This is a genomic window from Aureimonas phyllosphaerae (assembly GCF_047943035.1).
In the GTDB taxonomy this organism is placed as follows: domain Bacteria; phylum Pseudomonadota; class Alphaproteobacteria; order Rhizobiales; family Rhizobiaceae; genus Aureimonas; species Aureimonas phyllosphaerae.
Map to the genome: position 1 here is coordinate 55,557 of NZ_CP181348.1, position 55,698 is coordinate 111,254.

54 protein-coding genes (2 of these 54 running past the window's edge) are annotated in these 55,698 nt (G+C 69.2%); 26 read left to right on the plus strand and 28 right to left on the minus strand.

Going from position 1 to position 55,698, the window contains the following annotated elements:
* Positions 1–913: the 5' portion of a class I SAM-dependent methyltransferase gene (locus ACLNGM_RS00265; RefSeq protein WP_416356704.1), read on the minus strand. It extends 212 nt beyond the left edge of the window; the window shows 913 of its 1,125 coding nt (coding positions 1–913); its start codon is at positions 911–913; its stop codon lies off the left edge, out of view.
* A 116-nt stretch (positions 914–1,029) separates the two neighbouring features.
* Between ACLNGM_RS00265 and ACLNGM_RS00270 the strand changes: the two genes are divergently transcribed.
* Entirely contained in the window at positions 1,030–1,503 is a 474-nt protein-coding gene (locus tag ACLNGM_RS00270; protein ID WP_416356705.1) for a CoxG family protein, read from the plus strand.
* Between the two features lie 3 nt (positions 1,504–1,506).
* Here ACLNGM_RS00270 and ACLNGM_RS00275 read toward each other — a convergent pair whose 3' ends face one another.
* The 3 genes from ACLNGM_RS00275 to sppA form a co-directional block, all read right to left on the minus strand.
* Entirely contained in the window at positions 1,507–1,899 is a 393-nt protein-coding gene (locus ACLNGM_RS00275) for a lipopolysaccharide assembly protein LapA domain-containing protein (RefSeq protein ID WP_416356706.1), read from the minus strand.
* Between the two features lie 130 nt (positions 1,900–2,029).
* On the minus strand, positions 2,030–2,311 hold the full coding sequence (locus tag ACLNGM_RS00280; protein ID WP_055893642.1) for an integration host factor subunit beta: 282 nt from the start codon (positions 2,309–2,311) through the stop codon (positions 2,030–2,032).
* Positions 2,312–2,422: 111 nt separating this feature from the next.
* Positions 2,423–3,379: a signal peptide peptidase SppA gene (gene sppA / locus ACLNGM_RS00285; RefSeq protein WP_416356707.1), complete on the minus strand. Its 957-nt coding sequence runs from the start codon at positions 3,377–3,379 to the stop codon at positions 2,423–2,425.
* A 349-nt stretch (positions 3,380–3,728) separates the two neighbouring features.
* Between sppA and lptC the strand changes: the two genes are divergently transcribed.
* The 6 genes from lptC to ptsN all read left to right on the plus strand — a co-directional run bounded on the left by lptC (position 3,729) and on the right by ptsN (position 8,729).
* Positions 3,729–4,325 (plus strand): LPS export ABC transporter periplasmic protein LptC, encoded by a 597-nt coding sequence (gene lptC / locus ACLNGM_RS00290; RefSeq protein WP_416356708.1) that lies wholly within the window; start codon positions 3,729–3,731, stop codon positions 4,323–4,325.
* Positions 4,322–4,936 (plus strand): LptA/OstA family protein, encoded by a 615-nt coding sequence (locus tag ACLNGM_RS00295; RefSeq protein WP_090963867.1) that lies wholly within the window; start codon positions 4,322–4,324, stop codon positions 4,934–4,936. Before lptC ends, ACLNGM_RS00295 begins: the two co-directional genes overlap by 4 nt.
* Before the next feature lie 128 nt (positions 4,937–5,064).
* Complete coding sequence (lptB, locus tag ACLNGM_RS00300; protein WP_090963955.1) at positions 5,065–5,817, plus strand: LPS export ABC transporter ATP-binding protein; 753 nt, start codon at positions 5,065–5,067, stop codon at positions 5,815–5,817.
* Positions 5,818–5,925: 108 nt separating this feature from the next.
* Positions 5,926–7,377, plus strand: coding sequence for an RNA polymerase factor sigma-54 (gene rpoN / locus ACLNGM_RS00305; RefSeq protein ID WP_416356709.1), 1,452 nt, complete (start codon positions 5,926–5,928; stop codon positions 7,375–7,377).
* A gap of 165 nt (positions 7,378–7,542) precedes the next feature.
* Positions 7,543–8,118, plus strand: coding sequence for a ribosome hibernation-promoting factor, HPF/YfiA family (hpf, locus tag ACLNGM_RS00310; RefSeq protein WP_055893662.1), 576 nt, complete (start codon positions 7,543–7,545; stop codon positions 8,116–8,118).
* 146 nt (positions 8,119–8,264) lie between these two features.
* Positions 8,265–8,729, plus strand: coding sequence for a PTS IIA-like nitrogen regulatory protein PtsN (gene ptsN / locus ACLNGM_RS00315; protein WP_416356710.1), 465 nt, complete (start codon positions 8,265–8,267; stop codon positions 8,727–8,729).
* A 67-nt stretch (positions 8,730–8,796) separates the two neighbouring features.
* Here the strand turns inward: ptsN and ACLNGM_RS00320 are convergent, their stop codons facing one another.
* The 6 genes from ACLNGM_RS00320 to ACLNGM_RS00345 form a co-directional block, all read right to left on the minus strand.
* Positions 8,797–9,045, minus strand: coding sequence for a DUF1150 family protein (locus ACLNGM_RS00320; protein WP_055893667.1), 249 nt, complete (start codon positions 9,043–9,045; stop codon positions 8,797–8,799).
* Between the two features lie 43 nt (positions 9,046–9,088).
* Complete coding sequence (locus tag ACLNGM_RS00325; protein WP_416356711.1) at positions 9,089–9,544, minus strand: Hsp20 family protein; 456 nt, start codon at positions 9,542–9,544, stop codon at positions 9,089–9,091.
* 169 nt (positions 9,545–9,713) lie between these two features.
* Positions 9,714–10,205 carry a peptide-methionine (R)-S-oxide reductase MsrB gene (gene msrB, locus ACLNGM_RS00330; RefSeq protein WP_055893673.1) on the minus strand — a complete coding sequence of 164 codons (492 nt, stop codon included), beginning with the start codon at positions 10,203–10,205 and terminating at the stop codon, positions 9,714–9,716.
* An 86-nt stretch (positions 10,206–10,291) separates the two neighbouring features.
* Positions 10,292–10,849, minus strand: coding sequence for a fasciclin domain-containing protein (locus ACLNGM_RS00335; protein ID WP_055893676.1), 558 nt, complete (start codon positions 10,847–10,849; stop codon positions 10,292–10,294).
* Between the two features lie 125 nt (positions 10,850–10,974).
* Positions 10,975–11,418 carry an alternative ribosome rescue aminoacyl-tRNA hydrolase ArfB gene (arfB, locus tag ACLNGM_RS00340; protein WP_090963876.1) on the minus strand — a complete coding sequence of 148 codons (444 nt, stop codon included), beginning with the start codon at positions 11,416–11,418 and terminating at the stop codon, positions 10,975–10,977.
* Positions 11,419–11,542: 124 nt separating this feature from the next.
* Complete coding sequence (locus ACLNGM_RS00345) at positions 11,543–13,153, minus strand: phosphoenolpyruvate carboxykinase (RefSeq protein ID WP_090963878.1); 1,611 nt, start codon at positions 13,151–13,153, stop codon at positions 11,543–11,545.
* Positions 13,154–13,450: 297 nt separating this feature from the next.
* On the opposite strand from ACLNGM_RS00345, the gene ACLNGM_RS00350 reads away from it, so the two are divergent.
* From ACLNGM_RS00350 to trxA, 13 genes are all read left to right on the plus strand, one after another.
* Positions 13,451–13,930 (plus strand): pyridoxamine 5'-phosphate oxidase family protein, encoded by a 480-nt coding sequence (locus tag ACLNGM_RS00350; protein ID WP_090963880.1) that lies wholly within the window; start codon positions 13,451–13,453, stop codon positions 13,928–13,930.
* Between the two features lie 190 nt (positions 13,931–14,120).
* Entirely contained in the window at positions 14,121–14,825 is a 705-nt protein-coding gene (locus ACLNGM_RS00355; RefSeq protein WP_416356712.1) for a response regulator, read from the plus strand.
* A 13-nt stretch (positions 14,826–14,838) separates the two neighbouring features.
* A complete protein-coding gene (locus ACLNGM_RS00360) occupies positions 14,839–16,635 on the plus strand; it encodes a sensor histidine kinase (RefSeq protein ID WP_090963884.1) in 1,797 nt (598 codons plus the stop codon).
* A complete protein-coding gene (locus ACLNGM_RS00365; RefSeq protein WP_416356713.1) occupies positions 16,632–17,099 on the plus strand; it encodes an HPr kinase/phosphorylase in 468 nt (155 codons plus the stop codon). The genes ACLNGM_RS00360 and ACLNGM_RS00365 overlap by 4 nt, the downstream gene beginning before the upstream one ends.
* A 180-nt stretch (positions 17,100–17,279) precedes the next feature.
* Complete coding sequence (locus ACLNGM_RS00370; RefSeq protein ID WP_055893695.1) at positions 17,280–17,681, plus strand: PTS sugar transporter subunit IIA; 402 nt, start codon at positions 17,280–17,282, stop codon at positions 17,679–17,681.
* Between the two features lie 38 nt (positions 17,682–17,719).
* Positions 17,720–18,055 (plus strand): HPr family phosphocarrier protein, encoded by a 336-nt coding sequence (locus tag ACLNGM_RS00375; protein ID WP_416356714.1) that lies wholly within the window; start codon positions 17,720–17,722, stop codon positions 18,053–18,055.
* A gap of 117 nt (positions 18,056–18,172) precedes the next feature.
* Positions 18,173–19,573: an adenosylhomocysteinase gene (gene ahcY, locus ACLNGM_RS00380; RefSeq protein ID WP_416356715.1), complete on the plus strand. Its 1,401-nt coding sequence runs from the start codon at positions 18,173–18,175 to the stop codon at positions 19,571–19,573.
* Positions 19,574–19,884: 311 nt separating this feature from the next.
* Positions 19,885–22,323, plus strand: a complete 2,439-nt coding sequence (locus tag ACLNGM_RS00385) for a PAS-domain containing protein (RefSeq protein WP_416356716.1) — start codon at positions 19,885–19,887, stop codon at positions 22,321–22,323.
* Positions 22,320–23,873, plus strand: coding sequence for a tRNA (adenosine(37)-N6)-threonylcarbamoyltransferase complex ATPase subunit type 1 TsaE (gene tsaE, locus ACLNGM_RS00390; RefSeq protein WP_416356717.1), 1,554 nt, complete (start codon positions 22,320–22,322; stop codon positions 23,871–23,873). The genes ACLNGM_RS00385 and tsaE overlap by 4 nt, the downstream gene beginning before the upstream one ends.
* A gap of 66 nt (positions 23,874–23,939) precedes the next feature.
* The gene (locus ACLNGM_RS00395) at positions 23,940–24,653 is read left to right on the plus strand and encodes a nucleotidyltransferase family protein (protein ID WP_416358525.1); all 714 of its coding nucleotides are present in this window, start codon (positions 23,940–23,942) and stop codon (positions 24,651–24,653) included.
* A 203-nt stretch (positions 24,654–24,856) separates the two neighbouring features.
* Positions 24,857–27,967 (plus strand): double-strand break repair protein AddB, encoded by a 3,111-nt coding sequence (gene addB / locus ACLNGM_RS00400; protein WP_416356718.1) that lies wholly within the window; start codon positions 24,857–24,859, stop codon positions 27,965–27,967.
* On the plus strand, positions 27,964–31,590 hold the full coding sequence (addA, locus tag ACLNGM_RS00405) for a double-strand break repair helicase AddA (protein ID WP_416356719.1): 3,627 nt from the start codon (positions 27,964–27,966) through the stop codon (positions 31,588–31,590). The genes addB and addA overlap by 4 nt, the downstream gene beginning before the upstream one ends.
* Positions 31,591–31,718: 128 nt before the next feature.
* Entirely contained in the window at positions 31,719–32,039 is a 321-nt protein-coding gene (gene trxA / locus ACLNGM_RS00410; RefSeq protein ID WP_055893715.1) for a thioredoxin, read from the plus strand.
* A 65-nt stretch (positions 32,040–32,104) separates the two neighbouring features.
* Here trxA and ACLNGM_RS00415 read toward each other — a convergent pair whose 3' ends face one another.
* The 13 genes from ACLNGM_RS00415 to polA all read right to left on the minus strand — a co-directional run bounded on the left by ACLNGM_RS00415 (position 32,105) and on the right by polA (position 45,251).
* Positions 32,105–33,442: a bifunctional folylpolyglutamate synthase/dihydrofolate synthase gene (locus ACLNGM_RS00415; RefSeq protein WP_416356720.1), complete on the minus strand. Its 1,338-nt coding sequence runs from the start codon at positions 33,440–33,442 to the stop codon at positions 32,105–32,107.
* 8 nt (positions 33,443–33,450) lie between these two features.
* Complete coding sequence (accD, locus tag ACLNGM_RS00420; RefSeq protein WP_416356721.1) at positions 33,451–34,362, minus strand: acetyl-CoA carboxylase, carboxyltransferase subunit beta; 912 nt, start codon at positions 34,360–34,362, stop codon at positions 33,451–33,453.
* 80 nt (positions 34,363–34,442) lie between these two features.
* Positions 34,443–35,270 carry a tryptophan synthase subunit alpha gene (trpA, locus tag ACLNGM_RS00425; protein WP_416356722.1) on the minus strand — a complete coding sequence of 276 codons (828 nt, stop codon included), beginning with the start codon at positions 35,268–35,270 and terminating at the stop codon, positions 34,443–34,445.
* Positions 35,271–35,289: 19 nt separating this feature from the next.
* A complete protein-coding gene (cutA, locus tag ACLNGM_RS00430; RefSeq protein ID WP_416356723.1) occupies positions 35,290–35,619 on the minus strand; it encodes a divalent-cation tolerance protein CutA in 330 nt (109 codons plus the stop codon).
* Positions 35,616–36,839, minus strand: coding sequence for a tryptophan synthase subunit beta (gene trpB, locus ACLNGM_RS00435; RefSeq protein ID WP_416356724.1), 1,224 nt, complete (start codon positions 36,837–36,839; stop codon positions 35,616–35,618). Before trpB ends, cutA begins: the two co-directional genes overlap by 4 nt.
* The gene (locus ACLNGM_RS00440; protein ID WP_416356725.1) at positions 36,836–37,525 is read right to left on the minus strand and encodes a phosphoribosylanthranilate isomerase; all 690 of its coding nucleotides are present in this window, start codon (positions 37,523–37,525) and stop codon (positions 36,836–36,838) included. Before ACLNGM_RS00440 ends, trpB begins: the two co-directional genes overlap by 4 nt.
* A 92-nt stretch (positions 37,526–37,617) precedes the next feature.
* The gene (locus tag ACLNGM_RS00445) at positions 37,618–38,376 is read right to left on the minus strand and encodes a M48 family metallopeptidase (protein ID WP_416356726.1); all 759 of its coding nucleotides are present in this window, start codon (positions 38,374–38,376) and stop codon (positions 37,618–37,620) included.
* Between the two features lie 123 nt (positions 38,377–38,499).
* Positions 38,500–38,931 carry a DUF2852 domain-containing protein gene (locus tag ACLNGM_RS00450; RefSeq protein ID WP_416356727.1) on the minus strand — a complete coding sequence of 144 codons (432 nt, stop codon included), beginning with the start codon at positions 38,929–38,931 and terminating at the stop codon, positions 38,500–38,502.
* 101 nt (positions 38,932–39,032) lie between these two features.
* Positions 39,033–40,640: a polyhydroxyalkanoate depolymerase gene (gene phaZ, locus ACLNGM_RS00455; RefSeq protein ID WP_416356728.1), complete on the minus strand. Its 1,608-nt coding sequence runs from the start codon at positions 40,638–40,640 to the stop codon at positions 39,033–39,035.
* Between the two features lie 114 nt (positions 40,641–40,754).
* On the minus strand, positions 40,755–41,324 hold the full coding sequence (locus ACLNGM_RS00460) for a GNAT family N-acetyltransferase (protein WP_416356729.1): 570 nt from the start codon (positions 41,322–41,324) through the stop codon (positions 40,755–40,757).
* The gene (locus ACLNGM_RS00465; RefSeq protein WP_416356730.1) at positions 41,321–41,617 is read right to left on the minus strand and encodes a DUF1330 domain-containing protein; all 297 of its coding nucleotides are present in this window, start codon (positions 41,615–41,617) and stop codon (positions 41,321–41,323) included. Before ACLNGM_RS00465 ends, ACLNGM_RS00460 begins: the two co-directional genes overlap by 4 nt.
* 14 nt (positions 41,618–41,631) lie before the next feature.
* The gene (pyrF, locus tag ACLNGM_RS00470) at positions 41,632–42,339 is read right to left on the minus strand and encodes an orotidine-5'-phosphate decarboxylase (RefSeq protein ID WP_416356731.1); all 708 of its coding nucleotides are present in this window, start codon (positions 42,337–42,339) and stop codon (positions 41,632–41,634) included.
* A gap of 2 nt (positions 42,340–42,341) precedes the next feature.
* A complete protein-coding gene (gene polA, locus ACLNGM_RS00475; protein WP_416356732.1) occupies positions 42,342–45,251 on the minus strand; it encodes a DNA polymerase I in 2,910 nt (969 codons plus the stop codon).
* 506 nt (positions 45,252–45,757) lie between these two features.
* On the opposite strand from polA, the gene ACLNGM_RS00480 reads away from it, so the two are divergent.
* The 5 genes from ACLNGM_RS00480 to ACLNGM_RS00500 all read left to right on the plus strand — a co-directional run bounded on the left by ACLNGM_RS00480 (position 45,758) and on the right by ACLNGM_RS00500 (position 50,106).
* On the plus strand, positions 45,758–47,155 hold the full coding sequence (locus ACLNGM_RS00480) for a dipeptidase (RefSeq protein WP_416356733.1): 1,398 nt from the start codon (positions 45,758–45,760) through the stop codon (positions 47,153–47,155).
* Between the two features lie 189 nt (positions 47,156–47,344).
* Positions 47,345–47,791 (plus strand): DUF2948 family protein, encoded by a 447-nt coding sequence (locus tag ACLNGM_RS00485; RefSeq protein WP_416356734.1) that lies wholly within the window; start codon positions 47,345–47,347, stop codon positions 47,789–47,791.
* Positions 47,792–47,837: 46 nt separating this feature from the next.
* Positions 47,838–49,133, plus strand: coding sequence for a histidinol dehydrogenase (gene hisD / locus ACLNGM_RS00490; RefSeq protein WP_090963921.1), 1,296 nt, complete (start codon positions 47,838–47,840; stop codon positions 49,131–49,133).
* A 9-nt stretch (positions 49,134–49,142) separates the two neighbouring features.
* Positions 49,143–49,607 carry a UPF0262 family protein gene (locus ACLNGM_RS00495; protein ID WP_090963922.1) on the plus strand — a complete coding sequence of 155 codons (465 nt, stop codon included), beginning with the start codon at positions 49,143–49,145 and terminating at the stop codon, positions 49,605–49,607.
* Positions 49,608–49,722: 115 nt separating this feature from the next.
* Entirely contained in the window at positions 49,723–50,106 is a 384-nt protein-coding gene (locus ACLNGM_RS00500; RefSeq protein WP_244546004.1) for a low molecular weight phosphatase family protein, read from the plus strand.
* An 18-nt stretch (positions 50,107–50,124) separates the two neighbouring features.
* Here the strand turns inward: ACLNGM_RS00500 and ACLNGM_RS00505 are convergent, their stop codons facing one another.
* The gene (locus tag ACLNGM_RS00505; RefSeq protein ID WP_416356735.1) at positions 50,125–51,702 is read right to left on the minus strand and encodes a DHA2 family efflux MFS transporter permease subunit; all 1,578 of its coding nucleotides are present in this window, start codon (positions 51,700–51,702) and stop codon (positions 50,125–50,127) included.
* A 54-nt stretch (positions 51,703–51,756) separates the two neighbouring features.
* The gene (locus tag ACLNGM_RS00510; RefSeq protein ID WP_416356736.1) at positions 51,757–52,974 is read right to left on the minus strand and encodes an HlyD family secretion protein; all 1,218 of its coding nucleotides are present in this window, start codon (positions 52,972–52,974) and stop codon (positions 51,757–51,759) included.
* Between the two features lie 135 nt (positions 52,975–53,109).
* Between ACLNGM_RS00510 and ACLNGM_RS00515 the strand changes: the two genes are divergently transcribed.
* Positions 53,110–53,781, plus strand: a complete 672-nt coding sequence (locus tag ACLNGM_RS00515) for a TetR/AcrR family transcriptional regulator (protein ID WP_416356737.1) — start codon at positions 53,110–53,112, stop codon at positions 53,779–53,781.
* A 39-nt stretch (positions 53,782–53,820) separates the two neighbouring features.
* Here ACLNGM_RS00515 and yihA read toward each other — a convergent pair whose 3' ends face one another.
* The 3 genes from yihA to yidC form a co-directional block, all read right to left on the minus strand.
* The gene (gene yihA, locus ACLNGM_RS00520) at positions 53,821–54,510 is read right to left on the minus strand and encodes a ribosome biogenesis GTP-binding protein YihA/YsxC (RefSeq protein ID WP_416356738.1); all 690 of its coding nucleotides are present in this window, start codon (positions 54,508–54,510) and stop codon (positions 53,821–53,823) included.
* Positions 54,507–55,148: a CatB-related O-acetyltransferase gene (locus tag ACLNGM_RS00525; protein WP_090963932.1), complete on the minus strand. Its 642-nt coding sequence runs from the start codon at positions 55,146–55,148 to the stop codon at positions 54,507–54,509. Before ACLNGM_RS00525 ends, yihA begins: the two co-directional genes overlap by 4 nt.
* Before the next feature lie 105 nt (positions 55,149–55,253).
* Positions 55,254–55,698, minus strand: partial view of a membrane protein insertase YidC gene (yidC, locus tag ACLNGM_RS00530; protein ID WP_416356739.1) — the end only. It continues 1,361 nt past the right edge of the window; 445 of the gene's 1,806 nt are visible here — the last part of the coding sequence; the start codon falls outside the window, past its right edge; it ends in the stop codon at positions 55,254–55,256.

Sequence of the window (55,698 nt, forward strand, 5' to 3'; positions counted from 1 at the left end):
GGACGAGAAGATGCGGCAGATCCTCGAAGAGCTGCCAGACCTCGCCCTTGGGACCACGGCCGAACTTCGGCGGATCGAGGAGGATGATCTCGTAGGCCGAGCCGCGGCGCGCCTCGCGCTCGGCATAGCGCACGGCGTCCTCGCAGATCCAGCGGATCGGCGCGCTGGACAGGCCGGCAAGTTCGGCATTCTCGCGCGCCCAGCCGATGGCGCGCTTGGAGGCGTCGACATGCGTCACCTCGGCGCCCGCGCGCGCGGCCAGAAGCGAGGCGAGGCCGGTGTAGCCGAAAAGGTTGAGGACGCGCACGGGCCGCTGGTGCCGCTCGCGTTCGCGCTCGATCGTCTCGGTCATGAAGCGCCAGTGCACGGCCTGCTCGGGGAACACGCCGACATGCCGGAACGAGGTGAAGCGGCCGAGATAGGGCAGGCCGTCCTGGCGCATCGGCCAGGTCTCGCCGAGCGGCGTCGCGGGGAAGCGCCAGCGGCCGGCGCCCTCCTCGTCGGTGTCGCCGGTGAAGATCGCATCGGCCCCGTCCCAGCGGGCGGTCGCCATGCGCCGGGGCCAGATCGCCTGGTTCTCGGGGCGCCGGATCGTCAGCGGTCCGTAGCGCTCGAGCTTCTCGCCGTCGCCCGAATCCAGAAGCGCGTAGTCGGCGCCCGGCTCGACCTCGAGGACGACCGGCGCCCGGAACGCGGGACGCTCCCCCTTCGGCCACTCGACGGCCGGACGCTCGCGCCGGTTCTCGCGCGCGATCTCCTCGACGCTTTCGCGCCGGGGTGGCTCGGCGGCGGCGGCCGGCGCGGGCGGGCGCGGCCTCTCTCCGGTCGGCTTGGCCGAACGGGGCGCCGGCCGCTCGGCCGGGCGCTCGCGCCGACCGGACTTGCCCTGCCCCTTGGGTCTGTCGTTCCTCATTGGCGGCTCATAGCGTATCGCGGGGGCGGACGGCAAACGGTGCCGGCTTGGCAAAGCGCCTCGCCGGTTCCATTCTCCCGCCGTGCCGGCCACAGGGCCGGCGGGGAGGATAGGACATGGATCTCAAGGGCGAATACCGCCTGCCCGCGCCGCGCGAGACGGTCTGGGCGCTGCTCAACGACCCGGCGGTTCTGAAGGCGTGCATCCCGGGCTGCCAGGAACTGGAGGTGACCGGCGAGAACGAGATGGCGGCGACCGTCGTCGCCAAGGTCGGCCCGGTGAAAGCGACCTTCACGGGCCAGGTGCGGCTGGAGAACATCGTCCCGCCGGAGAGCTATTCGATCGTCGGCGAGGGCAAGGGCGGCATCGCGGGCTTCGCATCGGGCGGCGCCGACGTGCATCTGGCCGACGAGGGCGCCGAGACGGTCCTCACCTATACGGTGGACGCGAAGGTCGGCGGCAAGATCGCACAGCTCGGCGGTCGCCTCGTCGATTCGTCCGCCAAGAAGCTCGCCGGCCAGTTCTTCGACAACCTCGCCGCCCGCGTCAGCGGCGAGGAACCGGCGTCCTCCGAGGTGGCCGACGCCTGACGCTCAGACCGCGGCCGGGCCGGACAGGGCCGGCCGCACCTCGCCGGGCGCGGCGATCGCGGGACCGGAGGCGCGGACCTGCTCCTCGCGCATGCGACGCAGGCGCTCGTTGCCGACGGCGACCTCGTGTCGGAGGTTCTCGACCTCGTCGGTCCGGCGCGCGGCGCGGGCGCGGTAGTGGTGCTGGGTGAACCAGGTGCCGAGGCCGCCCAGGATCAGGCCGAGGATCACCGCGCCGATCAGGAGCACGAAGAGCGGGACCTCGTAGACGAACTGCGGCATGGTGCCGATCGGATCGAGCGACACGGGCACCGGCGCCCGGTTGGCGACGCAGAACACCACGAGCAGGATGGCCAGCGGCCCGAGCACGAGGAGGGTGAGGATCTTCGAGATCATGGTCTGTCCGTCTTGAAGGGCGTGGGGCGACGGGCCGCCCGGCCGCACGCCCGCGGGTCCGGGCATCGGATGTAGGTATGGAGGGGGAGCCCCGCGTCAATCGCCGGCGGGACGAGAGCCCGAGGAGGGCTCAGGCGTCGTTCAGGCGCTCGCGCAGTTCCTTGCCGGTCTTGAAGAAGGGCACCCACTTCTCCTCCACCTCGACCGCCTCGCCGGTGCGCGGGTTGCGGCCGGCGCGCGGCGGGCGATTCTTGACCGAGAAGGCGCCGAAGCCGCGCAGCTCGACCCGGTTGCCGTCGCAGAGCGCCTGCGTGATCTCGTCGAAGATCGCGTTCACGATGGTCTCGACATCCCGCTGGTAAAGATGCGGATTGCGGCCGGCGATGATCTGCACGAGTTCTGACTTGATCACGATACGTTGTCTCCGGAGCGCAACCCGAAGGCGCAGCGGGCCGGCGCCCCACACGCAAAACCCAAAACGCCTGCAACTTCAATTGGATGGCACGGCTCGGCCGTGCGCCTGCTAATGGCCGGGAGGCTGCCAGAGCGATACCATCCCGTCAAGGCGGCCGGTGGCGCCGGCCACGGCCTGCGCGAGGCCGGAGGCGGCGGGATCGAAGCCGAGAAGGCTGACGGCGAGGGCCCGGGCGCCGGACGACAGGCCCCAGCGCCCCTCGCTTTCGGGCTCGCGTTCCACGATCTCGAGCCCCTTGGGCACGCCGCGCTCGTCCTCCAGCCAGCGCCGCACCTCCGCCTCGCCGCCGAGCGCATCGACCAGCCGGTTGGCGAGTCCCTGCTCGCCCGAGAAGACAGAGCCGTCGGCGAGCGCGTCGGTCTCGGCCGGCGTGAAGCCACGCCGTTCGGTGACGAGGCGCTTGAACCAGTCGAACGAACTGTTGACGAGCCTGCCGATCATCTCGCGCGCTTCCGGCGGCGCGGGATCGAAGGGCGAGGGCTCCGCCTTCAGGGGCGAGGATTTCACCGCCGCCACGTCGACGCCGATTCGGCCGAGCAGGACGGAGGCGTCGACATACTGGAACAGAACGCCGATCGAGCCGACGATGGAGGAATGGTGCGCGACGATCCGGTCGGTCGCCATCGCCACCATGTAGCCGGCGGAGGCCGCGAGCTGTCCGACCTCGGCCGCCACGGGCTTCGCCTCGGCCAGACGCCGAACCGCGTGGAACAGCGTCTCGCCCCCGACCGTGGTGCCGCCCGGCGAGTTGACCTTGACGATCACCGCCTTCACCGCGTCGTCCTCGGCGAGATCCTCGAGAAGGTCGAGCATCTTGCGGTCTTCGGTAATGACGCCCGAGACCTCGACGCGCGCGATCATGGGGCCGAGCCCTGCGCCCGGCCGCCAGCCGGCGGCCAGGACCGCCAGGAGCACCGCGAGCGCCAGGCCGCAAAGCGCCACCACACGCCAGAACGACAGCTTGCGGCGCAGCCGCCGCCGGTCGATGATCCCTTGTGCGTCCATGCCGCGCCCCGCCTGGCCTTCGAACTTTCGGGGGTCAGCGATAGACGGACCTGCGCGGCTTGCCAAGCGTCGCCTGGGCCGCACCCGGAGCGTTCGCGCCGGGCCTCGCGCGGAATGGTTTTACCATGTAAAAACCCTATATCGCGCATAAACGACGCGGGATGCGGAGCCGCCTTCCGGCCGCGCAACCGCATTTCCCCGTCCGATTCGTTCCGGAGCCCCCTTCATTCTCGACGCACCCGACAGGCAGACCAGGCAGGCGAGCGCCGCGCGCGACGAACTGGCCCTCGGCAACGTCGCCGAGCGGCCGGCCGACGCGTTCGACCGCGCGCAGGTCCATTCGCGGCGCGTGCGCTGGCTCAAGATCGGCCTGCCGCTGGTCGCCAGCGCCATCGTCCTCGCCGGCGCGGTCGCCATCTGGCTGGCGCGCACCCTGCCCGCCGACATCGCCTTCGCCTCGACCTCGATCGAGGACGGCCGCCTTGTGATGCGCGACCCGCGCATGTCGGGCGTCGACGGCAACGACCGCCCCTTCTCGATGGTGGCGAGCCGCGCGATCCAGGCACTCGGCGGCTCCAGCATCGATCTCGAGGGCGTGCGGGCCAATCTGACGGTGGACGACAGCACGACGGCCGAACTGACCGCCGCGAAGGGCCGGTTCGACACCCGCACCAACATGCTGCGGCTCTACGACCAGATCGCGGTCGACACGACGAGCGGCATCCGCATTCGCATGCAGAGCGCCGACGTGTCGCTCGAGGGCGGCTCCCTGACCGGCACCGGCCCGGTCGAGATCTCGACCAGCGACCAGCGCCTGGAAGCGGGCACCGTCTCCATCTCGGACGGCGGCAAAACGCTGTCCTTCGGCAACCGGGTCAAGCTGACCCTTCTTCCGCAGTCCCTTCCCACCGGGGGCGCGGCCCCCTCGAACGAGCCAGGACCATGACATCGATCCATCGCCTGCCCGTCGTGCTGGCCATCCTCGGAACGCTCGCCCTTGCCGGGGCAGCCGGCGCGCAGCAGCAGTCGCAGGGCTTCGGCAACTCCTTCGGGGGCCTGCAGGTCAAGGGCGACCAACCGGTCGCCATCGAATCGAACCAGCTCGACGTCGACGACGGCCAGTCGCTCGCCACCTTCTCGGGCGACGTCAGCGTGCGCCAGGGCCCGACCTCGATGAATGCCGAGAAGCTCCTGGTCTACTACGTGCGCAACAAGGAGGGCGAAGCGCAGCCGGCCGCGCAGCGCTCCAACATGCCGGGCGGCTCGGGCGACATCAGCCGCCTCGAGGCCACCGGCAAGGTGACGATCCGCTCGGCCGACCAGGTGGCGACCGCCAACAAGGCCGAGTTCGACATGGCGACGCAGGTGGCGCTCCTCACCGGCGACGTGGTGCTCAGCCAGGGCAAGAACGTGGCGACAGGCTGCGTCTTGCGCATCCAGATGGACACCGGCGTCGCGCGCCTGCAGAGCAACAACTGCAACGGCGCCTCGGGCGGCGGCGGGCGGGTGCGCATGCTCCTGTCGCCGGGCGCGAACGGCGCCGCCGGCACCAACTGACGCCTCTCCCCCGCTTGATTCCCCGGGCGGCATGGCCTCGTGCCGGTCGCCCAGACCCCGGACGCTTCGTGGCCGATCAGATCGACACCCCCACTCGCCGCCCACTCGGCGATCCCCGCGAGACCGCGATGCCCGGCGAGGCGCGGGCACATCCGTCCGCAGGCACGCTGGTGGCGCGCGGCATCACCAAGACCTACCGAGGCCGGCGGGTCGTCGACAGCGTCGACGTCGCCGTGCGGCGCGGCGAGGCGGTCGGGCTTCTCGGCCCGAACGGCGCGGGCAAGACCACCTGCTTCTACATGATCACCGGCCTCGTGCCGGTCGACGGCGGGCGCATCGAGCTCGACGGCCACGACATCACCGGCGTGCCCATGTACCGGCGCGCGCGCCTCGGAATCGGCTACCTCCCGCAGGAGGCATCGATCTTCCGCGGCCTGTCGGTGGAGGACAATATCCGCGCCGTGCTCGAGATGGTCGAGCCTTCGAAGGCGGAGCGCGAGCGCCAACTCACTGCGCTTCTGGAGGAGTTCCACATCGGGCACCTGCGCAAGCAGCCCTCGACCGCGCTGTCCGGTGGCGAGCGGCGGCGCTGCGAGATCGCGCGCGCGCTCGCCTCGCGCCCGACCTTCATGCTGCTCGACGAGCCCTTCGCGGGCGTCGATCCGATCGCCGTCGCCGACATCCAGGAACTCGTGCGGCACCTCACGCGGCGCGGGATCGGCGTCCTCATCACCGACCACAACGTGCGCGAGACGCTGGGGCTCATCGACCGCGCCTACATCATGCACGCCGGCGCCGTCCTTACCCACGGCGCGCCGCAGGACATCGTGGACAATCCCGACGTCCGGCGAATCTATCTCGGCGAGCAGTTCACCTATTGACGATTTCCAGCGCGGCGCTAGCGCGCTTGTCTTGACAAGCAAGATGCGGACCAGTTTCCTTTCGAGGCTTGCCCCTGGCTGACGGGCGCCCTGGAAGGGAGGATCGCCGTGAACTTGTCGATGAACCTCCAGGTGCGTCAGAGCCAGTCGCTCACGATGACGCCCCAGCTTCTGCAGTCGATCCGGCTTCTGCAGTTCCACCACGTCGAGCTTCTCGCCTTCCTGCAGCGCGAGGCCGACGCGAACCCGCTTCTCGAGCTCGTGCCGCCCGCCGAAGCCGCTGTGTCAGCGCCGCCGGCGGAGCCGGCCGTGCCAGCCGCCGATCCGGTGCCGCTGTCCGGCTGGCAGGACGACGGTTCGGCGTTCCGGGACGGCGCCGGGCCCGAGGGCGAGCACCATGCGGACGCCGCCGACCGACTCCTCGACTCGCGCGGGGCGGGCTCCGCGGCACCCGGCCCCGATGCGGGGTCCTGGGAAGACCGGATCGGCGAAGATGCGCCCTCGCTGCACGCTCATGCGCTCGCCGAGATCGCGGAGGTCTTCGCACAGGGCGAGGAGCGCCGACTGGCCGAGCGCTGGCTCGCCGATCTCGACGCCTCCGGCTTTCTCGATGCCGAACTCGGTCTGCCGGCCGACCTCCTGCCGCTTCTCGTCCGGCTTCAGGACGAGGCCGAGCCGGCCGGGCTCTTCGCCCGCTCGCTGGAGGAGTGCCTGGCGATCCAGCTCCGCCGGCGCGACCGGTTCGACCCGGTGATGGCAACGGTGATCGCCAATCTGCCGCTTCTCGCCAAGCGGGACTTTGCGGCCCTCTCGCGCCTCACCGGCGAGAGCGAGGCGGAACTGCTCGACATTCTCGGCGAGATCCGCGCCCTCGACCCGCGGCCGGGCTCCGCCTTCTCGCTCGACGCGCCGGCGGTGGTCGTGCCCGATGCGGTCGTGACGCGCGAGGCGGCGGCGCCGAACGGCTGGCGGGTGTCGCTCAACCCTGAGGCCTTCCCGCGCCTTCGGGTTCACCTGGAGCGTGGCGGGGCGTCCGGCGCCGAGGAGCGGACGTTCCTTGCCCAATGCCGGCAGTCCGCCGGCTGGCTGCAGCGCTCGCTCGAGGGCCGTGCGCGCACCATCCTGAAAGTGGCCGACGAGATCGTGCGCCAGCAGAGCGCCTTCCTGTCGCGCGGCGGCGGCCACCTCAAGCCGATGACGCTGATGGACGTGGCTGCGGCCGTCGGCATGCACGAATCCACCATCAGCCGCGTCACCGCCGGCAAGTATCTGGCGACACCCCGGGGCACGATGGAAATGAAGGCCTTCTTCTCCGGGGCGATCGCCGCCAGCGACGGGGGCGACGCGCATTCGGCCGAGAGCGTGAAGCTGCGCATCCGCGCGCTCGTCGCCGCGGAGGGCGCCGGCGGCGTCCTGTCCGACGACGACATCGCCGCGCGGCTGAAGGACGAGGGCATCGATCTCGCCCGGCGCACAGTCGCCAAGTATCGCGAGGCGCTCGGCATCGCCTCTTCGGTGCAGCGCCGCCGTGAGATGAAGGCGCGCCGGCTCGCGGTCTGAGGCGCGGGAGGATTTTTGAGCGCGCGGGCCTTGGCCCCGCCACCGATTTGGGATCGAATGATTCGTCCGGCAGGCCGGAACGAAATGGTCGCGCGAAGTCTTCGAGATGACGGCGACCCAAAAGCCACGCAAGGCCAGTCGCCGGACGTATGGAAGGAGACACGAATGGGACTTCGCGTATCGGGCCGACACATGGACGTCGGCGAAGCCTTTCGCTCGCGGATCGAGGATCGGCTGAACGACTTGGTCGCCAAGTACTTCGACGGAAACTTCTCAGGCGCCACCGTTCTGTCCAAGGAGGGCGCGCGCTACAGCGCGGACATCACGCTCCATCTGGACAGCGGCGTCGACTTTCAGGCCACCGCCGATACCCACGACCCGGAATCGAGCTTCACCGAAGCGTCCGAAAAGATCGAGAAGCGCCTGCGACGCTACAAGCGCCGCCTGAAGGACCACAAGGCGAACGCAGCGGCATCGCGCGAGATCGCCTACACGGTCATCAGCTCGGTCCCCGACGAGGATGACGACGTGCCGGAGGACTTCGCGCCCGCGGTGATCGCAGAGACCTCCCTCGTCATGGGCACGATGAGCGTCGCCAGCGCCGTGATGGAACTTGACCGCCGTGACGGGCCGGTCGTGGTGTTCAAGAACGGCGCCACGGAGGAGGTCAACATCGTCTACCGCCGCCCCGACGGCAATGTCGGCTGGATCGACCCCTCGACATTGCGGGCCCGGGTCTGATACCCGCCGCACGGACGATCGGCCGGACCCCAAAAGGTCCGGCCGACGTTTATCGGCGTGTCCGGGAAGGGCCGCGCAAGGTTTGTCCGGCACGATCATCCCCACCGAGGGCTGCACGGACCGGTTGAGCGGAAGGCATTGACGACGTGGAGCTGGCCGAACTGATCCGGGAGGACGCGATCCTTCCCTCGCTGAAGGCGCATTCCAAGAAGCAGGTGCTGCAGGACCTCTCCGAGCGCGCCGCCGCGCTGAGCGGGCTCGACGCGCGCGAGATCTTCGAGACCGTGATCGCCCGCGAGAAGCTCGGCTCCACCGGCATCGGCCACGGCATCGCCATTCCGCACGGCAAGATTTCCGGCGTCCAGCGCATCCAGGGCGTCTTCGCGCGCCTGGCCAAGCCGATCGACTTCGAGGCGCTGGACGACCAGCCCGTGGACCTCGTCTTCCTCCTCATCGCGCCCGAGGGCTCAGGGGCCGACCACCTGAAGGCTCTCTCGAAGATCGCCCGCCTCCTGCGCGATCCGCGCACGGTGAACGAGTTGCGCGCCTCGCGCGACGCGAGCTCGCTCCATCACCTGATGACGCATCAGGCGCCGCCGCACGCGGCCTGACCGGCGAAAGAAAAAGACCGGCGCGGACAGGGTCCGGCCGGCCTCTCGCCATCCATTTGCTGTCAGATCAGTGGATGCTGACCGTCAGCAACTCGTTTTCGGTGGCACTCGCCAGGATCGAGCCGCGGTCGTCGGAGACCGCGAGCGGCGTTCCGTCGGCGGAGAACAGGGCCCAGAGCTTCAGCCCCGGACGGATCGACTGGGCGGAGGGGAAGCGGGCGCGGATGTCGTCGGACGACATGCGGCGAAGATAAGCCAGATGCCCCTCGCCGATGGAGGCGAGGTCGGACGGGGTAATCGAATTCGTACGGGTCATGGGCGTCTCCTGTAGAGGCAAACGGGAGATCGGGTCCGAGGTTTCAATCCTCGACGGTAATCTCGATCTTTTTCACAACGCGCTCGGGCTCGGGCTTTACGAGATCGATCATCAGAAGACCGTTCTTCAGCTGGGCGCCGAGGATGCGCATGCCGTCCGCGAAGAGAAAGCTCTTCTGGAACTGGCGTGCGGCGATCCCCCGGTGAAGGAAATCGCGCTCCTCCCGGTCGCTCTGCGAGCCCCGGATCGTCAGCTGGTTGTCTTCCGTCGTGATCTCGAGGTCTTCCGTTTGGAAGCCGGCGACCGCAAGCGTGATGCGAATGGCGGGTTCCCCGCCGGTCCCGTCGCGCGCAGCGCCTTTGCGCTCGCCCGGGGCACGGATGCGCTCGATGTTGAACGGGGGATAGCCATCGCTGGCCTTGCCCATCCGCTCGAGCATCCGCTCCACCCCGTCGAAACCGAGAAGCAGCGGACTAGAAAACGGCGTCATCCTGTTCATGTCACGGCAAGCCCTTGTCTCAAGCGACTTGTCGGTCGGGGCCCTGATGCGGCACCCCGCTCGACCTGTCCGAGATATGGCGACCCGAAGGGCTGCGTTCAATGCGCGCCGCCCCTCTGCGGCCCCGTCATCATTGAGCGCCTCAAAGATTGACGAAGGCTTGTCCCTCTCAGGTCACCGGACCCGGCTTGAACTGCATGGCCACGCCGTTGATGCAGTGACGCTTGCCGGTCGGGGGCGGCCCGTCATCGAAGACATGACCGAGATGGCCACCGCAGCGCGCGCAGTGCACCTCGGTGCGTGGATAGACCAAGACGTAGTCGGTCCGGTTGCCGATCGCCCCGGCGACTGGCGCCCAGAAGCTCGGCCAGCCCGTTCCCGAATCGAACTTCGTGGCGGAGGAATAGAGCGCGTTGTCGCAGCCGGCGCAGTGGAAGAGGCCGCTCGTCTTCACATTGTTGAGCGGGCTCGAATAGGGCCGTTCGGTCGCCTCCTGGCGCAGCACCGCGTACTGGTCGGAGGTCAGGCGGCTCTTCCAGTCGGCGTCGCTCAGGGTGAAGGGAAAGGTTTCCGCTCGGGCCGCGCCGCCGCCCCGCAGCGCGAGGGCTGAAGCCCCGAGCCCGAAGGCCGCGAAGCCGAGAAGGAACTGTCGACGCTGCATGGCATGGCTCCCGTGCGTGATGGATGAAACGGAGACGGCCCCGCCCCCATGTGGAGGCGGGGCCGTCGGCAATCCATAAGACTTGATCAGGGCATCAGTACGGTGTCGATGACGTGCACGACGCCGTTCTTCTGCATCACGTCGGCCTGGGTGACGGTCGCGACATTGCCCTTGGCGTCGGTGATCGTCAGCTTCTTGCCCTTCATCGCGAGCGTCAGGGTCTCGCCCTCGACGGTCTTCACGACATGCTTGCCGCCGTCGTCCTTGATCATCTTCATCGCCGCCTCGGCCGTCGCCTTGGCCGGAACGACATGGTAGGTCAGGATCTTCGTCAGCATCGCCTTGTTCTCGGGCTTCACCAGCATCTCGACGGTGCCGGCCGGCAGCTTGGCGAAGGCCTTGTCGTCGGGCGCGAAGACCGTGAAGGGACCCTTGCCGTCGAGCGTCTTGACGAGGCCGGCCGCCTTCACCGCCGCCACCAGCGTCTTCAGGTTCTTGGCGTTCGGGGCATTCTCGGCGATCGTCTTGGAGGCGTACATCGGCGCGCCGCCGACCATCACGCTCTTGCCCTGCGCCATCGCGCCACCGGCCGTGCCGAGGAGGAGCGAGGCGACGACGACACTGCGGAACAGCTTGGAGATCATGGGTCCGTTTCCCCTGTTGGTGCCCTCCCATCGAGGGGCATCAGGAGCTACGAGGGCGATGATGCGCCGGATGCAGAAAAAATGATCCGCGATCAACTTTTGTTTAGGAGCCGTCCGACGGGACGTCAGTCGTCGACGCGGCCGCGCATCCGTTTGACGGTCGAGCGCCCCTTCTTCGCCTCCAGCCGCCGCTCCACCGAGCCGCGCGTCGGCCGCGTCTTCTTGCGCGGCGGCGGGGGCGGCACGAGCGCCTCGCGCACGAGGGCGACGAGCCGCTCGCGCGCGTCCTCGCGGTTGCGCTCCTGCGTGCGGAAGCGGGAGGCCTCGATCAGCACCTCCCCGGCCTTGGTCGCGCGCTGACCCGCAAGGCGCAGAAGCCGCGCCTTCACCTCGTCGCCAAGAACCGTGGACGCGGCGCCGGCAAAGCGCAGCTGAACCGCGGTCGCCACCTTGTTGACGTTCTGGCCGCCGGGCCCGGCCGAGCGGATGAAGCTCTCCTCGAGCTCGTCGTCGGGAATGGTGATGCGGGCGTTCACGGGCAGGCCTTTGGCGGAACCGGGCTCTGCCATGGGTCGTGTCTCCTCGAGCGTTCGCGGCGGCAACGCCGCCATCTCACCCGTGGTTGCCGCAAACGAAAGGGGCCCGCAACCCGAAGGTCGCGAGCCCCTTTGCCTCCTCCCAGAGGACTCTTCGTTATTCGGCGGCTAGCGCCAGCGCCGGCGAAGCGTCGACGACGCCCGCATCGACGTGATCCTCGAACTTCTCGAAGTTCGCGCGGAACATGCCGACGAGCTTGTTGGCCTGGCGGTCGTAGGCGGCCGGATCGCTCCAGGTCGAGCGCGGGTCGAGGATCGCACTGTCGACGCCCGGCACCGCGACTGGCACCTGGAAGCCGAAGTTCGGATCGGTGCGGAACTCGGCGTTCTTCAGGGAGCCGTCGAGCGCGGCAGCGAGAAGCGCGCGCGTCGCCTTGATCGGCATGCGCCGCCCGGTGCCGTAGGCTCCGCCGGTCCAGCCGGTCGAGACCAGCCAGCAGTCGACGCCGTGGCTCGCGATGAGGTCGCGCAGGAGGTTGCCGTACTCGGCCGGGTGACGCGGCATGAACGGCGCGCCGAAGCAGGTCGAGAAGGTCGCCTCCGGCTCCGTCACGCCCTTCTCGGTGCCCGCGACCTTGGCCGTGTAGCCGGACAGGAAGTGGTACATCGCCTGTTCGGGCGTCAGCTTGGCGATCGGCGGCATCACGCCGAAAGCGTCCGCCGTCAGCATGATGATGTTCTTCGGGTGCGCGCCGAGGCCGGTCTCGCTGGCGTTCGGGATGAAGTGCAGGGGATAGGCGGCGCGCGTGTTCTCGGTGAGCCGGCCATCCTCGAAGTCGGGCACGCGGCGCTCGTCGAGGATCACGTTCTCAAGGACCGTGCCGAACATGCGCGTCGTGGCGAAGATCTCCGGCTCGGCTTCGGCCGACAGGCGGATCGTCTTGGCGTAGCAGCCGCCTTCGAAGTTGAAGATCCCGTTCTCGCCCCAGCCGTGCTCGTCGTCGCCGATGAGCGTGCGCTTCGGGTCGGCCGAAAGCGTCGTCTTGCCGGTGCCGGACAGACCGAAGAACACAGCCGCGTCGCCGTTGGCGCCGACATTGGCCGAGCAGTGCATCGGCATCACGCCGGTCTCGGGCAGGCGGTAGTTGAGGACCGTGAAGACCGACTTCTTCATCTCGCCGGCATAGGTCGTGCCGCCGATCAGGATGATGTTGCGCGTGAAGTCGCAGGCGATCACCGTCTCGGTGCGGCAGCCATGGCGCTCCGGGTCCGCCTTGAAGGACGGCAGGTCGATGATCGTCAACTCCGGCACGAAGCTCTCGAGTGCGGCGCGCTCCGGGCGGATCAGGAGGTTGCGGATGAAGAGCGAGTGCCAGGCGAACTCGGTGACGACGCGCACCTTGATCGCGTTGTCCTTGTCGGCGCCGCCGACGAGGTCCTGCACGAAGAGGTCACGCCCCTCGGCATGCGCCTTGAAGTCGGCATAGAGGCGCTCGAAGGCGTCCGGCGCCATCGGCTTGTTGTTGTCCCACCAGATGCGATCCTCGGTGGTCTCGTCGCGCACGACGAACTTGTCCCTGGGGCTGCGGCCGGTGTGCTGGCCGGTGGTGACCACCAGCGCACCATGGGCGGTCAGCGTGCCCTCGCCCTGCCGCACGGCGGTCTCGACGAGTTCGCTTTCCGAAAGGTTCCAGCGCAGGGACGACACGTTCGCGAGGCCGGTCGTCTCGATGCCGCGATCGGGGTTGCGGAGCCCGAATTCATCCATGTGCCTGCTCCTCGAAAAAACACCGGGCCGCCCCGGCATGAGCCAAGCAAATATCGCCGATACCGGCGGGCGGCAACTGTCGAAAAGCTACGGAAATACATGGTCTTCTCAATATCAAACGATTTAAAACATGATGGACCCCACCTAAATCGGTTCAACGCTTCGCTTCAATCGGATTAACTCAAGCAAAAATTATTTTGCCGTTCGCTGGCATTCGAGGGGTTCTGCCGCGTGCCGGGGCACTTTTCGCCGCGCGGCGCGTTGAGAGGCCGAGGTTCAGGCACGAAAGGACGAGACATGGCCGAGTCGGCAAACGAGAAGTTCTGGGACATGATCGGGGACTTCGAGACCTGCATGGTCACGACGCGCGACGGCCGGCAGCTGCGCTCGCGGCCGATGGCGCCGAAGATCTCGCGCGAGCGCGGTGAGATCCTGTTCGTCACCGACCGCAGCTCCCACAAGGTGGACGAGATCCAGGCGGACGATCAGGTCGCCTGCTCCTTCGTGAAGAAGGAAGAGTATGTCGCCGTTTCCGGCACCGCGAGCGTGACCACCGACCGCGCGCGCATCGACGAAGCGTGGGATCCGCAGGCGGAGGCCTGGATGCCGGGCGGCAAGGACGGACCCGACACCGCCATCCTCGTGATCCGCCCGCATCAGGCCGAAATCTGGGACGTGACCTCCAACAAGATCACGCAGGCCTGGGAGTTCGCGAAGGCCTATGTCGGCGACAAGCCGCGGCCGGACACCACCGAGAACGTCAAGGTCAACCTCTGAACCGACCCGCGCAGGCGTTCCGGCGGGACGCGGAAATGCTTTAGGCGTTGCAAAAGCGCCACGAACGCCACATTTCCCTTTCAGACAGGGAATCGGGTCCGCGTCGGCGACGATGCGGACACCGGGCGTTTCCGGCGCTTCGCTGGGTCGAAGGCGAGCGCCCGCCCGCCGGAACAGGAGTTGTAACGAGATGCCGACGATCGCGCTGGTGGATGACGACCGCAACATCCTGACGTCCGTGTCGATCGCGCTGGAAAACGAGGGCTACCGGGTCGAGACCTACACCGACGGCGCCTCTGCGCTGGAAGGTCTGTCGGCCCGGCCGCCGCATCTGGCCATCTTCGACATCAAGATGCCGCGCATGGACGGCATGGAGCTCCTGCGACGCCTGCGCCAGAAGAGCGACCTGCCGGTGATCTTCCTGACCTCGAAGGATGAGGAGATCGACGAGCTCTTCGGTCTCAAGATGGGGGCCGACGACTACATCCGCAAACCCTTCTCGCAGCGGCTCCTCGTCGAGCGCGTGCGCGCCATCCTTCGTCGTGGCGCCCCGCGCGAGGCGCAGGCCGGCAAGCCGGGTGCCGCGCCCGAGTCCTCGCTGGAACGCGGCCAGCTGGTGATGGACCAGGAGCGCCACACCTGCACCTGGGTGGGCCAGCCGGTGACGCTCACCGTCACCGAGTTCCTGATCCTGCACTCGCTCGCCCAGCGCCCGGGCGTCGTGAAGAGCCGCGACGCCCTGATGGACGCGGCCTACGACGAGCAGGTCTATGTCGACGACCGCACGATCGACAGCCACATCAAGCGGCTTCGCAAGAAGTTCAAGGCGATCGACGACGACTTCGACATGATCGAGACGCTCTACGGCGTGGGCTATCGCTTCCGCGAAGTCTGATGGACCGCCGGCCTTGACGGCGACGGACACATCCGAGACGGGACGCACAGCGGCCGCGCGCCGGCGGGTGGGTCGCTGGCGGCGAAAGCCGCTGGTGCGCCGGCTTCTGATCCGCGCCCGGCGCCTTCTCGGCCACTCGGTGTTCTCCTCGCTGACGCGGCGCATCGTCTTCCTCAACCTCGTCGCGCTGATCGTCCTCGTCTCCGGCATCCTCTATCTCAACCAGTTCCGCGCCGGGCTGATCGACGCGCGCGTCGAGAGCCTTCTCACGCAGGGCGAGATCATCGCGAGCGCCATCGCCTCCTCGGCGACGGTCGAGACCGATTCGATCACCGTCGACCCCGAGCGGCTGCTGGAGCTTCAGGCTGGCGCGACACTTCAGCCCAATCCCGACCAGTCGGAATCGCTCGACTTTCCGATCAATCCCGAGCGCGTCGCCCCCCTCCTGCGGCGGCTGATCTCGCCGACCCGCACGCGCGCTCGCCTCTACGATCGCGACGCCAACCTCATCCTCGATTCGCGCCATCTCTACTCGCGCGGCCAGATCCTGCGCTACGACCTGCCGCCGGTGGAGAGCGAAGAGGAAACCGGCATCTTCGCCTGGATCAGCCGCGAGACGGGCCGCCTCCTCGGCCATGGCGATCTCCCGGTCTACAAGGAGACGCCGGGCGGCTCGGGCTCGACCTATCCGGAGGTGATGAGCGCGCTCACCGGCGGCCCCCGCGCGCTCGTCCGCTCCACCGAGAACGGCGAGCTGATCGTCTCCGTCGCCGTGCCGATCCAGCGCTTCCGCGCGGTGCTCGGCGTCCTCCTCCTGTCGACGCAAGGCGGCGACATCGACAAGATCGTGCAGGCCGAGCGCATGGCGATCGTGCGCACCTTCGCGGTCGCCGCGATGGTGACGGTGATCCTTTCGGCGCTGCTCGCCTCCACCATCGCGACCCCGCTCCGCCGCCTGTCGGCCGCTGCGATCCGCGTGCGCCGGGGCGTCACCGCGCGCGAGGAGATCCCCGACTTCGGCGACCGCGCCGACGAGGTCGGCCATCTCGCCTCGGCGATCCGCGACATGACCAATGCGCTATATGCCCGCATGGACGCGATCGAGAGCTTTGCCGCCGACGTCAGCCACGAGTTGAAGAACCCGCTGACATCGCTGCGCTCGGCGGTCGAGACGCTGCCCCTCGCGCGCAATGAAAGCTCGCGCGAGCGTCTGCTCGCCGTGATCCAGCACGACGTGAAGCGCCTCGACCGGCTGATCACGGACATTGCCGATGCCTCGCGCCTCGACGCCGAGCTGGCGCGTGAGGTGGCAGGCGAGGTCGATCTCGCCGGCCTCGTCGGCTCGGTGGTGGACGGGGCGCGTGCCCATCTGAAGCCGGAGCAGCGCATTGCGATCGAGTTGACCGTCGCGCCACTGCCGCCCGGCAAGACCTACCGCGTCGCCGGCCACGACCTCCGCCTCAGCCAGGTCTTCACCAACCTCATCGACAACGCGCGCTCCTTCGTGCCGCCCGAAGACGGGCGCATCCTGGTGCGCCTGCAGCGCCGCACTCGCGCCTGCGTCGTCACGATCGAGGACAACGGGCCCGGCATCCAGGCCGAGAAGATCGACCGCATCTTCGAGCGCTTCTACACCGATCGTCCGGGTGCCGAATCCTTCGGCCAGAACTCCGGTCTCGGCCTGTCGATCTCGCGCCAGATCGTCGAGGCGCACGGCGGCGAGATCCGCGCGGAGAACATGGCCGATCCCAAGGCGCCCGGCACCATCGCGGGCGCTCGCTTCACGGTCGAGCTTCCGGCCGACACGTGAGCGCAAGGGTCAACCTCCATGCGAGCGCGCTGCGCCTTGGCGGGCGGGGCCTTCTCGTGCGTGGGCCCTCGGGCAGCGGCAAGTCCTCCCTCGCGCTCGCCGCTCTCGCCCGGGGCGGCGCCGCAGGTCTCGAGGCCGTCCTCGTGTCGGACGATCAGGTCTTCGTCGAGCCGCGAGGCGCGCAACTCTACGGGGAGACTCCGGCAGCCACCGCCGGGCTGATCGAGGTGCGCGGCATTGGTCTCCTGTCCCGGCCGCATGTCGCCGAGACCGGTCTCGACCTCGTGGTCGATCTCGTGCCGCGCGGCTCGATCGAGCGCCTGCCGGAGGAAGGCTCCGTGATCCTCCTAGGGATCGGGATTCGACGGATTGCGCTGCCCGAGCGCGATCCGTCCTTCGCCGCCGACGTCCTTCTGACCCTCGTCGCGACGCCCTCGTTCTGGACCGCCACGCGCACCGGTTGATATCGCGTCGCAGCATTCGCGTCGCGGCTTCGTGAATACGGGAAAAGCCCCGGAATGCAGGCGTTCGGCGCCAGTCTGGAAAGATTCCGAGGGGTGTGACTTGCTGCGTCTTGCAGCAATCTGGCCGCAAGCGCACAATCCGTTGCACAGGGAAGTGGCGGAGTCCGGGATGGTCGAAGTATGATAGGACTGGTGCTGGTGACGCATGGCCAGCTCGCGCGTGAATTCAAGCTCGCCGTGGAGCATGTGGTCGGCCGCCAGGAGGCGTTCGAGACCATCTGCATCGGTCCCGACGACGACATGGAACAGCGGCGTCTGGACATCCTCCAGGCGGTCCGCGAGGCCGAGCGCGGCAAGGGCGTGATCATCCTGACCGACATGTTCGGCGGCACCCCGTCCAACCTCGCCATTTCGGTCATGGACGAAGGCAACATCGACGTCCTTGCGGGCGTCAATCTGCCGATGCTGATCAAGCTCGCCAGCGTGCGCGGCGAGAAGCCTATGGCCGACGCGCTCGTCGCCGCCCAAGATGCCGGCCGCAAGTACATCGCCGTCGCAAGCCGCATCCTCAGCGGCAAGTAGCTCTCGAACAGGTTCAACGGATCATCGGCGGCCGAGCCATGGACAAGTCAGAACACTTCCCCTCGCTGCCCGAATCGCTTCAAGCCGGCTCGCCCGCCTCCGGCCCGGTCGAGCAGACGATCACCATCGTCAACCGCAAGGGCCTTCATGCCCGCGCCTCGGCCAAGTTCGTGCAGCTCGCCGAACAGTTCGACTGCGACATCACCATCTCGCGCGAGGGCCTGTCGGTCGGCGGCCAGTCGATCATGGGCCTGATGATGCTGGCGGCCGGCCAGGGGACCACGATCGACGTGCGCGCCGAGGGCCACGACGCCGACAAGGCCGTGGCGGCGATCTCGGCGCTGGTCGCGGACCGGTTCGGCGAGGACTGCTGACCGCCGAGATAACGATATAAGGATTTCCTTATATCCTCTCTCCTGCTAAGGAAGCGCCTTGAACGGCGGCACCGGACGGCTCGGCCGAGCCTGCTGCCCCATCCAAGGAGCTTCCGCATGGCCAATACGGGCGATTTCGTCGTCAAGGATCTTTCGCTGGCCAATTGGGGCCGCAAGGAACTCGACATCGCGGAAACCGAGATGCCGGGCCTCATGGCCTGCCGCGAGGAGTTCGGCGCCGACCAGCCGCTGCGGGGCGCGCGCATCACCGGCTCGCTGCACATGACCATCCAGACCGCGGTCCTGATCGAGACCCTGCAGGCGCTCGGCGCCAAGGTTCGCTGGGCCTCGTGCAACATCTTCTCGACGCAGGACCACGCCGCGGCCGCGATCGCCGCGACCGGCACGCCGGTCTTCGCCGTCAAGGGCGAGAGCCTCGAGGAATACTGGGACTACACCGACCGGATCTTCCAGTGGCCGGACGGCGAGCCGTCGAACATGATCCTCGACGACGGCGGCGACGCCACGATGTACATCCTGACCGGCGCGCGCGCGGAAGCCGGCGAGGACGTCCTGTCGAATCCCGGCTCCGAGGAGGAGGAAGTCCTCTTCGCGCAGATCCGCAAGCGCCTCGCGGCCACCCCCGGCTTCTTCGCGCGCCAGCGCGACGCCATCAAGGGCGTGACGGAGGAGACGACGACGGGCGTCAACCGCCTCTACCAGCTGCAGAAGCGCGGCCTCCTGCCCTTCCCGGCGATCAACGTCAACGACTCGGTGACGAAGTCGAAGTTCGACAACAAGTACGGCTGCAAGGAATCGCTCGTCGACGGCATCCGCCGCGCGACCGACGTGATGATGGCCGGCAAGGTGGCCGTGGTCTGCGGATACGGCGACGTCGGCAAGGGCTCGGCCGCCTCGCTCCAGGGCGCGGGCGCGCGCGTGAAGGTGACCGAGGTCGATCCGATCTGCGCGCTGCAGGCGGCGATGGACGGGTTCGAGGTCGTCACCCTCGAGGACGCCGCGCCGACAGCCGACATCATCATCACGACCACCGGCAACAAGGACGTCGTGACGCTCGACACCATGCGCACCGTCAAGGACATGTGCATCGTCGGCAACATCGGCCACTTCGACAACGAGATCCAGGTGGCGAGCCTTCGCAACCTGCAGTGGACCAACATCAAGCCGCAGGTCGACATGGTGACCTTCCCGGACGGCAAGCGCATGCTGCTTCTGTCGGAGGGCCGTCTCCTCAACCTCGGCAACGCGACCGGCCACCCGTCCTTCGTGATGTCGGCGTCCTTCACCAACCAGACGCTGGCGCAGATCGAGCTCTTCACCAAGGGCGAGAAGTACGAGAACCAGGTCTATGTCCTGCCCAAGCACCTCGACGAGAAGGTCGCGCGCCTCCACCTCGACAAGCTCGGCGCCCGGCTTTCCACCCTCTCGGAGGATCAGGCCGCCTATATCGGCGTGACGCCGCAGGGCCCGTTCAAGGCCGAGCACTATCGTTACTGATGACGGACCGGCCACCCGTCGCGATGGCGGGGGCCGCATAGCAAGAGGACGTCGGGGGCAAGCCCCCCGGCGCCTTTTCTTTTTTCCGATGCGTGTCCGATCGACGCTTTGCGGACGGTTATCCACCGTTTAGATTCGCCTGCATGCCTGCCGTTGGGGAGCGGGGGCGCTTACGGGGACACCCGCCTCGCTCGAGGGGCGGCTGAAAGGACGCGATGCGGACGCGCGAATCAGTGCAGGAGGCGGGTCGGGGGACCTGCTCGTTGAAAGCTGGCCGGAACGCCAAGTGGCGACGGGACGCGTGGGCTTCGTTGCTGGCGTCGGCGGTCCTCATTCTCGGCAACGGTCCGGCGCGGGCGCAGGCCGAGGCCCAGCCGCTCGCCGCCGAGCCGCTCCTCTATCTCGCCCTCGTGGCCCTGACGATCGGCGCGGCGATGATCGCGGCCTTCTGGCTGATCCGCCAGCAGGCTGCGACCGCCGAGGAGAATGTCCGGCTCCGCGCGGAACTCGCCGACGCGCTGACCGAGGCCGACCGGCGCGCCGGCCTCCTCAACGACGATCACCAGCGCCTCGTCGTCTATGCCGGCACCGGCGCCCCGGACATCATCGGAACGCTGCCGAAGAATCTCGGCGTCCCCAGCGATTCCGCCGGCTTCCTCGACTTCTCCGGCTGGATGGATGCCGGCGAGGCGCGCCGGCTGGAAGCCGCGATCGCGCAGCTTCGCACCCGCGCCGAGCCCTTCCGCCTCGAGATCGAGCGCCCGGACGGGCGGCTGATCGAGGCCTCGGGCCGCACCGTCGGCGCGCTCGCCACCGTGCGCTTCGCCCCCCTGTCGGGCCTGCGCGAGGAACTGGCGGCGCTTAAAGTGGAGAACGCCCGCACCAACGGCATGATCGAGACGATGCAGTCTCTGTTCGACGCGGCGCCCCTGCCGATGTGGGTGCGCGACGCCGACGAGCGCCTGATCTGGGTGAACGACGCCTATGCCAAGGCCGTCGATGCGCCGGGCGTCACCGGCGCCGTCACCGCGCAGACCGAGTTCCTGAACGAGCAGGATCGCACCCGGATCGCCGCGACGCGCCGTCAGGCCAGCCACTTCAGCGACCGGCTCAGCGCCGTGGTCGAGGCCGACCGGCGCAACTTCCACGTCGTCGATGCGGCTGGTCCGTTCGGCGCGGCGGGGCTTGCGATCGACATCTCCGACGCCGAGGCGATCCGGCGCGAGCTCGACGAGACCGTGCGCTCGCATTCCGAGACGCTGGACCAGCTGACGACCGCCATCGCGCGCTTCGACGACAAGACGCGTCTCCTCTATCACAACGCGGCCTTCGCCCGGCTGTTCGACCTGTCGACGACCTATCTCGAGACCGCGCCCGACCATATCGGTATCCTCGACCAGCTGCGCTCGCGCGGCATCCTGCCGGACGACCGCCCCTTGCGCGACGTCAAGGCCGACATCCTCGCCGCGCACCGCGCGACGCAGCCGACCGAGGCGCTCTGGCACCTGACCGACGGGCGCACGCTGCGCGTCTTCGCCAGCCCCGAGCCGCGCGGCGGCGCGAGCTGGGTGTTCGAGGACCTGACCGAGAAGCTGCAGCTGGAATCGCGCCTCAACGCGCTTGTGCGCCTGCAGGGCGAGACACTCGACTTCTTGCGCGAAGGCGTCGCGGTGTTCGGCCAGGACGGGCGCCTGCGCCTGTCCAACCCGATCTTCGCCGAACTCTGGGGCCTGTCGGCCGAGTTCCTCGCCGCCAAGCCGCACATCCGCTCCTTCGCAGCCACCGCCTCGGTTTCGATCCGCGCGCCGCTCGGCGGCGAGGCCGGCCCGACCTGGGCGACCTTCGCCCACGCCGTCACCGCCTTCGACGAGGGCGCCCGCGAGGCCGAGAGCGGCGAGATCGAGCTGTCCGACGGGCGCGTCCAGGCCTACGGCATCGTGCCGCTGCCGAACGGCCAGACCATGCTCACCTTCACCGACATCTCGGACGCGCGCGAGGCCGAGCGCATGCTGCGCGAGCGCAACGACGCACTAGAGAACGCGGCGCGCCTGAAAAGCGACTTCGTCCAGCACGTCAACTACGAACTGCGATCGCCGCTGACCAACATCATCGGTTTCTCAGCACTTCTGCGCTCGCCAGAGACCGGGCCGCTGAACGACCGCCAGTCGGAATATCTCGACTATATCGGCACCTCGACCTCGTCGCTCCTGACGATCGTCAACGACATCCTGGATCTCGCGACGATCGATGCCGGCATCATGGATCTCGACCTCACCGACGTCGACGTCGCCGGCACGGTCGGCCATGCCGCCGACGGCGTGCGCGACCGGTTCCGCGAGAACGACATCATCCTCAACATCGACCTCAGCCGCGCCGGCTCGACCTTCCGAGCCGATGGGCACCGCGTTACGCAGATCCTGTTCAACCTCCTGTCGAACGCCGCCAACTTCGCGCCGGCCGGCTCGACGGTGAACCTCAAGGCGGTGCGCAGCAACGGCGAGATGGTGTTCAGCGTCTCGGATCAGGGGCCGGGCATCGCGCCTGGCGAGGTCGCGCGCCTGTTCGAGCGCTTCGAGACCAATCCGTCCGGCGGGCGGCAGTCGGGGGCCGGGCTCGGCCTGTCGATCGTGCGCTCCTTCGTCGAGCTGCATGGCGGCAAGGTCGAGATCCAGTCGGGCCCGAAGGGTGGCACCACGGTGATCTGCCGTTTCCCACTCGGCCGTGACGAGCAGGACCTCGCCGCCGAATGACGGACGCTTCGGGCGCGTTCGCCGACGAGATCCGCACCTTCACGCTGGACCTTGCCGACGAGGCCGCGACGATCCGGCTGGCGCGCCTCCTCGCGCCGCTCCTCAACACAGGCGACGTCGTCGCCCTGTCGGGGCCGCTCGGCGCCGGCAAGACGACGCTCGCCAGGGCACTCATCCGGGCCGTGGCTGGCGATCCCGACCTCGAGGTCCCCTCGCCTACCTACACGCTGGTGCAGCTCTATCCGACGCGCCCGCGCATCAGCCATTTCGATCTCTACCGGATCGGCGATCCCGACGAGCTCGTCGAACTCGGCTTCGACGAGGCGGCCGAGACCGGCATCGTGCTGGCCGAATGGCCGGAGCAGGCGCCGGACGTCCTGCGCGCCGCCAACCTTCGCCTCACGCTCGCGGACCGGCCCGGCGGCGGGCGGCAGGTGGCGATACACGCGCTCCCCGAAGCCGCGGCCCGCATCGAGCGCCCGCTGGCGCTCCACGCGTTCCTCGCGGCGTCCGGCGAGGGCGACGCCGACCGCAAGCCCTTTCCGGGCGACGCCTCCGCGCGCCGCTACGAGGTGCTGACCACCGCAGCCGGGCGGCCCCTCATCCTGATGGATTCGCCCGATCTCGTGCTCGGCCCCCCGGTGCGGGACGGGCGCGCCTATGCCGAGATCGCTCGTTCGGCCCGCAACACGGTGCCCTTCGTCGCGGTCGCCGGGGCGCTGCGCGAGCGCGGGCTGGCGACGCCCCGGATTGTAGCCTTCGATACGTCGCGCGGTTTTGTCCTGATGGAGGACCTCGGCCGCGAGGGTGTCCTCGACGCGGACAGTCGCCCTATCCCGGAGCGCTACGAGACCGCGATGCTGGCGCTCGCCCATCTCCACGCGACGCCGTTCGATCCGCATCTCGTGCTGCCCGACGGACGCCCCTACGAGGTGCCGCCGTTCGACCACGCCGCCATGGGGATCGAGGCGAGCCTCCTCGTCGACTGGTACCTGCCGCACGTCTTCGGCCGGCCGGAGACGCAAGGCGAGCGCTCTGCCTTCGAAGCCGTCTGGTCCCGACTGTTCACGGCCCTCGACACGGCCGAGCGCCACATCGTCCAGCGCGACGTTCAGGCGCCCAATCTCGTCTGGCGCGCTGAGCGGACCGGTCTCGACCGCATAGCCTTCCTCGACTTCCAGGACGCGATGGTCGGCCCCTCGGCCTACGACGTCGCCGCCCTTGCCCACGACCCGCGCGTCACGATCGAGCCGGCGCTGGAAGACCGCCTGCGCGGCGCCTATGTCGACGCGCGCCGCAAAGCCGATCCCGCCTTCGACGAGGCCGGCTTCGCCGCCGCCTATGCGATCATGGCGGCGCAACGCCAGACCAAGATTCTCGGCATCTTCGTCCGGTTGCTCCTTCGCGACGGCAAGCCGCAATACCTGCGTCACATTCCTCGGATTAAAGCCTATCTCAGGACGATCCTGACCCATCCGGCGCTCGGCGAACTGGCCAGTCTCTACGAGGCATGGCACCTTCTGGACGAAGCCGACGCCCCACACCGCTAAGAGCCCGACGTGAACGCCCGCATCATTCCCGCCCGTCTGCCCCGCGCCCCGAAGCCGAAGACCGCGATGATCCTCGCCGCGGGTCTCGGCAAGCGCATGCGCCCGATCACCTCGACCATTCCGAAGCCGCTGGTCGAGATCCGCAGCAAGGCACTGATCGACTACGGCCTCGACGCGCTCGCCCGCAACGGCGTCGAGCGCGTCGTCGTCAACGTCCACTACATGGCCGACCTGATGCGCGCCCACCTGCGCAAGCGCCGCGACATGGAGGTGCTGGTCTCCGACGAGAGCGACAAGCTGCTTGAATCGGGCGGCGGCATCGTGCGCGCCCTGCCGCTGATCGGCGACGATCCGTTCTATCTCATCAATTCCGATACGTTCTGGATCGACGGCTACCGCGACAACCTCGACCTCCTCGCCGATCTCTGGAATCCCGACGAGGCCGACATGTCGCTCCTCATCGCCGAGATGCGGCAGGCCACCGGCTACGAGGGGCGCGGCGACTTTACCATGGATCGCGAAGGGCGCCTGCGCCGCGTCGCCGAGCGGGACATGAGCCCCTTCATCTATGCCGGCGCCGGCATCCTGAAGCCCGATCTCTTCCGCGACCTGCCGGAGGAGACCTTCTCGCTCAATCGCGTCTTCGACCGATCCATCGAGGCCGAGCGCCTCTTCGGCGTGCGCCTCGACGGGCTCTGGATCACCGTCGGCACCCCCCGCGCCATCGCCGAGGCCGAATCCGCCTTCACCGCCAGCGCGACGCGGGCCGAGCGGGCGTAGCGGGGCTGCCGCCCCGATCCCCGCTCGGGGCCTGACGTCCCCGAACCCCTGCTTTGTTTTGAGACGTTTTCGGGGATGGGGAGGGCCAGCGGCCCTCCCCATCCCCGAACATCCCTCAAGAGAAGAGGGGTCCAGGGGAAATCATTTCCCCTGGCGGGGTGCGGGGTGGAACCCTGCCATCCCCATCAGCTAGGGTGGCTGCAATGCCCTCGCATGTCTTTTCCATCGCCCCTGCCCTGCCGTTCCTGCCGACGCTCGTGCGCGGCGTGCTCGATGGGCGCTTTCTGCCGGGCGAGGATTTTTCCACCGATCCGCTGGCGCTGGCCGGCCTGACGATCCTGGTGCCGACGCGCCGCGCGGCGCGCTCCCTGGCGGGCGAGTTCGCGCGGGCGATGGGCGGCGGATCGGCCATCCTGCCCTCGATCCGCACGCTGGCGGAAGCCGACGAAGGTGCGGCCTTCGTCGATCTCGGCAAGACGCTGGCGCCGGCGATGGACCCGCTGGAGCGGCACCTCCTGCTCGCGCGTCTCGTGCGCTTCTGGAAGGACGGCCTGAACCGGCAGGCGCTGCGCCTTCTTGCGAACGAGGAGATCGTGCTGCCGGCCTCGGCGGCGGACGCGCTCTACTCGGCGGAAGACCTCTGCGCCTTTCTCGATGAGGCGGTGACGGAAGAGGCGGGCCTGCACAAGCTGACGGGCCTTGCGCCCGACCGCCTCGCCGAATGGTGGCAGCTGACGCTGACCTTCCTGTCGATCCTGTCGGAGCAGTGGCCGGCGATCCTGAAGGAGCGCGGGGTCGAGGACCGCGCGAGCTTGCGCCGCCGCTGGTTCGACGCGGAAGCGGAGCGGCTCCAAGCCAGCGGCTCGCGAGGGCCGATCCTCGTCGCGGGCTCGACGGCGACGGCGCCCTCGACGCTGCGCTTCCTGCGCGCGGTGGCGGTGCTGCCGAACGGCGCGGTAATCCTACCGGGCGTCGACTGCCATCTCGACGAAAAGAGCTTCGATGCGATCGATCGCTCCCGCTCCATCGCGGCGCCGGGCCACCCGCAGCATGCCCTGAAGCGCATCCTGCAGGGGCTTCTGGTGGAGCGCGAGGGCATCGAGCTCCTGTGTCCCGACCGGGGCCATCCGCTTCTGGCGCGTGAGAAGTTCCTGTCCGATGCGCTACGCCCGGCCGAAACCACCGACGCCTGGTCCGATGCCGATCGGCGGCACGGCGGCGAGGCGCTGGACGGGCTGGAACTCATCGAGGCCGCGGACGAGCGCGAGGAGGCGCTGGCCATCGCCGTCGCGATCCGCGACGCGCTCACCGACCCGTCCGCGACCGTCGCGCTGACGACGCCCGACCGCAACCTTGCCCGGCGCGTGTCGGCCGAGCTCGAGCGCTTCGGCGTCGCCGCCAACGATTCCGCCGGCCGCCCGCTGCACGCGACGCCGCCGGGCACCTTCTGCCTGCTCGCGCTGTCGGTGGCGTTGGAACCGGGCGACCCGATCACCCTCCTGTCGCTCTTGAAGCACCCGCTCCTGCGGCTCGGGCTCGCACCGGGGCGCGCACGCGAGGCGGCACGCACGATCGAGCTGATCGCGCTGCGCGGCGGCTGCGGCGTCGCGGACGGGGCAAGGCTCGCAAAGCTCTTTGCCGAACGCCGCAAGGCCGCGGAGGCCGAGGACGGCCGTGCTCCGCGCCCGGTGCAGCTCGTGCCGGACGAGGACCGCGACGCCGCGCAGGCGCTCGCCGAACGGCTGGAGGCGGCGCTCCAGCCCCTGTCCGACCTGCGCGACGGGGGCGAGCAGGAGCTCGCCGACTACGCCGTCTGCCTGACGCGGGTTCTGGAAGCGCTGGCGGCGGACGAGGACGGCGCGCCGACGGCCCTCTATGCCGAAGAGGCGGGCGCGGCCTTGCGCGACATGCTGCGCGCCTTCGTGGCCGCGCCGGAAACCGGCTTCGCCTTCCGCGCGCCCGAGTTGCCCGACGTGGCGCTGGCGCTGATGCGCTCGATCAACGTGCGGCCGCGCGGTGGGCTGTCGCAGCGCGTCTTCATCTGGGGCGCTCTGGAGGCGCGGCTGCAGAGTGTCGACGTGATGATCCTCGGCGGGCTGAACGAGGGCACATGGCCCGGCACGGCGCGCTCCGACGCCTTCCTGTCGCGCATCATGCGTTCGGAGATCGAGCTCGATCCGCCGGAGCGCCGCATCGGCCTCGCGGCCCACGACATCTGGATGGCGCTCGGCGCCTGCCGCGTCGTGATGGCGCGCTCGCACCGCGCCGGCGGCGCGCCGGCCATCCCCTCGCGCTGGCTCCAGCGCATCCTGACGCTGGCGGGACCGGACGGTGCGAGCGCCCTGCGCACCCGCGGCGAGACCTACCTCCACCATGCGCGCCGGCTCGACGAGCGGGCGGAGGAGCCGCGCGCGCCGCGGCCGGAACCCAAGCCCCCGATGGACCGGCGGCCGATCCGGCATTCCTTCACCGAGGTCGAGACGCTGGTGCGCGACCCCTATGCGGTCTACGCCCGCCGCGTCCTGCGACTCGATCCCCTGCCCGAGATGATCCGCGCCCCCGGCGCGCCGGAGCGCGGCGACCTCTACCACGCGATCCTCCGCCGCTTCGTGGACGACGGCATCGATCCCGATGCCGAGGACGCGCGGGACCAGCTCCTCGCCATCGCGCGCAAGGCCTTCGACGATGCCGCCCTGCCGCCCGAGATCGAGGCCGTCTGGTGGCCACGCATGGAGACGCTGGCGACCAACATGATCGCCTGGGAGCGCGAACGCGCGCCGGACGTCGCCGAGCGCCTGACCGAGGTGAAGGGCGCCTTCGACCTGCCCGGGATCGGCGTCGGTTTCCATGGCTATGCCGACCGCATCGACCGGATGCGCGACGGCTCGGTGGAGATCATCGACTACAAGACCGGCACCACGCCCTCGGTGAAACAGGCGCGCACGCTTCTCAGTCCGCAGCTGCCCTTGGAGGGCGCGATGGCGCGGCTCGTCGGCTTCGAGAAGCTCGGCCCGGTGTCTTCCGTGCGCGACCTCCTCTACGTGCGCCTTCGCGAACGCGACTTCTACGAGGAGCGTCTCGCGCACAACGGCGGCCGAACGGGCGAGCCGCAGTCGGGCGACGACCTGTCGGACGCCGCGCTCGGCGCCTTTCGTGGCTTGGCGGCCGCCTATCGCAACCCGGAGAAGGGCTACCTGTCGCGCGCCCGCCCCTTCCAGGCCGGCGACTTCTCGGGCCCCTACGACCATCTCGCCCGGGCGCGGGAATGGACGGCGGCGGGTGCCGGCGCCGCAGACGAGGACGCAGCGGAATGAGCGAGGTGCTTCCCACCACGATCGAGGCGCAGCGCATCGCCTCCGATCCCGCACGCTCGGTCTTCGTCGCGGCCAACGCCGGATCTGGCAAGACGCACGTCCTCACCGAGCGCGTCGTGCGGCTGCTTCTGGCGGGCGCCGAGCCATCCAAGATCCTGTGCCTCACCTACACCAAGGCGGCGGCGGCCGAGATGCAGACCCGCGTCTTCGCGCGCCTCTCGCACTGGGCGGTGACGGACGAGGCGACCCTGCGACAAGCGATCGGCGATCTCGACAAGCGCGCGCCGTCGAGGGAACGTCTCGCCGAGGCGCGCCGCCTCTTCGCACGGGCGCTCGAGGCGCCGGGCGGCCTGAAGATCCAGACCATCCACGCCTTCTGCGAGGCCGTGCTCCACCAGTTTCCGCTGGAAGCCAACATCCCCGGCCATTTCGAGGTGCTGGACGACACCGAGAGCGCGCTCCTTCTTGCCGAAGCCCGGCGCATGTTGATCTCGGGCGCTCGCACGACCCCGGACGATCCCGGTGGGCAGGACGCGGAGGACGCGGCGATCGCGCGCGCCTTCGCCGATGCCCTGTCGATGGGGGGCGAATGGGGCCTCGACGCGCTGCTCGGCGAGATCGTCGGGCGCCGCGACCGGCTGCGCCGGCATCTGGAAGCCGTCGGCGGCCGCGAGGCGGCCGAGGAGCGCCTGCGACGGGCGCTCGGTCTTCAGCCCGGCGAAACGGAGGCGAGCGCGCTCGGCGCGGCGATCGATCCGCCGGGCTTCGAGGACAGCTTTCGCGAGGCTCTGACTGAAGCCGCCGAGCGCAGCGGCAAGGCGACCGACGCGAAGCTCGCCGCCAAGATCGCCCTCGTCGAGAGCGCCGCAACGCCGGAGGCGCGGTTTGCCGCTCTCTGCTCGGTCGTCTTCAAGGCCGATGGCGGACGCTACAAGGCGTCAAGCGTCGCGACCAAGGCCGTATCGGGCGCCTTCGCCGACTTCGAGGAGCGGCTGGAGACGCTCGCCGAGTTCCTGGAGGAGCGGCGCGAGCGGCTCGCCACCTTGCGCCTCGCGCGTGCGAGCGGCGCGGCCCTCACCATCGCCGAAAAGCTCGAGGCTGACTACGCGGCGCTCAAGCGCCGGCGCGGGCGGCTCGACTTTGAGGACCTGATCGTGCGCACCGCCGATCTTCTCTTGCGCGCGGACGCCTCGGCCTGGGTCCATTTCAAGCTCGACCAGGGCATCGACCATGTGCTCGTCGACGAGGCGCAGGACACGAGCCCGCGCCAGTGGCAGGTGGTGCGCCAGCTGGTCGAGGAGTTCTTCGCCGGCGCCTCGGCGAGCGTCAGGCCGCGCACGGTCTTCGCAGTCGGCGACGAGAAGCAGTCGATCTATTCGTTCCAGGGCGCCTCGCCGGAGATGTTCGACGCCGAACGGCGCTATCTGCGCTCTCTCGCCGAGGGCGGGGACCGGCCGTTCGCGGCCGTCGAGCTTCACCAGTCCTTCCGCTCCGTGCCGGAGATTCTGCGGGCGGTGGATCAGGTCTTCGCCGACCCCGCCGACCGGCGCGGTCTCCAGTCGGAGGACGCTCCCCCCGTCCACGTCTCGACGCGCACCGCCGATCCCGGCCTGATCGAGGTCTGGCCGGTCGTCGTGCCGGCGACCGTTCCCCAGCACGAGGACTGGCTGACGCCGGTCGATCTCCAGCCGGAATCCTCGCCCGCCCATCGCCTTGCCGCGCGCATCGCAAGCCGCATCAGGGACTGGATCGGCCGTCCGATCCGCGTGAAGGGAAAGCTGAGGCCGCTCGACGCCGGCGATGTCCTGATCCTCGTTCGCAAGCGCTCCGGCTTCGTCGCGGCGATGGGCGCGGCGCTGCGGGCCGCAAGCATACCCGCCGCGGGGGCCGACCGGCTGGTGATCACAGACCACATCGCCGTCGCCGACCTCGTCGCGCTCGGGCGCACCGTGTCGAACGCCGAGGACGAGCTGTCGCTCGCCGCCGCCTTGAAAAGCCCGCTCTTCGGCTTCAGCGACGACGAACTGATGGCGCTCGCCCTGTCGCGCAAGGGCACGAAGCAGCCCGAGGCGCTCTACTTCGCGCTGCGCCGCCTCGCGCGGCCGGGCGGCGCGGAACGCGTGCCCGCCTTCGTGACGGGTGCGGCGCGCGAGCGGCTGCGCGACAAGGCCGCCGGCGCCTTCGACCGGCTGGAGGAGCTGCGCCGTCGCGCCGGCTTCGAGACCGTCTTCACCTTCTTCGCGCGCATCCTCGGCCCCGAGGAGGGCCGCGCGAAGCTCGTCGCGCGGCTCGGCCGCGATGCCGGCGACGTGGTGGACGCGTTCCTCGATCTGGCTCTCGCCGAAGAGCAGGCGGGGCGCGGCGGACTGGAGGCGTTCCTCGCCGATCTCGCCGCCTCGCCGCCCGAAATCAAGCGCGAGATGGAGCATGGGCGCGGCGAGGTGCGTATCATGACGACGCACGCTTCCAAGGGACTGGAGGCGCCGGTAGTCTTCCTGGTCGATCCGGGCTCGGCCCCGTTCAGCCATTCGCACGGCGCCAAGCTCATGGAATGGTCGGATATGCCCGGCCTGCCGCCCGGCATGCCGCCGGGATTCCTCTGGTGCCCGGACCTGTCGGCACGCGATGCGGCGGTCACGCGCCTGCGGGAGGCCGAGCGCGCGCGCGCCGAGGACGAGTATCGCCGTCTCCTCTATGTCGGGCTGACGCGCGCGGCCGACCGGCTGGTGGTCTGCGGCCTGTCAGGGGTACGCGGGCCGGACGAGGCGTCCTGGCTGCAAAAGGTCGAGGCGGCCCTCAAGCCGCACGCGCGCGAGATCAAGGACACCGGCACGGGCGAGACCATCGCCTGGCGCCTCGGCTCGGAACTGGAGGGGGACGCCCTTCCGCCGATAGCGGCGCCCGACGCGCCGGTCTTCCGCGCGCTCGACCTGTCGAAGTTTGCGCCCGAGGACCTGCCGCCGCGCCCCCTGCAGCCGTCCACGGCATCGGGCGGTAGCCGGATCGAGGTCGCGGCGATGGACGACGAAGGGGCCTTGTCGGCCTCGCCGGTGCTGGGCGCAGCGGGGCGGCCCGGCACCGGCGTGCGACGCGGCCTTCTTCTCCATCGCCTCCTTCAGGCATTGCCGGATCTCGCCCCGGAGGCGCGCGAAGTGGCAGCGCATGACTTCGCCCGGCGCGAAGGCCGAGCGCTGGGCGAGGAGGAAGCCACCCGTATTGCGGGCCAGGCGCTCGCGATCCTCGACGAGCCCGCCTATGCCCCCTTCTTCGGCTCCGGCAATCGGGCGGAGGTCGCGGTGGCCGGCGAGATTGAGCTTGCCGGGCGACGCTATGCCGTCAGCGGCGCGATCGACCGGCTGGCGGTGACGGCAGATGCCGTTCACATCCTCGACTACAAGACGAACAGACCGTTTCCCGAATCGCTTGCCGCGGTTCCCGCCGCCCATCTCCTGCAGCTCGCGCTCTATGCCGAGATGGTGCGTCCGCTCTTCAAAGGCCGACGGATCCGGGCCGCGCTCCTCTACAGCGAGGGACCGCGACTGATCGAGGTGACGGAACAGGCGATGGCCGAGGCGCTGGCCGAGCGGGCGGCCCGCAGCGCTGCGGGGGGCGCGGCGGCTTGAACCGGTCGCCCCTCCCTTCTACCTATGGAACACCCGAGACCGGCCCCAGGCGATTCCCGCGCGCCGGCTCTTTCTCGAACCATCGCGCAATGGCTCAACTCGCAGCCCATGCGTCATCGGAGCGCCCCATGGCCACCAAGAAGACCGACAGTTCCTCGTTCCAGTCCGACGTCCTGGAGGCCGGCAAGCCGGTCGTCGTCGACTTCTGGGCGGAGTGGTGCGGCCCCTGCAAGATGATCGCGCCGAGCCTCGAGGAGATCTCCGAGGAGAACGACAAGGTGTCGATCGTGAAGGTCAACATCGACGAGAACCCGGATCTGGCCGCGCAGTTCGGCGTACGCTCGATCCCGACGCTGATGCTCTTCAACCCCGGTCAGGAGCCGGTGGTGAAGGTCGGCGCTGCCGCCAAGAGCCAGCTTCTCGCCTGGATCAACCAGAACGCCGCCTGAGCCTTCGGTTCACGGCAACCAGAAGCCCGCGCCGCTTGCCGGTCGCGGGCTTTTTTCGTGAGGTTTCAGCGCGGCGCGAGGCCGCTCTCGGCGAGGACGTCGCCGGCGAGATAGAGCGAGCCGCAGATCAGGAAGCGCGGGGCCGGCCCGCCGCGCCAGTGCGAGGCGACGCGGCGGATCGCGGCCGACACGTCGGCCGCCGGCTCGGCGTCGAGCCCGGCCTCCAGCGCCGCGTCCGCCAGCACCACCGGGTCGACGCCGGCATCCGACGAGCGGATCGGCACGGTGAAGGCATGGCGCGCCATGCCCGCGAAGGCCTCAAAGAAGCCCTTGGGCTCCTTGGTGTTCAGCATGCCGGCGATCAGGACCAGAGGGCGCGACACCCGCTCCTCCATGTCGGCCATCGCCTCGGCGATGACGAGGCCGGCGCCCGGATTGTGCCCGCCGTCGAGCCAGATTTCCGAGCCCTCGGGCGCCAGCGCGACCAGCGGACCGGCGGTGATGCGCTGGAGGCGGCCGGGCCACTCGGCCGCCGCAATGCCGCGCTCGATCTCGGTGGCGCTCGGGCTGAAGCCGGCGGCGCGCACGGCGGCGATCGCGGTTGCGGCGTTGCCGATCTGGTGGCGGCCGGGAAGGCGCGGCAGCGCGAGGTCGAGAAGCCCGTACTCGTCCTGATAGACGAGGCGGCCGCGCTCGGAGATCGCGTGGAACTCCTGCCCATGGATGAAGACCGGCGCGCCGGTGCGCCGGGCGTGGTCGCGCAGGACCTCGAGCGCCGTCGGCTCCGTCTGCGGGCCGATCACGACGGGCGAGCCGCGCTTGAAGATGCCGGCCTTCTCGGCGGCGATCAGTTCGACGCGGTCGCCGAGGTAGGCCTGATGGTCGAGCGAGATCGAGGTGACCGCGGTCACCGCCGGGCGATCCACCACGTTGGTCGCGTCGAAGCGACCGCCGAGGCCGACCTCAAGCAGCACGGCATCGGCCGGGTGCTCGGAGAACAGGAGAAAGGCGACGGCGCTGAGGAGCTCGAAGACGGTCAGCGTCTCGTCGCCGTTGGCGGCTGCCGCGCGCCGCACCGTCTCGGCGAGAAGCGCGTCGTCGACCAGCGCACCGCGCGCGCCCGCAGGGCCGGCCATCCGGTAGCGCTCGTGCCAGTCGACGAGATGGGGCGAGGTATGGACGTGAACGCCCTTGCCCGCCGCTTCGAGGATCGCGCGCGCGAAGGCGACCGTCGATCCCTTGCCGTTGGTGCCGGCGACATGGATCACCGGCGGGAGCCGATGCTGCGGCTCGCCGAGGGCTGTAAGAAGCCGACGGATGCGGTCGAGGCCGAGATCGATGCCCTTCGGCATGCGCTCGTGGAGGCGGGCGATCTCGCCCGCCGCGAGGCTCGTCGCGCTCATCGCGCCCGTCAGGCCGCCGCTGCGGGCTCGGCAGACGGTGTCACCTCTTCGGCGGGCACCGCCAGCGGCGTCTTCGTCAGCACCTTGAGAAGCCGCGCGATCGTGCCCTTCAGCTCATGCCGGTGGACGACCATGTCCACCATGCCGTGCTCCATCAGGTATTCGGAGCGCTGGAACCCCTCGGGCAGCTTCTCGCGGATGGTCTGCTCGATGACGCGCGGACCGGCAAAGCCGATCAGGGCGCCGGGCTCGGCGATGTGAACGTCGCCGAGCATCGCGTAGGAGGCGGTGACGCCGCCCGTCGTCGGGTTGGTGAGGACAACGATGTAGGGAAGCCCCGCCTCCTTCACCATGTCGACGGCGACCGTCGTGCGCGGCAGTTGCATCAGAGACAGGATGCCCTCCTGCATGCGCGCGCCGCCCGAGGAGGCAAAGAGCACGAGGGGGCGCGAGCGCTCCACCGCCGTTTCGGCGGCCGTGACGATCGCCTCGCCCGCCGCCATGCCGAGCGAGCCACCCATGAAGGCGAAGTCCTGCACGGCGGCGACGATCGGCAGCGTCTCGATCGCGCCGCAGGCGACGAGGACGGAATCCTCCATGCCGGTCTTGGCCTTGGAATCCTTTAGGCGGTCCACGTAGCGGCGCTCGTCGCGGAACTTCAGCGGGTCGACCGGCACCTTCTCCAGCGTGATCTCCTCGAAGATCCCGTCGTCGAAGAAGGTGGTCAGCCGGTCGCGCGCGCCGATGCGCATGTGGAAGCCCGAGGACGGGATCACGTACTGGTTGGCCTCGAGGTCCTTGTGGAAGACCATCTCGCCGGTCTCGGGACACTTGATCCAGAGGTTTTCCGGCACCTCGCGCGGCTGCTGGCCAAGAAGGCTCGAGATCTTCGGGCGGACGTAGTTGGTGATCCAGTTCACGGGAGCCTGGTCCTTCGAAACACGTACGGCGGGCGCGGCGCTGCGGCGGCCCGGCCTTCGACTGCTAGATGGCGGCCTTTTCAGGCGGCCGCAAGGCGGGCGTCCCGAAGGCCGCCGGCGAGATCGCGCACCAGCCCGGTCACGGCCTCGACCATGGCCGGCGTCCCGCCGTCCTGCGCCGCCTCGATCGCGGCGACCAGCGCCGAACCGACCACGACGCCGTCGGCGTGGCGACCGATCGCGCCGGCCTGCTCGGCCGTGCGCACGCCGAAGCCGACGCAGACCGGAAGCGGCGTCTTCGCCTTGATGCGCCCGACGGCGGTCGCGACGGCGGTCGTGTCCGGGGCCGCGGAACCCGTTATGCCGTTGACCGAGACGTAGTAGACGAAGCCGGACGTGTTCTTCAGGACCGCCGGCAGGCGCCGCTCGTCGGTGGTCGGCGTCGCCAGGCGGATGAAGTTGAGGCCGCCCTCGATCGCGGGAAGGCAAAGCTCGCCGTCCATCTCGGGCGGCAGGTCGACGACGATCAGGCCGTCGACGCCCGCGTCCTTCGCGTCGGCCACGAAGCGCTCGACACCGTAGATGAAGACCGGATTGTAGTAGCCCATCAGGATGATCGGCGTCGCATCGTCCTCCTGCCGGAAGGCGCGCACCGTGTCGAGCGTGCGGCCGAGCGTCTCGCCGGCCTGCAGCGCACGGAGCCCCGCGCGCTGGATCGCCGGGCCGTCGGCCATCGGATCGGAGAAGGGCATGCCGAGCTCGATCAGGTCGGCGCCGGCGCCGGGCAGCGCCCGCAGGATCTCCAGCGTCGTGCCGGCATCGGGGTCGCCCGCCATGATGAAGGTGACGAGCGCGGGGCGTCCTTCCGCCTTCAGTGCCTCGAAGCGCGTCTCGATGCGTGTCGTCATGGTGTGCCCCGGCCGTTCGTCATGAAGATGCGATACAGGCGTCGGCGATCCATCTCAAGGTCGGCGCATCCGCCATCACGGCCTGTCCCGTGATCGCCGGCACCTCGTAGGGATGGAGCGCGCGGATCGCGCCGGCCACCGGCTCGAAGAGGTCGGCGCGCGTCTTCAGGACCAGCACGACCTCGCGCGCGCTCTCCAGCGCCCCGTTCCAGCGGTAGCGGCTCTCGACCGGCGCGGACAGCTGCGCGCAGGCAATGAACCGCCGGCCGAGCAGGCTGTCGGCGATCTCGCGCGCCGTCGCCTCGTCGGGACAGGCGACGGTGACGTCGAGCGCGCCGGGATGCGTCACATCTCGAGGCCCATCCGGGCCGCGATCGTGTTGACGTCCTTGTCGCCGCGCCCCGACAGGCAGAGCACGATCGACTGTTCGCGTCCCATGGTCTTCGCCAGCTTGCCGACATGGGCGAGACCGTGGGCGGACTCGAGCGCCGGAATGATGCCCTCGAGACGCGTGCACAGGTGGAAGGCGTCGACCGCTTCTTCGTCGGTCACCGGCACGTAGGTGACGCGGCCGGTGTCTCGCAGCCAGGAATGCTCGGGGCCGACGCCGGGATAGTCGAGGCCGGCCGAGATCGAATGACCTTCCATGATCTGCCCGGCGGCATCCTGCAGGAGATAGGTGCGGTTGCCGTGGAGGACGCCCGGCCGGCCGCCGCTCATCGAGGAGGCGTGGCCGTTCTCGATGTGGATGCCGTGGCCACCGGCTTCCGCACCGTAGATCGCGACGGAGGGATCGTCGAGGAAGGCGCGGAACATGCCGATGGCATTGGAGCCGCCGCCGACGCAGGCGACCACCGCGTCGGGCAGCGCGCCGGTCTCGTCCAGCATCTGCTGGCGCGTCTCGTCGCCGATCACCTGCTGGAAGTCGCGCACCATGGCGGGATAGGGATGCGGTCCGGCGGCCGTGCCGATGAGGTAGTAGGTGTCGGCGACGTTGGTGACCCAGTCGCGCAGCGCCTCGTTCATCGCGTCCTTCAGCGTGCCGGCGCCCGCCGTCACCGCCCGCACCTCGGCGCCGAGCAGCTTCATGCGGAAGACGTTGGGCTTCTGACGCTCGACGTCGGTGGCGCCCATGAAGACGACGCAGGGCATGCCGAAGCGCGCGCAGACGGTGGCCGTCGCCACGCCGTGCTGGCCGGCACCCGTCTCGGCGATGATGCGCGTCTTGCCCATGCGGCGGGCGAGCAGGATCTGGCCGAGGCAGTTGTTGATCTTGTGCGAACCGGTGTGGTTCAGTTCCTCGCGCTTGAAGTAGACGCGGGCGCCGCCGAAATGCTCGGTCAGCCGCTCGGCGAAATAGAGCGGGCTTGGGCGGCCGGTGTAGTGCGTCTGCAGGTCGCCGAGCTCGGCGCGGAAGGCCGGGTCGGTCTTGGCCGTGCGATAGGCCTCCTCGAGATCGAGAATGATCGGCATCAGCGTTTCGGCGACGAAACGGCCGCCGAACTGGCCGAACAGACCGTCCTCGTCGGGCCCCATGCGGAAGGAGTTCGGGGTCGGGATCTCGGTCATGCGAACCTGCGCTTTTCTTCGTGAAGGGGGAGCGGGCCGGCCTCGACGGCCGCTTCGAAAGCATCGAACAGGCGGTGGATCAGGCCGTCGTCCTTGACGCCCGGCTCACGCTCGACGCCCGACGAGACGTCGAGCCCGCGCGGCGCGACGCGCCGCACGGCCGCCTCGATCGTGTCCGGATTGATGCCGCCCGACAGGGTGAAGTCGCGGCTCTCGAGGGCATCGAGGAGGCCCCAGTCGAAGGACACGCCGTTGCCGCCGGGAATGTTCGAGGCCTTGGGCGCAAGCGCGTCGAGAAGGATGCGGTCGGCGACGGGGCGGAAGCGCTCGATCTCCTCGAGATCCCCAGCCGAGGCCACGGGGATCGCCTTCATAACGGTCGCCCCGGTCAGCGCCTGCACCGCGGCGACGCGCGCCGCCGTCTCGGAGCCATGCAGCTGGATCACGTCGGGGCGGACACGGGCGGCGAGCCGCTTCAGCAGTTCGTCGTCGGGATCGACGGTGACGACCGTCACCAGCGCCCGGCCGCCGACATGGGCGCGCAGGCGGATCATGTCCTCGATCGAGAGATGGCGCGGGCTGCGCTCGAAATGGACGAAGCCCACCTCCGAACAGCCGCGCGCAAGCACCGTGTCGATATGGCCTTCAGTCTTGAGGCCGCAGATCTTGATATGCGGGCGGGTCACGCTGGCAGACGCTTTCGGATGCGGAAACGACGATTCAACAGGCACTTATCGCGCCTGAGACCCCGCGGTGTAAAGCGCTTGGACCCGCCGGCTCAGGGTTCGAAGTCGAAGGCATGTAATTCCGAGCCCCGCTCCTTCAACCAGCGCCGCCCGGCCTCGGTTTCCGGGCAGAGGCTGCGGCACAGGGTCCAGAAGGCCGGGGCATGGTTCATCTCGCGAAAATGCGCCACTTCGTGGGCGGCGAGATAATCGAGGACGGCCGGCGGCGCCATCACGATGCGCCAGGAGAAGGCGAGCCGGCGGTCGGCGGTGCACGAGCCCCAGCGGCTGGTCGTGTCCTTCAGCGTCAGCGAGCGCGGCAGGAGCTCGACCGCCGCGGCATGGCGATCGACCGCCGCCTGCAGGTCGCGTCGCGCCTCCCGCTTCAGGACGTCGCGCACGCGGCGCGCGAGATGCGGCAACTCGCCGCCGACGCGCAGGGTCGCCTCCCCTCCGCCCATCTCGAAGCGCGCGGTGCGGCAGGCCGGATCGTGCAGGAGGCGATGGGGGACGCCGCGCATCGGCAGGAGCATTCCGGGCGCCACACGCACGCGTCCGGGCGCGATCGAGAGGCGCTCCTCGGCCCAGCCGCGATGGCGGTCGAGGAAGGCGAGAACCGTCCGGGCAGGGGTGCGGCGCGGCACGGTGAGGCGCAGCGCGCCGCCGCCGGGCGCCAGACGCATGATGATGCGCCGCGCGGTCGGGTGCTCGCGGACCTCGAGGCGCACCGGCCGGTCGCCGAGAACCAGCGTCTCGGGCAGGGCGGGCCTCGGTCCGCGTCCCGTCAGCCGTTCCAGGAGTCCTCGTGTCATCGCCCGCCGCTTCGCCTCGCCCCGGCGAGCTTCATACGCCGCGCCGGGCGCCTCCGGCAACGCCCACGAAAAAGGCCGCCGGCACGATGCCGGCGGCCCGATCGGACGAAAGCTTGCGGATGCTCAGCGGACGTCGACGAACTCGGCGTCGACCACGTCGCCCTTGCGCTGGCGCGTCGTCATGAAGCGGTCGAACTCCTCCTGGTCCTTGGCGCGGCGAAGCTCGCGCGCATAGGTCTCGAAGTCGGCGCTCATGCGGTGGAGCTTGGCGCGCTCCTCGTCGAGGCGCTTCAGCTCGGCCTCGCGCCAGTCGTCGAAGGCGACGTTGCCGGTGCGCTCGGCCGCAAACGGCATGCGCGCGCCCGAGCGGCGGAAGGTCGCGGCGACGCTGTCGGTCGCCCGGCCGACGTCGCGGCGGAAGACCTCGAGGCGGTCGCCCCAGAGAATGTAGGCGATCATGGCCAGGCCGAGCGGCCAGTACACGATGAAGCCCAGAACCATCAGCGCGATCGTGGCCGGCGTCCAGGCGGGACGGATCAAAGCTTGTGACGTCATGTCGGTGTCCATCAACCAGTGCCCATGGGAAGCGGGCGAGGATCCCGCTTCATGACATGGTGACGGATTTCTTTCGCTTCAACGCAAGACGACGTGAGACGTCAGCGACCGTGCTTCTTGGCCTCGCGAATGGCATCGAGCAGGATCGGCGCGCCCGACAGGTGGTCGCCTCCCCCGTCCGGCACCGGCGGCGCGGGCGGCTCGAAGCTGCCGTGCGTCTCGACCGCAGCGAAGGGCACATCGCCCGACACCGCGATCACCGACGGTACGTCATCCCGTGCCTGCGGCGCCTCGTCCGACGCGGAGCTATCCGGCGCGGAACCGTCGTGGGTCTCGGCCCCGCCGAACGGTACGTCGCCCGACACGGCGACGGCCGAGGCCACGGCATCCTCCGGCAGACTCGCCTCGTCGAGCGCGGCGGGCGGCTGGAGGCTCGCCTCGTCGGCGGCCTCCACGGCGACCGGCGCCGTCGGCGCGGCGCGATGGCCGTGCGTCAGCGCGAAGTCGACGATGCGCGGCGCGATCTCGGCGCGGAAGCGCGAGCCGTTGAAGACGCCGTAATGGCCGACCTTCGGCTGCAGGTAGTGGACGCGCATGTCGTCGGGGATGTTGTGGCAGAGGTCGTGCGCGGCACGCGTCTGGCCGACGCCGGAAATGTCGTCGTTCTCGCCCTCGACGGTGAGGAGGGCCGTGCGCCGGATCTTGCCCATGTCCAGCCGCTTGCCGTGATGGGTGATCGTGCCGCGCGGCAGCGAGTGCTTGATGAAGACCTCTTCCACCGTCTGGAGGTAGAATTCGGCGGTGAGGTCCATCACCGCGTTGTATTCGTCGTAGAAGGTGCGGTGCTTGTCGGCCGAATCCCCGTCGTTCTTCACGAGGTGCCAGAAGAAGTCCTTGTGGGCGATGAGGTGGCGGTCGAGGTTCATCGACATGAAGCCGGTGAGCTGCAGGAAGCCGGGATAGACCTCGCGCATGAAGCCGGGTTGCGGGAACGGCACCTTCATGATGACGTTCTGGCGGAACCAGTCGATGCCCTTGTCCTTGGCGAGCTTGTTGACCGCCGTCGGATTGACGCGCGTGTCGATCGGCCCGCCCATCAGCGTCATCGTCGCGGGATGGCAGGGATCCTCGTCCTCCTCCATCCGGGCCACCGCCATCATCACCGGCACCGCCGGCTGGCAGACGCCGATGACGTTCACGCCGGGGCCGAGGAAACGCAGCATCTCGATGACGTAGTCGACATAGGTGTCGAGGTCGAAGCGGCCGGCCGAAAGCGGCACCGTGCGCGCGTCCTGCCAGTCAGTGATGTAGATCTCGCCGTAGGGCAGGAGCGCCTCGACCGTGCCGCGAAGCAGCGTGGCGTAGTGGCCCGACATCGGGGCGACGATCAGGAAGCGCGGGTCGGGCTTGCGGCCTTCGGGCAGCGCCCGCTCGAAATGGAGAAGCGTGCCGAACGGCTTCCGCCAGACCGGCTTGTCGATGACCGGCACGCGCATGCCGTCGACGAACGTGTCGTGGAGGTCGAAGGACGGCTTGCCGTAGACACGAGTGGTGCGCTCGAAGAGCTCGGCCATTGCGGCCACCGTGCGACCCATCTCGGTGTGCGAGATCGGGTTCAGCGGGTTCTGGTAGATCGCCTTCGTCGCGTCGGCCACCGCGCGGAAGGGGGCGAGGACCGCGTGGTTCCACTCGTAGAATTCGTACAACATGCACTCCCACGACGACGGAACGGAATGAGCCGAAACGGCCCGGTCTGTAGAACATGGCACCGAATTGGTGCCGTGCAAGTTAATTGCCCGACTAACGCCTTGAACGCACTGCCGTCACAGCCAGCGGACCATGACGACGCGGGAGCCGTCCGGCGCCCCGGCCGGCCATTCCACATCGCGTCGCTGGCGCAGGGCTGGCGTCAGATCGGCATCATCGACAGCGACGAAGCGCCGTTGCGCGTAGAAGGCTTCGCCGATCGAAAGACCGCGCGCCGTGGAGAGACCCACCGCCCGGTGGAAGAACCATCCCGCCCGCTCCACCACGCTGGCCAGAAGCGCCGAGCCGAGGCCGCGACGCCCGTGGGCGGGATCGACGCCGAGGCCCGACAGCCAGTAGCAGCCGCTCGCGGCCGGGTCCTTCGTGAGGTCGGCAAGGTCTGCGGCGGCCGCAAAGCCCACCGCCTCGCCGCCCTTCGCCTCCGCCACGAAGACCTCGTGCGCGAGGAGGAACGGCACGAAGCGCTCGATCGGAATGGGGCCGGTGTCCGGGATGTGTCCGGCCTCGATCAGGAGCCGGTCGGCCGCGGCGTCGATCGCGCGCAGCCGCTCGGCCTCGCCCGGCTCCATCATGCGGATGCGGTAGCCCTCGGGCGCCATGCCACGGAACGCCTTGCGTCCGTTCAACTCGGCTCGTGGCCTTCGACGATCACGATGTCGGCCTCCGAGACCGCCTCGCGGATCGCCTTCGCCGCCTGGTATTCGGCCGAGTTGTAGCAGGCCATCGCGTCCTCCATCGAGGCGAACTCGATGACGACGTTGCGGGTCCGCGACGAGCCCTCCAGCGCCTGGAACGGGCCGCCGCGCACGAGGAAGCGTGCCCCGAAGCGCTGCATCGCCGGGGCCGCCGTCGTCACGTAGTCCGGGTAGCGCTCGGGGTCGTGGACGTCGACGCGGGCGATCCAGTAGGCCTTCGACATGGGGGGTCTCCTGTTCAGGCGTCGCGCATTTCGGCGAGGATCGCGCGGGCGGCGGCGAGGCGGTCGGGGGCCGCGATGATGGGCCGCGCGACGACGAGATGGGTGGAGCCGTTGCGCAGGGCGTCGCCGGGCGTCACGACGCGCTTCTGGTCGCCGGCCTCGCTGCCGGCCGGCCGGATGCCGGGCGTCACCAGCGCCATGCCGGGCGCGAGAAGCGCGCCCACCAGCGCCGCTTCCTGCGCCGAGGCGACGATGCCGCCGATCCCGGCGTCCGCCGCCTGGCGGGCGCGCAGTTCGACGAGGTCCGACACCGAGCCGCCGTAGCCGGACTCTCGAAGATCCTCGTCGGACAGGGAGGTGAGGACCGTGACGCCGAGGACGCAGAGGTTGGTGCCGTCGGCCGCCTTGGCCGCCGCGCGCATCACCTGCGGATAGGCGTGGATCGTCGTCATCGCGGCCCCGAGCCCCGCGATGCTTTCGATGCCCTTTTCCACCGTGTTGGCGATGTCGTGCAGCTTGAGATCGAGGAAGACCTTCTTGCCCATGCGCGTGAGCTCGCCGACGAGCGGCAGACCGCCGGCAAAGCCGAGCTGGTAGCCGATCTTGTAGAAACCGACTTCGTCCCCGAGTTCCGTGACGATCGCCTCGGCCTCCTGCCGGGAGGACACGTCGAGGCCGACGATCAGCCGGTCGCGGGGGCTCAGCGCGTTCATGTCGCTCATCTCTAGTGTGCCTCGTCCCAGTTGCCGGCGGCCCGGGCGTCGACGACGAGCGGCACGACGAGTTCCACCACCGGGTCGGCCGCGCCTTCCATGACGCGCTTCACCACCGGGATCGTTGCCTCGATCTCCTCGTCCGGCACCTCGAACACGAGTTCGTCGTGCACCTGCAGCAGCATGCGGGCCGACAGGCGCTCGGCGCGCAGCGCGTCCTCCATGCGGATCATCGCGCGGCGGATGATGTCGGCGGCCGTGCCCTGTATCGGGGCGTTGATCGCGGCGCGCTCGACGGCCGCGCGCACCTGCGGGTTCGAGGAGCGGATGTCAGGATAGTGCGCGCGCCGGCCGAACAGGGTCTCGACATAGCCCGTCTCCTTGGCGAAGGCCTTGGTGCGGTCCATGAAGTCGCGGATACCGGGGAAGCGCTCGAAATAGCGCTTGATATAGCTTGCCGCCTCGCCCTGCGGGATCGCGAGCTGGGCGGCGAGACCGAAGGCCGAGATGCCGTAGACGATGCCGAAATTGATCGCCTTGGCGCGGCGGCGCACGTCCGCCGGCATGCCCTCGACGGGCACGCCGAACATCTCCGAGGCGGTGGTCGCGTGGATGTCCTGGCCCGCCTGGAAGGCTTCGACGAGCTGAGGAATTTCGGCCATGTGCGCGAGGAGCCGCAGCTCGATCTGACTGTAGTCCGCCGACAGGAGCTTGTGGCCGCCCGCCGCGACGAAGGCCGTGCGGATCTCGCGGCCTTCCTGCGTGCGTACGGGAATGTTCTGGAGGTTGGGCTCCGACGAGGACAGGCGGCCGGTCGTGGTCGAAGCCAGCGAGTAGGACGTGTGGATGCGATCGGCTTCGTCCATGTAGACGGGGAGCGCGTCGGTATAGGTGCCCTTCAGCTTGGTGATCTGGCGCCAGTCGACGATGCGGCGCGGCAGGTCGTGGCCCTGGGCTGCGAGGTCCTCCAGGAGCTTGGCGTCGGTCGCCCACTGGCCGGTCTTGGTCTTCTTGCCGCCGGGCAGGCCGAGCTTGCCGAAGAGGATCTCGCCGAGCTGCTTGGGCGAGCCGATGTTGAACGGCTCGCCGGCGAGGATGTGGATGTCGGCCTCGAGGCCCGCCGCCTTCTGGGCGAACCGGCCGGACAGGCGCGACAGGATCTGCCGGTCGGCGCGGATGCCGCGCTCCTCCATGCGGGCGAGGACAGGCACGAGAGGCCGCTCCAGCCGCTCGTAGACCGAGATCATGCCCTCGGCGGCGAGCCGGGGCTTGAGCACCCGCCAGAGGCGCAGCGTCACGTCGGCGTCCTCGGCAGCATACTCCGTCACCTTGTCGATCGGGCAGGCGGCGATGGCCTTGGCCGCCTTGCCGGTGCCGACGAGCTCGCGGTAGCTGATCGGCTTGTGGCCGAGGAGGCGCTCGGACAATTCGTCCATGCCGTGCCCCTCGAGCGACGACGAGGCGTCGAGCACATAGGAGATCAGCATCGTGTCGTCGAAGGGCTGAAGCGCGATGCCGTGCCGGAGCATGACGAGATAATCGTACTTGACGTTCTGGCCGACCTTCAGGATCGCGGGGTCGGTCAGCACCGGCTTCAAGAGGTCGAGGACGCGGCCGAGCGGGATTTGCGCACCGACACCCTCCTTCGCCTCGTCGCCCGACAGGAGGTCGCCCGCCCCCTCGCCGACATGGGCGATCGGGACATAGGCGGCCTCTCCCGGCGAGACGGCGACGGACAGACCGACGAGATCGGCCTTCATCGCATCGAGCGAGGTCGTCTCGGTGTCGAAGGCGAGGATGCCGGTCTCGTAGGCGCGCGCGATCCAGCGCTCGAGCGTCGCCTCGTCGCGAATCGTCACGTAGGCCGAGCGGTCGACGGGCTGCGAGGCGGCTTGCGCCAGCCGCTCGGCGGCCAGCGCCTTCGGGCTCATGGCGAGCTGCGTGTCGCCGGCCGGCGCGGCGGGGTCGAGGTCGGGGCCGCGCGCGGGGGCCTTGGCGTCCACCTTGGCGGGCGCGACGTCGGCGGCGTCGGTGCCGAGCTTGGCGGCGACGCGACGCGTCAGCGTCGTGAACTCCATCGCCTTCAGGAAGGCGACGAGCTTCTCACCGTCGGGCTCGTGGATGAAGAGGTCGTCGAGCGGCACGTCGAGCGGCGTGTGCTGGTCGAGCGTGACGAGGCGCTTGGAAAGGCGCGCCTGGTCGACATTGGCGAGGATCGATTCGCGGCGCTTGGCCTGCTTGATCTCGTCCGCGCGCTCCAGCAGCGCTTCCAGCGTGCCGAAGGTTTCCAGCAGATCGGCCGCCGTCTTTGGACCGATGCCGGGAATGCCGGGCACGTTGTCGGAACTGTCGCCGACCAGCGCCTGGAGGTCGATCATCTTTTCCGGATAGACGCCGAACTTCTCGCGCACCTCCTCCGGGCCGAGGCGCTTGTCCTTCATCTGGTCGTAGAGGATGACGCCGGGCCCGACGAGCTGCATCAGGTCCTTGTCGGAGGACACGATCGTCACGTCCCCGCCCGCCTCGCGCGCCAGCCGCGCATAGGTCGCGATCAGGTCGTCGGCCTCGAAGCCCTCCTTCTCGATGCATGGCAGGTCGAAGGCGCGCACCGCCTCGCGGATCAAGGCGAACTGCGGGCGCAGGTCCTCCGGCGGCGCCGGCCGGTTGGCCTTGTAGCCGTCGTAGAGCGCGTTGCGGAACGTCGTCGAGGAGTGGTCGAAGATGACGGCGAAATGCGTCGGCGCGACGCCGACCGAGGTGTCGCGCGACTCCTCAACCAGCTTCCACAGCATGTTGCAGAAGCCGGACACGGCGCCCACCGGCATCCCGTCGGACTTGCGCGTGAGCGGCGGCAGCGCGTGGTAGGCCCTGAAGATGTAGGCCGAACCGTCGACGAGGAAGAGATGATCGCCCTTTTGCATGGGATGGGTCGTATCGCGGGGGGCGCGTCCTGTCCATCGCAGGCACCGGGGCGAAGGCCATGCAACCCTTGCGTTTCATGGCATGCGCAGCGGTTTCAGATTACAAAGGTTTAATGCCTTCGATCACGCGTTCGTGATCGAATCCCATTGAACTTAAACCTGTCAAGGCGCATTTTCTGAGCAACGACGCACACGATGACGTCGTGCTTCGGTCTCAAGCTCGTCCCCCGCTTTGAGCCGAATGTCGGAGCGGATGATCCCATCCCCCCTCACGGGATCCCGCTCTATTGAGAAGGAGCCGTCGCGACAACCCCCCTCCAGTCCGCGACGGCTCTTTTCTCACCTCCCCCCTTTCCTCACCGCATCGATTTCGCCTCTGCTGTTGCGCAGCCGCGACAGGAACGGCCTGCGCCTCGCGCTTTGCGTCCGGCGCCGAGGCGCGCTATCGCAGGACCGGACCCGTCCGGGGCGTAAGCGCCCCGCGACGCCAGCGAAAGGGCGTTTCCATGGCCGACCTCGACAGCGTGCTCGCCTGTCTCGACCTCAATCTCGACCGCTCGGTGGAGCGCCTGCAGGATCTCCTGCGCATCCCCTCCATCTCGACCGACCCGGCCTATGCCGCGGACTGCCGCCGCGCCGCCGAGTGGCTGACGGGCGATCTCGAGGCGATCGGCTTTGCGGCGCGCGTCGCCGAGACGGCCGGCCATCCCATGGTCGTCGCCTACCGCAAGGGGCCCGAGGGCTCACCGCATGTCCTCTTCTACGGGCATTACGACGTCCAGCCGGTCGATCCGCTCAATCTCTGGGACGCCGATCCGTTCGACCCGAAGGTCGTGACGATGCCGGACGGCACGCGCCGCATTACCGGGCGCGGCTCCGCCGACGACAAGGGCCAGCTGATGACCTTCGTCGAGGCCTGCCGCGCCTTCATCGCCGAGACCGGCGGCCTGCCCTGCTCGGTCACGATCTTCCTCGAAGGCGAGGAGGAGTCCGGCTCGCCCTCGCTCCTACCCTTCCTCGACGCCAACAAGGCCGAGCTCACCGCCGACGTCGCGCTGATCTGCGACACCAACATGTGGGACCGCGAGACGCCCGCGATCTCGACGGGACTTCGCGGCCTCGTCGGCGAGGAGATCACCATCCGCGCGGCGTCGATGGACCTCCATTCCGGCTATTTCGGCGGCGCGGCGGCCAACCCGATCCGCGTCCTCGCCAAAATCCTTGCCGACCTTCACGATGATGACGGCCGCGTCACCCTGCCCGGCTTCTACGACGGCGTGCCGGACCTGCCCGAGGACGTGCGCCGCGTCTGGAACGAACTACCCTTCTCGCAGGGCGAGTTCCTCGGCTCCGTCGGCCTGTCGGTTCCCGCCGGCGAAAAGGGCCGCTCGGTGCTGGAGCAGACGTGGTCGCGCCCGACCGCCGAGGTCAACGGCATCGAGGGCGGCTACACCGGCAAGGGCTTCAAGACGGTGATTGCGGCGGAGGCCCATGCCAAGGTCTCGTTCCGCCTCGTCTTCGACCAGGACCCGGCGAAGATCCGGGAGAGCTTCCGCGCCTTCGTGCTCGAGCGCCTGCCGGCCGACTGCACGGCGGAGTTCCACGAGCACGGCGGCTCGCCGGCGATCCAGCTTCCCTTCGATTCGCCCGTCCTCACGACAGCCCGCGAAGCCCTGTCGGACGAGTGGCCGAAGCCGGCCGTGATGATCGGCATGGGCGGCTCGATCCCGGTCGTCGGCGAGTTCAAGCGGCGGCTCGGCATGCCCTCGCTCCTCATCGGCTTCGGTCTCGGCGACGACCGCATCCATTCGCCGAACGAGAAGTACGAGATGTCGTCCTTCGCCAAGGGCCAGCGCTCCTGGGCGCGCGTGCTGGCCGCGCTCGGCGAAAAGGGAACGGGCTGACACCCGCAGCTTTTGCGACCGGGCGCCCCTCACCGGCGCCCGGATGCCGCGTCCACGGGGCTCGGCGGCCCGACGGGCGTCGCGGAGGACCATCCGCCATGTCGGCTGCATCCGCGGATCCGACGCGGCACCTGTCCAAAGCCCATCACGGCCTCTAGATGCGCCGACATGGAAACTCGACCGGACGCCATGGACCAGCTTCGCCTCAACGCCCTCGACGCCGAGGATCTCGCGATCGTCTCGGCGCATGTCCAGGACGCGGTGCTGCGCGTCGGCGACTTGGCACTCGACGGGCGAGCGGGCCGTCTCCTCGTGCCGATGAACCGCTTCGCCTGGGAAGCCGTCCGCCCGCGGCGCTGGTTCGCCAAGCCCAAGCCGGGGGAGCGCCGGCGCAGCGTCCTGCGCTTCGACCGCGTCCTCTCCGCCAGCCGCACCGGCATCGACCTTGGCGCGCCCGAAGACGTCCTGTCGCTCCTCGCGCTGCGCTGGACGCCGGGCGACGATCCGTCCGGCGCGATCGAGCTTGTCTTTGCGGGCGAAGCCGCGATAAGGCTCCACGTCGAATGTATCGAGGTCCAGCTGGCCGATCTCGGCGCTGCCTGGAGCACCCCGTCGCGCCCGTTCCACCGGGTCTGACGCGGCGCCCGGCGCCCGGCCGTCCAGCCCGAGGGAGATCCGCGCCTTGCCCCAGAGGCTGAACGCCGCCGAACCGGACTTCGAAGCCCGGTTCCGCGACCTCCTCGCCGCCAAGCGCGAGGTCTCGGCCGACGTGGAAGCCACGGTGCGCGCCATCCTCGACGAAGTGCGCCGGGACGGCGACGCGGCGCTCATCGCCTTCACCGAACGGTTCGACCAGCTGCGGCTGACGCCGGAATCCTTACGCGTCGGCGAGGCGGAGATCGAGGCGGCCTTCCGCGCGACGCCGCGCGAGACGCTCGACGCCCTCACGCTCGCCCACCGTCGCATCACCAGCCATCACGAGCGGCAGCGGCCGAAGGACGACCGCTACGAGGACGAGATCGGCGCGGTGCTCGGTAGCCGCTGGACGGCGGTCGAATCGGTCGGCCTCTACGTGCCGGGCGGCGCGGCGAGCTACCCGTCCTCGGTCCTGATGAACGCGGTTCCCGCCAAGGTCGCGGGCGTCTCGCGCATCGCCATGGTGGTGCCGGCGATGCGCGGCGCGCTGAACCCGCTGGTGCTCGCCGCCGCGCGGATCGCGGGCATCGACGAGATCTATCGCATCGGCGGCGCGCAGGCGGTGGCCGCGCTCGCCTACGGCACGGCGACGATCGCGCCGGTCGCCAAGATCGTCGGCCCCGGCAACGCCTATGTCGCGAGCGCCAAGCGGCAGGTCTTCGGGACGGTCGGCATCGACATGATCGCCGGGCCTTCCGAGGTGCTGGTGATCGCGGACGCCGACAACGATCCCGACTGGATCGCCGCCGACCTCCTTGCGCAGGCCGAGCACGACCGCTCCGCGCAGTCGATCCTCCTCACCGATTCCGCCGCCTTCGCGAGCGCGGTCGAGGCGGCGGTCGAGCGTCAGCTTCAGCGTCTGTCGCGGGCCGAGACGGCGCGCGCGAGCTGGGACGAGTTCGGCGCGACGGTCGTCGTCTCCGATCTTCTGGCGGAGGCGCCGCCGCTTGCCGACCGGATCGCGGCCGAACATCTGGAGATCGCGACCGCCGACCCGGACGCGATGTTCGCCCGCATCCGCAACGCGGGCGCCGTGTTCCTCGGGCGGCATACGCCGGAGGTGATCGGCGACTATGTCGGCGGCTCCAACCATGTCCTGCCGACGGCGCGCTCGGCGCGCTTCTCGTCGGGCCTTTCGGTGCTCGACTTCGTCAAGCGCACCTCGATCCTGCAGCTGTCGGCCGAGGCGCTCCGCGCGCTGGGGCCCGCCGCGATCGAGATCGCGCGCGTCGAGGGTCTCGATGCGCATGCCCGCTCCGTCGCCGTGCGGCTCAACCTCTAGGGGACCGGGATGGCGGGCAAGCTGATCTCGGTGGATCTCGACGAAACGGTGGGGCGCGCCTCCGCCGACATCGAGCACGAGCGGGCCGTGGCGATCTTCGATCTGATCGAGGAAAACCTCTTCGAGCCCGAAGGCGTCTCCGGCGAGCGCTTCCGGTTGAAGCTGGCGCTGGCCGACCGCCGCCTCGTCTTCGACATCGCCGACGAGGCGGGCACCCCGCTCACCGCGCACCACCTGTCGCTGACCCCCTTCAAGCGGGTGATCCGCGACTACTTCCTGATCTGCGACAGTTACTACGAGGCGATCCGCTCCTCGACGCCCTCGCAGATCGAGGCCATCGACATGGGCCGGCGCGGCATCCACAATGACGGCTCGGACCTCCTGCGCGAGCGCCTGGCCGGCAAGATCACGCTCGACAAGGATACGGCGCGGCGCCTGTTCACGCTGATCTGCGTCCTGCATCGGCGCAACTGAGACGAGGGGCTGTGATGGATCACCTGCAGAACAGCCGATCGACACCCAGGGGCTGCCCTTGAGCGAGACCGGCGGCAGCGTGAAGCGTCCGGGCTCGATCCTGTTCGTCTGCGGGATGAACGCGATCCGCTCGCCGATGGCCGAAGCCGTGGCGCGGTCCGTGCTGCCCGGGACCTACGTCGCCTCGGCGGGCGTCAAGGACGGCGAGCGCGACCCGTTCGTCGATGTGATCCTCGCGGAGGAGGGTCTCAGCCTCGGCGACCGCAAGCCGCAGAAATACGAGGACCTTGCCGACGGGTTCTTCGACCTCATCGTCACCCTGTCGCCCGAAGCTCACCATGCCGCGATGAGCGCGACGGAGGCGGACGCGACCGCTGTGGAGTTCTGGCCGATGCCCGACCCCTCCGCCGTGACCGGCAGCCGCGGGCAGATCCTCGACGCCTACCGCGACCTCTTCCGCCGCATCAAGGCGCGGCTCGACGAGTTCAGCCGGCGCTGAACCGCTGGTCGCGTTCCGTCAGTGGGCGTCGACCTTCACGCCCGTCTTCGGCTTCTGGACGAAGACGCAGAGCGCGCAGAGCGCAACGAACAGCCCGGTCAGGAACAGGAACACGTCGGAGAACGCCATCACCGATGCCTCGCGCTTCACCAGCTGAACCATCTGGCCGATCGCCGCCTGATTGCCGTCGATGCCCGCCGCCGACAGGTTGGCGGCGATCTCGGCCATCCGGTCCTCGGCCACCTGGCTGCCCCAGCGCACCCGCTCGGCAAGGCGGTCGTAGTGCAGCGCCGTGCGGTCGTTGATCATCGTGTTGATGAGCGCGAGGCCGACGGCACCGCCGAGGTTCCGCGTCAAGTTGTAGAGGCCCGAAGCGCCCTTGATGACCTGCGGTGCCAAGGTGCCGAGCGCGATGTTGTTGATCGGCACCATCGCCATCATCAACCCGAAGCCGCGCAGGATCTGCGGGATCAGGAGTTCGTAGAAGTCCCAGTCGTGGGTGATGCCTGTCATCAGCCAGGTTCCGAGGCCAAAGGACACGAAGCCCATCGCCATCATCACGCGCGGATCGAGCCGGGTGGACAGCTTGCCCGAGATCGGCGCGGTGAAGAACATCGCCATGCCCGAGACGAACATCGTCTCGCCGATCATCAGCGAATCGTAGCCGCGGATGCGACCGAGATAGACCGGATAGAGATAGGTCAGGCCGTAGAGGCCGACGCCCATGATGAAGGAGAACAAGGAGCCGAAGGCGAAGTTGCGGTTCTTGAACGCCGTGAGATCGACGATCGGCTCCTTCGCCGTGAAGGCCCGCCAGAAGAACACGAGCGCGCCGACGACCAGCACCACGGTCATGACGACGATCACCTCGTCCTCGAACCAGTCGTCGAGCGGGCCCTCCTCCAGGACGTATTCAAGGGCGCCGAGGAAGGCGGCCATGCCGAACAGGCCGTACCAGTCGAAGCGCGAGAAGAGCGACAGGTCCGGCTTGTCGAAATCGACGAGGTTCCAGACCGCGAGCGTGACGACGATGCCGAAGGGTACGTTGACGAGGAAGAGCCAGTGCCAGCTCATCGCGTGGCTGAGATAGCCGCCGACCGTCGGGCCGATGGTCGGCGCGAGCGTCGCCACGAGGCCGATCATCGGCGAGACCACGGCGCGCTTCGAGGGCGGGAAGATCGTGAAGGCGGCGGCGAAGACGCTCGGGATCATGGCGCCGCCGATGAAGCCCTGCAGCGCCCGGTAGAGAATCATCTGGTCGATGTTGGACGCCGTCGCGCAGAGCGCCGAGGCGGCCGTGAAGCCGGCGGCCGCGAGCGTGAAGAGGATGCGCGTCGACAGCATCCGGGCCAGGAACCCGGACAGGGGGATCATGATGACTTCGGCGATCAGGTAGGCGGTCTGGACCCAGGCCACCTCGTCGGACGAGGCGGACAGACCGGCCTGGATCTCGGCGAGCGAGGCCGAGACGATCTGGATGTCGAGGATCGACATGAACATGCCGAAGACCATGGCCATGAAGGCCAGGACGCGGCGCATGGGGACATGATCCGCATCGGCCCGAACGACGGGCGTATCGGCGGTGATCGACGACATGGAAGCCTGCCTTGCCGGTCCCCGTTGCGGGACCGGCCGTGACGAAGGGTGGGGTTAGTTGGCCTCGGCCAGCGCGTGCGAGCCGGCCGGCGCCGTGCGGGTATCGACCGAGGCCGTCACCGAGAGGCCCGGGCGAAGGTTGCCCTTGGCAGCCTCGGCCGGATCGACGGCGACACGCACGGGCACGCGCTGCACGATCTTGGTGAAGTTGCCAGTCGCGTTGTCAGCGGGCAGAAGCGAGAAGACCGAGCCCGAGGCCGGAGCGAGCGAGACCACGGTTCCTTTCACCTCGACCCCCGGCAGGGCATCGACCTCAATGCGCACGGTCTCGCCGACCTGGATCTCGTGGAGCTGCGTTTCCTTGAAGTTCGCGTCCACATAGATCTTGTCGAGCGGCACCACCGAGGCGAGCCGGCGGCTCGGAGACACGAGATCGCCCTCCTGCACCGACAGGTTGCCGATCACCCCGTCATAGGGCGCGCGCAACGTCGTGAAGCTGAGGTCGCGGGCTGCCTGATCGCGCGCGACCTCGAGGCCCTCGAGCGTCGTGTTGCCCTGGTTGATCTGGGCATCCAGGACGCCAACATTGGCCTTGGCCGACGTCACCGCCGCCTTGGCACCGAGGAGCTTGGCATCGGCCTCGGCCTTGGCGGAGCGGGCCTGATCGAGCGGCGCCTGCGCGCCCGCGCCAGAACGGGTCAGCTGCTCGGCGCGCTGGAGGTTCAGGGCAGCCTGGCCGACCGTGGCGTCCGCCACCGTGACGTTGGCCTCGGCCTCGCCGACCTGACCGAGCGCGGCCTCGCGCTGGGCCTCGATCGAGCCGATCGCCGCCTTCTGCGACGAGATCTTCGCTTCGGCGGAGCGCAGGGCGAGCTCGTAATCGCCCGGATCGATCTCGATGATCGGATCGCCCGCCTTGACCGGCTGGTTCTCGACCACCGGCACGGAGCGGACATAGCCCGTCACCTTCGGTGTCATCACCGCCATGTCGGCGCCGACATAGGCGTCGTCGGTCGAGACGAGGAAGCGCCCGTCCACCCACCACTGGTGGCCGTACCAGCCACCGCCACCGAGCGCCGCCACGATGACGAGCGGCAGGAGCAGCCTCTTGCCGATCCCGCCCTTCTTCTTCGTCGGCGTGGCGTCGGCAGGCTTGGCCGCCGGCGGCGCGGTCTCGCCCGTCTTGCGACCGACGACCTCGAGCTTCGGCGCGTCGGACACACGCTTGGCCTCGAGCGAAGGATTTGACTTTTGAGACGCGGACTTCGACATAGTGGCAGAACCCAAATCGAACCGAACCGTTCGGTTCGACGTTGACATAGACGTGATGACCGGGCAGGGCAAGTGTGATCCTCCGCCGACGCCCGAATTATTTCGGCATCCTTATCGAAAAGTGCTCTCGAAACCGTGACCGCAATCCTCGATCTCGTACAAACCCCGTCGGCTCCCGGCGATCGTCGTGCCGCAGCCGGGGAGGACCCGACCAAGCGGCGACAGATCCTTGAGGGCGCGCGCCGGGCGTTCGTGGGCCTCGGCTTCGACGCGGCCTCGATGAACGACGTGGTGCGCGAGGCCGGCGTCTCGAAATCGACGCTCTACGTCTACTTCCGATCAAAGGAAGAGCTGTTCCGAGCGCTGATCGAGTGCGAACGGGAAGCCTATCTCGCCGAAGTGGAGGCACTTCTCACCGATCCCGGCGACCCCGCCGAAACGCTCCTGCGCTACGGGCAACGCCTTGCGAGGCTCGTGATGTCGCCCGAGGCGATGCATGCCAAGCGCACGGTGATCGCGGTTGCCGCCCGCATGCCCGAGGTCGGGCGCGAGTTCTACCGGCACGGGCCGCAGCGGGGCCTCGCCCTTCTCTCGGCCTATCTGGAAAAGGCCTGCGCGGCCGGCACGCTGGAGATCCCCGACGTGGCCTTGGCGGCCGCGCAGTTCGTTGAGCTCGCCACCGCCGGCATCCTGCGCCGGCGCTTCTTCGACGACGAGGCGCCCGCGATCTCGGAGGCCGATGTGGCGCACGTCGTCGCCTCGGCGGTCCGCCTGTTCATGGCGGGATACAGTCCCCAGCGCACCTGACGCGCGAGGGCGCGATCGACACCCGCAGGCTCGGGTGTCTCAGCCGCGCCCGTCCGCAAAGAAGGCGATCGCGGCCTGGACGTCCTCGATCCCGAAGCCTTTCTCCGACGACGTCGCGATGATCTCCGGGAAGGCCGCCGGCCGCTTGCGGATCGCCTCGCGGGTCGCCGCCTCGAGCTTGGGCAGCGCGAGGGCCGAGATCTTGTCGGCCTTGGTCAGCACGATCTGGTAGGACACGGCTGCCTTGTCCAGCAGCGTCATCACGTCGGCATCGTTCTTTTTGATGCCGTGTCGGGCATCGATCAGCACGAAGACGCGCTTCAGCGTCGCGCGGCCGCGCAGGTAGTCGAAGACGAGCTTGGTCCAGGCGTCGACCTGCTCCTTGGGCGCCTGCGCGTAGCCGTAGCCCGGCATGTCGACGAGGGCGATCGGCGGCAGGTCGCCGGCCTCGCCGGAATAGCCGTCGGGCACGAAGTAGTTCAGCTCCTGCGTGCGCCCCGGCGTGTTGGAGGTGCGCGCGAGCCCCTTCTGGCCGACGATGCCGTTGATCAGCGACGACTTGCCGACGTTGGAGCGGCCGGCGAAGGCCACCTCGGGCGGGCCTTCCGGCGGCAGGAACTTCATCGACGGCACGCCGCGGATGAAGACCCAGGGGCGCGCGAAGAACAGGCGGCGCTCCTCACCCCCGTCGTCGCCGGCGGTCGTCCGGTTGTCCTGCGTCTCGCTCATGCCGCCTTCTCCAGCGCGTCGATGTCTGCGCCGCGGATGGCGGCAAGGTTTCGGCCGATCCGGTCGATCGGCCAGTCCCACCAGCGAAGCGCCAGGAGGCGTTCGACGATCGCCGGCTCGAACCGCCGGCGCCGCTCGGCGGCCGGGTTGCCCGCGACGATCGCATAGGGCGCGACGTCCCGCGACACGACGCTCGACGCCGCGATGATCGCGCCGTCGCCGATCGTCACGCCCGGCAGGATCAGGGCGTCGGCGCCGATCCACACGTCGTTGCCGACCGTGGTGTCGCCCTTGTTGCCGGCAGCGATGGTCGCGAAGTCGAACCCGTCCTCCCAGCCACCGCCGAAGATGTTGAAGGGGAAGGTCGAGAAGCCCGTCATCGCGTGGTTCGCCCCGTTCATCACGAAGCGCGCTCCGGTGGCGATGGCGCAGAAGCGGCCGATCACCAGCCTGTCGCCGAGGAATTCGTAGTGGTGGAGGATGTTGCGGGTGTCGAAGAGGAGCGCCGCGTCCGGGTCGTCGTAGTAGGTGTACTCGCCGATCTCGACATTGGGCGCGGTGACGACGTTGCGCAGGAACACGATGCGCTGGTGGGCGGGCACGGGATGCACCGCTCGTGGGTCGGGACCAAGGGACATGACCGCTTCTTACGGCCTTGCCGCCGACGCGTCCACCGGCGGCGCGAAAGCGAAGCGGGCGGAGCCTCGATGGCCCCGCCCGCCAATATCAGTGCGCTGTTCCGGTCAGCTCGTCTTCTTGCGCCAGAACGTGTCGCGCAGGTTGTCCCAGAGCTCGATCTTGGCGCCGTGGCGCTTCATGATCACGGTCTGCTGCATGATCGAGAGCGTGTTGTTCACCGTCCAGTAGATCACGAGGCCGGCCGGGAACGAGGCCATCATGAAGGTGAAGATGATCGGCATCCAGGTGAAGATCATCTGCTGCGCCGGGTCGGGCGGCGTCGGGTTCAGCTTCATCTGGATGAACATCGTGATGCCCATCAGGATCGGCCAGATCCCCACCATCAGGAGGTGCGGCAGGGTGATCGGGATCAGCCCGAACAGGTTGAACACGCTCGTCGGATCGGGCGCCGCCAGATCCTGGATCCAGCCGAAGAAGGGCGCATGCCGCATCTCGATGGTGACGTAGAGCACCTTGTAGAGCGCGAAGAACACGGGGATCTGGACCAGC

What these genes read in the sequence shown, in the direction of transcription:
- ACLNGM_RS00270 (WP_416356705.1), top strand. Translation starts at nt 1,030, where the DNA reads ATGGATCTCAAGGGCGAATACCGCCTGCCCGCGCCGCGCGAGACGGTC.
- ACLNGM_RS00275 (WP_416356706.1), bottom strand. Translation starts at nt 1,899, where the DNA reads ATGATCTCGAAGATCCTCACCCTCCTCGTGCTCGGGCCGCTGGCCATC.
- sppA (WP_416356707.1), bottom strand. Translation starts at nt 3,379, where the DNA reads ATGGACGCACAAGGGATCATCGACCGGCGGCGGCTGCGCCGCAAGCTG.
- ACLNGM_RS00295 (WP_090963867.1), top strand. Translation starts at nt 4,322, where the DNA reads ATGACATCGATCCATCGCCTGCCCGTCGTGCTGGCCATCCTCGGAACG.
- lptB (WP_090963955.1), top strand. Translation starts at nt 5,065, where the DNA reads ATGCCCGGCGAGGCGCGGGCACATCCGTCCGCAGGCACGCTGGTGGCG.
- hpf (WP_055893662.1), top strand. Translation starts at nt 7,543, where the DNA reads ATGGGACTTCGCGTATCGGGCCGACACATGGACGTCGGCGAAGCCTTT.
- ACLNGM_RS00320 (WP_055893667.1), bottom strand. Translation starts at nt 9,045, where the DNA reads ATGACCCGTACGAATTCGATTACCCCGTCCGACCTCGCCTCCATCGGC.
- ACLNGM_RS00325 (WP_416356711.1), bottom strand. Translation starts at nt 9,544, where the DNA reads ATGAACAGGATGACGCCGTTTTCTAGTCCGCTGCTTCTCGGTTTCGAC.
- msrB (WP_055893673.1), bottom strand. Translation starts at nt 10,205, where the DNA reads ATGCAGCGTCGACAGTTCCTTCTCGGCTTCGCGGCCTTCGGGCTCGGG.
- ACLNGM_RS00335 (WP_055893676.1), bottom strand. Translation starts at nt 10,849, where the DNA reads ATGATCTCCAAGCTGTTCCGCAGTGTCGTCGTCGCCTCGCTCCTCCTC.
- arfB (WP_090963876.1), bottom strand. Translation starts at nt 11,418, where the DNA reads ATGGCAGAGCCCGGTTCCGCCAAAGGCCTGCCCGTGAACGCCCGCATC.
- ACLNGM_RS00345 (WP_090963878.1), bottom strand. Translation starts at nt 13,153, where the DNA reads ATGGATGAATTCGGGCTCCGCAACCCCGATCGCGGCATCGAGACGACC.
- ACLNGM_RS00350 (WP_090963880.1), top strand. Translation starts at nt 13,451, where the DNA reads ATGGCCGAGTCGGCAAACGAGAAGTTCTGGGACATGATCGGGGACTTC.
- ACLNGM_RS00355 (WP_416356712.1), top strand. Translation starts at nt 14,121, where the DNA reads ATGCCGACGATCGCGCTGGTGGATGACGACCGCAACATCCTGACGTCC.
- ACLNGM_RS00370 (WP_055893695.1), top strand. Translation starts at nt 17,280, where the DNA reads ATGATAGGACTGGTGCTGGTGACGCATGGCCAGCTCGCGCGTGAATTC.
- ACLNGM_RS00375 (WP_416356714.1), top strand. Translation starts at nt 17,720, where the DNA reads ATGGACAAGTCAGAACACTTCCCCTCGCTGCCCGAATCGCTTCAAGCC.
- ahcY (WP_416356715.1), top strand. Translation starts at nt 18,173, where the DNA reads ATGGCCAATACGGGCGATTTCGTCGTCAAGGATCTTTCGCTGGCCAAT.
- tsaE (WP_416356717.1), top strand. Translation starts at nt 22,320, where the DNA reads ATGACGGACGCTTCGGGCGCGTTCGCCGACGAGATCCGCACCTTCACG.
- ACLNGM_RS00395 (WP_416358525.1), top strand. Translation starts at nt 23,940, where the DNA reads ATGATCCTCGCCGCGGGTCTCGGCAAGCGCATGCGCCCGATCACCTCG.
- addB (WP_416356718.1), top strand. Translation starts at nt 24,857, where the DNA reads ATGCCCTCGCATGTCTTTTCCATCGCCCCTGCCCTGCCGTTCCTGCCG.
- addA (WP_416356719.1), top strand. Translation starts at nt 27,964, where the DNA reads ATGAGCGAGGTGCTTCCCACCACGATCGAGGCGCAGCGCATCGCCTCC.
- trxA (WP_055893715.1), top strand. Translation starts at nt 31,719, where the DNA reads ATGGCCACCAAGAAGACCGACAGTTCCTCGTTCCAGTCCGACGTCCTG.
- ACLNGM_RS00415 (WP_416356720.1), bottom strand. Translation starts at nt 33,442, where the DNA reads ATGAGCGCGACGAGCCTCGCGGCGGGCGAGATCGCCCGCCTCCACGAG.
- trpA (WP_416356722.1), bottom strand. Translation starts at nt 35,270, where the DNA reads ATGACGACACGCATCGAGACGCGCTTCGAGGCACTGAAGGCGGAAGGA.
- trpB (WP_416356724.1), bottom strand. Translation starts at nt 36,839, where the DNA reads ATGACCGAGATCCCGACCCCGAACTCCTTCCGCATGGGGCCCGACGAG.
- ACLNGM_RS00445 (WP_416356726.1), bottom strand. Translation starts at nt 38,376, where the DNA reads ATGACACGAGGACTCCTGGAACGGCTGACGGGACGCGGACCGAGGCCC.
- ACLNGM_RS00450 (WP_416356727.1), bottom strand. Translation starts at nt 38,931, where the DNA reads ATGACGTCACAAGCTTTGATCCGTCCCGCCTGGACGCCGGCCACGATC.
- phaZ (WP_416356728.1), bottom strand. Translation starts at nt 40,640, where the DNA reads ATGTTGTACGAATTCTACGAGTGGAACCACGCGGTCCTCGCCCCCTTC.
- ACLNGM_RS00465 (WP_416356730.1), bottom strand. Translation starts at nt 41,617, where the DNA reads ATGTCGAAGGCCTACTGGATCGCCCGCGTCGACGTCCACGACCCCGAG.
- pyrF (WP_416356731.1), bottom strand. Translation starts at nt 42,339, where the DNA reads ATGAGCGACATGAACGCGCTGAGCCCCCGCGACCGGCTGATCGTCGGC.
- polA (WP_416356732.1), bottom strand. Translation starts at nt 45,251, where the DNA reads ATGCAAAAGGGCGATCATCTCTTCCTCGTCGACGGTTCGGCCTACATC.
- ACLNGM_RS00480 (WP_416356733.1), top strand. Translation starts at nt 45,758, where the DNA reads ATGGCCGACCTCGACAGCGTGCTCGCCTGTCTCGACCTCAATCTCGAC.
- ACLNGM_RS00485 (WP_416356734.1), top strand. Translation starts at nt 47,345, where the DNA reads ATGGACCAGCTTCGCCTCAACGCCCTCGACGCCGAGGATCTCGCGATC.
- ACLNGM_RS00495 (WP_090963922.1), top strand. Translation starts at nt 49,143, where the DNA reads ATGGCGGGCAAGCTGATCTCGGTGGATCTCGACGAAACGGTGGGGCGC.
- ACLNGM_RS00500 (WP_244546004.1), top strand. Translation starts at nt 49,723, where the DNA reads ATGAACGCGATCCGCTCGCCGATGGCCGAAGCCGTGGCGCGGTCCGTG.
- ACLNGM_RS00505 (WP_416356735.1), bottom strand. Translation starts at nt 51,702, where the DNA reads ATGTCGTCGATCACCGCCGATACGCCCGTCGTTCGGGCCGATGCGGAT.
- ACLNGM_RS00510 (WP_416356736.1), bottom strand. Translation starts at nt 52,974, where the DNA reads ATGTCGAAGTCCGCGTCTCAAAAGTCAAATCCTTCGCTCGAGGCCAAG.
- yihA (WP_416356738.1), bottom strand. Translation starts at nt 54,510, where the DNA reads ATGAGCGAGACGCAGGACAACCGGACGACCGCCGGCGACGACGGGGGT.
- ACLNGM_RS00525 (WP_090963932.1), bottom strand. Translation starts at nt 55,148, where the DNA reads ATGTCCCTTGGTCCCGACCCACGAGCGGTGCATCCCGTGCCCGCCCAC.